49 protein-coding genes, 1 other RNA gene and 1 pseudogene are annotated in these 55078 nt (G+C 45.4%); 30 read left to right on the top strand and 21 right to left on the bottom strand.

Annotated features, from left to right (window positions below):
- Positions 1–93: 93 nt before the first annotated feature.
- From RSC70_RS14890 to ygjG, 3 genes are all read left to right on the top strand, one after another.
- Positions 94–218, top strand: a non-coding RNA gene (locus RSC70_RS14890) — RtT sRNA.
- 261 nt (positions 219–479) lie between these two features.
- Positions 480–1547 carry a quinolinate synthase NadA gene (nadA, locus tag RSC70_RS14885; protein WP_332542906.1) on the top strand — a complete coding sequence of 356 codons (1068 nt, stop codon included), beginning with the start codon at positions 480–482 and terminating at the stop codon, positions 1545–1547.
- Between the two features lie 368 nt (positions 1548–1915).
- The gene (gene ygjG, locus RSC70_RS14880; protein WP_040045733.1) at positions 1916–3316 is read left to right on the top strand and encodes a putrescine aminotransferase; all 1401 of its coding nucleotides are present in this window, start codon (positions 1916–1918) and stop codon (positions 3314–3316) included.
- A gap of 96 nt (positions 3317–3412) precedes the next feature.
- Here ygjG and zitB read toward each other — a convergent pair whose 3' ends face one another.
- Together zitB and RSC70_RS14870 are read right to left on the bottom strand one after the other, a co-directional pair.
- Positions 3413–4375, bottom strand: a complete 963-nt coding sequence (gene zitB / locus RSC70_RS14875) for a CDF family zinc transporter ZitB (protein ID WP_332542905.1) — start codon at positions 4373–4375, stop codon at positions 3413–3415.
- A 119-nt stretch (positions 4376–4494) separates the two neighbouring features.
- Positions 4495–4905, bottom strand: coding sequence for a CPBP family intramembrane glutamic endopeptidase (locus RSC70_RS14870; protein WP_332542909.1), 411 nt, complete (start codon positions 4903–4905; stop codon positions 4495–4497).
- A 688-nt stretch (positions 4906–5593) separates the two neighbouring features.
- On the opposite strand from RSC70_RS14870, the gene aroG reads away from it, so the two are divergent.
- On the top strand, positions 5594–6646 hold the full coding sequence (aroG, locus tag RSC70_RS14865; RefSeq protein ID WP_040045735.1) for a 3-deoxy-7-phosphoheptulonate synthase AroG: 1053 nt from the start codon (positions 5594–5596) through the stop codon (positions 6644–6646).
- Positions 6647–6714: 68 nt separating this feature from the next.
- Here the strand turns inward: aroG and RSC70_RS14860 are convergent, their stop codons facing one another.
- The 10 genes from RSC70_RS14860 to nlpA all read right to left on the bottom strand — a co-directional run bounded on the left by RSC70_RS14860 (position 6715) and on the right by nlpA (position 17650).
- On the bottom strand, positions 6715–7134 hold the full coding sequence (locus RSC70_RS14860; RefSeq protein WP_046449793.1) for a Spy/CpxP family protein refolding chaperone: 420 nt from the start codon (positions 7132–7134) through the stop codon (positions 6715–6717).
- Positions 7135–7353: 219 nt separating this feature from the next.
- Positions 7354–8106 carry a 2,3-diphosphoglycerate-dependent phosphoglycerate mutase gene (gene gpmA, locus RSC70_RS14855; RefSeq protein ID WP_025800727.1) on the bottom strand — a complete coding sequence of 251 codons (753 nt, stop codon included), beginning with the start codon at positions 8104–8106 and terminating at the stop codon, positions 7354–7356.
- A gap of 224 nt (positions 8107–8330) precedes the next feature.
- Positions 8331–8684, bottom strand: coding sequence for a PsiF family protein (locus RSC70_RS14850; protein ID WP_063585622.1), 354 nt, complete (start codon positions 8682–8684; stop codon positions 8331–8333).
- A gap of 347 nt (positions 8685–9031) precedes the next feature.
- On the bottom strand, positions 9032–12172 hold the full coding sequence (locus RSC70_RS14845) for an efflux RND transporter permease subunit (protein WP_332542904.1): 3141 nt from the start codon (positions 12170–12172) through the stop codon (positions 9032–9034).
- Positions 12169–13686 (bottom strand): efflux RND transporter periplasmic adaptor subunit, encoded by a 1518-nt coding sequence (locus RSC70_RS14840; RefSeq protein ID WP_332542903.1) that lies wholly within the window; start codon positions 13684–13686, stop codon positions 12169–12171. The genes RSC70_RS14845 and RSC70_RS14840 overlap by 4 nt, the downstream gene beginning before the upstream one ends.
- Positions 13683–14939: a TolC family protein gene (locus tag RSC70_RS14835; RefSeq protein ID WP_115103288.1), complete on the bottom strand. Its 1257-nt coding sequence runs from the start codon at positions 14937–14939 to the stop codon at positions 13683–13685. Before RSC70_RS14835 ends, RSC70_RS14840 begins: the two co-directional genes overlap by 4 nt.
- Positions 14940–14951: 12 nt before the next feature.
- Complete coding sequence (locus RSC70_RS14830) at positions 14952–15326, bottom strand: copper-binding protein (RefSeq protein WP_332542902.1); 375 nt, start codon at positions 15324–15326, stop codon at positions 14952–14954.
- 85 nt (positions 15327–15411) lie between these two features.
- Positions 15412–15837 carry a hypothetical protein gene (locus RSC70_RS14825; RefSeq protein WP_025800733.1) on the bottom strand — a complete coding sequence of 142 codons (426 nt, stop codon included), beginning with the start codon at positions 15835–15837 and terminating at the stop codon, positions 15412–15414.
- An 809-nt stretch (positions 15838–16646) separates the two neighbouring features.
- Entirely contained in the window at positions 16647–16730 is an 84-nt protein-coding gene (locus tag RSC70_RS21060) for a hypothetical protein (RefSeq protein ID WP_087944350.1), read from the bottom strand.
- A 104-nt stretch (positions 16731–16834) separates the two neighbouring features.
- On the bottom strand, positions 16835–17650 hold the full coding sequence (nlpA, locus tag RSC70_RS14820; protein WP_332542901.1) for a lipoprotein NlpA: 816 nt from the start codon (positions 17648–17650) through the stop codon (positions 16835–16837).
- 367 nt (positions 17651–18017) lie between these two features.
- Between nlpA and mdcA the strand changes: the two genes are divergently transcribed.
- The 8 genes from mdcA to mdcH all read left to right on the top strand — a co-directional run bounded on the left by mdcA (position 18018) and on the right by mdcH (position 25267).
- On the top strand, positions 18018–19679 hold the full coding sequence (gene mdcA, locus RSC70_RS14815) for a malonate decarboxylase subunit alpha (protein ID WP_040045743.1): 1662 nt from the start codon (positions 18018–18020) through the stop codon (positions 19677–19679).
- Complete coding sequence (locus RSC70_RS14810) at positions 19679–20533, top strand: triphosphoribosyl-dephospho-CoA synthase (protein ID WP_130987588.1); 855 nt, start codon at positions 19679–19681, stop codon at positions 20531–20533. Before mdcA ends, RSC70_RS14810 begins: the two co-directional genes overlap by 1 nt.
- A 52-nt stretch (positions 20534–20585) precedes the next feature.
- Positions 20586–20888, top strand: coding sequence for a malonate decarboxylase acyl carrier protein (gene mdcC / locus RSC70_RS14805; protein ID WP_282806823.1), 303 nt, complete (start codon positions 20586–20588; stop codon positions 20886–20888).
- The gene (locus RSC70_RS14800) at positions 20881–21747 is read left to right on the top strand and encodes a biotin-independent malonate decarboxylase subunit beta (protein ID WP_172721900.1); all 867 of its coding nucleotides are present in this window, start codon (positions 20881–20883) and stop codon (positions 21745–21747) included. The genes mdcC and RSC70_RS14800 overlap by 8 nt, the downstream gene beginning before the upstream one ends.
- Positions 21744–22559 carry a biotin-independent malonate decarboxylase subunit gamma gene (gene mdcE, locus RSC70_RS14795; RefSeq protein ID WP_282814959.1) on the top strand — a complete coding sequence of 272 codons (816 nt, stop codon included), beginning with the start codon at positions 21744–21746 and terminating at the stop codon, positions 22557–22559. Before RSC70_RS14800 ends, mdcE begins: the two co-directional genes overlap by 4 nt.
- Positions 22560–22732: 173 nt before the next feature.
- Complete coding sequence (locus RSC70_RS14790) at positions 22733–23692, top strand: AEC family transporter (protein WP_149226090.1); 960 nt, start codon at positions 22733–22735, stop codon at positions 23690–23692.
- Positions 23693–23705: 13 nt separating this feature from the next.
- Positions 23706–24335, top strand: a complete 630-nt coding sequence (locus RSC70_RS14785) for a malonate decarboxylase holo-ACP synthase (protein ID WP_332542896.1) — start codon at positions 23706–23708, stop codon at positions 24333–24335.
- On the top strand, positions 24335–25267 hold the full coding sequence (mdcH, locus tag RSC70_RS14780) for a malonate decarboxylase subunit epsilon (protein ID WP_332542895.1): 933 nt from the start codon (positions 24335–24337) through the stop codon (positions 25265–25267). The genes RSC70_RS14785 and mdcH overlap by 1 nt, the downstream gene beginning before the upstream one ends.
- On the opposite strand, the gene RSC70_RS14775 is transcribed toward mdcH, so the two are convergent.
- Positions 25264–26187 carry a LysR family transcriptional regulator gene (locus RSC70_RS14775; RefSeq protein ID WP_025800746.1) on the bottom strand — a complete coding sequence of 308 codons (924 nt, stop codon included), beginning with the start codon at positions 26185–26187 and terminating at the stop codon, positions 25264–25266. The two genes, mdcH and RSC70_RS14775, sit on opposite strands and share 4 nt — an antisense overlap.
- 245 nt (positions 26188–26432) lie before the next feature.
- Here RSC70_RS14775 and RSC70_RS14770 point away from each other — a divergent pair, with 245 nt between their 5' ends.
- Positions 26433–27023, top strand: a complete 591-nt coding sequence (locus RSC70_RS14770) for a Yip1 family protein (RefSeq protein ID WP_043491956.1) — start codon at positions 26433–26435, stop codon at positions 27021–27023.
- Between the two features lie 150 nt (positions 27024–27173).
- Here the strand turns inward: RSC70_RS14770 and yajD are convergent, their stop codons facing one another.
- A complete protein-coding gene (yajD, locus tag RSC70_RS14765; protein WP_025800748.1) occupies positions 27174–27518 on the bottom strand; it encodes an HNH nuclease YajD in 345 nt (114 codons plus the stop codon).
- A 374-nt stretch (positions 27519–27892) separates the two neighbouring features.
- Between yajD and RSC70_RS14760 the strand changes: the two are divergent.
- From RSC70_RS14760 to RSC70_RS14735, 6 genes and pseudogenes are all read left to right on the top strand, one after another.
- Positions 27893–28978: pseudogene (locus RSC70_RS14760) on the top strand (fatty acid desaturase).
- The gene (gene osmF, locus RSC70_RS14755) at positions 28927–29859 is read left to right on the top strand and encodes a glycine betaine ABC transporter substrate-binding protein OsmF (protein ID WP_432707132.1); all 933 of its coding nucleotides are present in this window, start codon (positions 28927–28929) and stop codon (positions 29857–29859) included. Before RSC70_RS14760 ends, osmF begins: the two are co-directional and overlap by 52 nt.
- A gap of 159 nt (positions 29860–30018) precedes the next feature.
- A complete protein-coding gene (locus RSC70_RS14750; protein ID WP_332542908.1) occupies positions 30019–31131 on the top strand; it encodes an ABC transporter permease in 1113 nt (370 codons plus the stop codon).
- Entirely contained in the window at positions 31128–32063 is a 936-nt protein-coding gene (locus RSC70_RS14745) for an ABC transporter ATP-binding protein (protein WP_063585606.1), read from the top strand. Before RSC70_RS14750 ends, RSC70_RS14745 begins: the two co-directional genes overlap by 4 nt.
- Positions 32063–32842, top strand: coding sequence for an ABC transporter permease (locus RSC70_RS14740; RefSeq protein WP_130998831.1), 780 nt, complete (start codon positions 32063–32065; stop codon positions 32840–32842). Before RSC70_RS14745 ends, RSC70_RS14740 begins: the two co-directional genes overlap by 1 nt.
- 5 nt (positions 32843–32847) lie before the next feature.
- On the top strand, positions 32848–33639 hold the full coding sequence (locus RSC70_RS14735) for a phosphate/phosphite/phosphonate ABC transporter substrate-binding protein (protein ID WP_234619080.1): 792 nt from the start codon (positions 32848–32850) through the stop codon (positions 33637–33639).
- Positions 33640–33653: 14 nt separating this feature from the next.
- Here RSC70_RS14735 and RSC70_RS14730 read toward each other — a convergent pair whose 3' ends face one another.
- From RSC70_RS14730 to RSC70_RS14710, 5 genes are all read right to left on the bottom strand, one after another.
- The gene (locus RSC70_RS14730; protein ID WP_025800755.1) at positions 33654–34109 is read right to left on the bottom strand and encodes a YaiI/YqxD family protein; all 456 of its coding nucleotides are present in this window, start codon (positions 34107–34109) and stop codon (positions 33654–33656) included.
- On the bottom strand, positions 34109–35026 hold the full coding sequence (gene hemF, locus RSC70_RS14725) for an oxygen-dependent coproporphyrinogen oxidase (RefSeq protein WP_332542889.1): 918 nt from the start codon (positions 35024–35026) through the stop codon (positions 34109–34111). Before hemF ends, RSC70_RS14730 begins: the two co-directional genes overlap by 1 nt.
- A gap of 202 nt (positions 35027–35228) precedes the next feature.
- Positions 35229–35852 carry a helix-turn-helix transcriptional regulator gene (locus RSC70_RS14720; RefSeq protein WP_332542888.1) on the bottom strand — a complete coding sequence of 208 codons (624 nt, stop codon included), beginning with the start codon at positions 35850–35852 and terminating at the stop codon, positions 35229–35231.
- A 129-nt stretch (positions 35853–35981) separates the two neighbouring features.
- Positions 35982–36458 (bottom strand): hypothetical protein, encoded by a 477-nt coding sequence (locus tag RSC70_RS14715; RefSeq protein ID WP_332542886.1) that lies wholly within the window; start codon positions 36456–36458, stop codon positions 35982–35984.
- Positions 36455–37246, bottom strand: coding sequence for a winged helix-turn-helix domain-containing protein (locus RSC70_RS14710; protein WP_111329199.1), 792 nt, complete (start codon positions 37244–37246; stop codon positions 36455–36457). Before RSC70_RS14710 ends, RSC70_RS14715 begins: the two co-directional genes overlap by 4 nt.
- Before the next feature lie 284 nt (positions 37247–37530).
- Between RSC70_RS14710 and RSC70_RS14705 the strand changes: the two genes are divergently transcribed.
- From RSC70_RS14705 to RSC70_RS14660, 10 genes are all read left to right on the top strand, one after another.
- Entirely contained in the window at positions 37531–38199 is a 669-nt protein-coding gene (locus RSC70_RS14705) for a hypothetical protein (RefSeq protein ID WP_096386807.1), read from the top strand.
- 276 nt (positions 38200–38475) lie between these two features.
- Complete coding sequence (locus tag RSC70_RS14700) at positions 38476–39192, top strand: hypothetical protein (RefSeq protein WP_332542884.1); 717 nt, start codon at positions 38476–38478, stop codon at positions 39190–39192.
- Between the two features lie 97 nt (positions 39193–39289).
- Positions 39290–40012, top strand: coding sequence for a hypothetical protein (locus tag RSC70_RS14695; RefSeq protein WP_096386813.1), 723 nt, complete (start codon positions 39290–39292; stop codon positions 40010–40012).
- A 78-nt stretch (positions 40013–40090) separates the two neighbouring features.
- On the top strand, positions 40091–40876 hold the full coding sequence (locus RSC70_RS14690; protein WP_332542882.1) for a fimbrial biogenesis chaperone: 786 nt from the start codon (positions 40091–40093) through the stop codon (positions 40874–40876).
- The gene (locus RSC70_RS14685) at positions 40873–41580 is read left to right on the top strand and encodes a hypothetical protein (RefSeq protein ID WP_332542911.1); all 708 of its coding nucleotides are present in this window, start codon (positions 40873–40875) and stop codon (positions 41578–41580) included. Before RSC70_RS14690 ends, RSC70_RS14685 begins: the two co-directional genes overlap by 4 nt.
- Complete coding sequence (locus RSC70_RS14680; RefSeq protein WP_332542881.1) at positions 41580–42320, top strand: fimbrial biogenesis chaperone; 741 nt, start codon at positions 41580–41582, stop codon at positions 42318–42320. Before RSC70_RS14685 ends, RSC70_RS14680 begins: the two co-directional genes overlap by 1 nt.
- An 86-nt stretch (positions 42321–42406) precedes the next feature.
- Positions 42407–45022, top strand: coding sequence for a fimbria/pilus outer membrane usher protein (locus RSC70_RS14675; RefSeq protein WP_332542880.1), 2616 nt, complete (start codon positions 42407–42409; stop codon positions 45020–45022).
- Complete coding sequence (locus tag RSC70_RS14670) at positions 45012–46337, top strand: fimbrial protein (protein ID WP_332542879.1); 1326 nt, start codon at positions 45012–45014, stop codon at positions 46335–46337. The genes RSC70_RS14675 and RSC70_RS14670 overlap by 11 nt, the downstream gene beginning before the upstream one ends.
- A gap of 56 nt (positions 46338–46393) precedes the next feature.
- Positions 46394–50116 (top strand): autotransporter outer membrane beta-barrel domain-containing protein, encoded by a 3723-nt coding sequence (locus tag RSC70_RS14665; protein WP_332542877.1) that lies wholly within the window; start codon positions 46394–46396, stop codon positions 50114–50116.
- A complete protein-coding gene (locus RSC70_RS14660; protein WP_332542876.1) occupies positions 50110–50790 on the top strand; it encodes a hypothetical protein in 681 nt (226 codons plus the stop codon). The genes RSC70_RS14665 and RSC70_RS14660 overlap by 7 nt, the downstream gene beginning before the upstream one ends.
- Positions 50791–50889: 99 nt before the next feature.
- On the opposite strand, the gene RSC70_RS14655 is transcribed toward RSC70_RS14660, so the two are convergent.
- Together RSC70_RS14655 and RSC70_RS14650 are read right to left on the bottom strand one after the other, a co-directional pair.
- Positions 50890–51363, bottom strand: a complete 474-nt coding sequence (locus RSC70_RS14655) for a hypothetical protein (RefSeq protein WP_332542875.1) — start codon at positions 51361–51363, stop codon at positions 50890–50892.
- Positions 51360–52130, bottom strand: a complete 771-nt coding sequence (locus tag RSC70_RS14650) for a winged helix-turn-helix domain-containing protein (RefSeq protein ID WP_332542874.1) — start codon at positions 52128–52130, stop codon at positions 51360–51362. Before RSC70_RS14650 ends, RSC70_RS14655 begins: the two co-directional genes overlap by 4 nt.
- Positions 52131–53178: 1048 nt before the next feature.
- Between RSC70_RS14650 and RSC70_RS14645 the strand changes: the two genes are divergently transcribed.
- Positions 53179–55078, top strand: a 1900-nt coding sequence (locus tag RSC70_RS14645) for an ESPR-type extended signal peptide-containing protein (RefSeq protein WP_332542873.1), incomplete at its 3' end; no start/stop codon positions are given.

Genomic DNA, 55078 nt, shown 5'->3' with positions numbered 1-55078 from the left:
TTGACTTTTAATCAATTGGTCGCAGGTTCGAATCCCGCACGACCCACCATTTCTTTTAGTACCTCCATCGTTTCAAATAATCCAGATACATACAAAGTTCGCTTGTCGTGTGGGTAAGAACCTGCGCTCAGGTTCGACAAAACACGTTAGTGTTTTGAGCGTCGCTTGCGACGACCCGAAGGGCGAGGCGTAGCCGAGTAATCCAGCACGACCCACCATTTCTTTTAGTATTTCGCAATTTCTGCAAACCAAACCAAACCAAACCAGCAGACGATATACTTAGCCGAGTTGCCTCGAGTGAACATCATTTTCGCGTCACTTCTCAGCAATACTAAACAATCCCACGTTAACCTATTATTTTTGGCCTGAATTTGGCCAATCTCGGCTAACTATGTTTAGTATACAAAACAAAAAGTCTAATTAGTGCTCACCTGTGTTAATCATTTGTTGTATACTCGCCAAACAATCAATCCTCCAAGATGAGCTATAGCGCGATGTTTGACCCAAATGCTGCGGTATACCCTTTTCCACCCAAGCCAACACCGCTGGTTCCAGATGAAAAACGCTTCTACCGCGAGAAAATCAAAACGCTGCTTAAGCAACGTAATGCGGTTCTAGTCGCACATTACTATACCGATCCAGAAATTCAGGCATTAGCAGAAGAGACCGGTGGCTGTGTATCTGATTCATTAGAGATGGCGCGTTTTGGCCGAGATCATCCAGCGACGACTTTGCTGGTCGCCGGCGTTCGCTTTATGGGGGAAACGGCAAAGATCCTCAGTTCTGAAAAACAGGTATTGATGCCTACGCTTCAGGCAGAGTGTTCGCTCGATCTTGGCTGTCCGGTTGATGAGTTTAGTGCATTCTGCGATGCGCACCCGGATAGAACCGTGGTGGTTTATGCCAACACGTCGGCCGCAGTGAAAGCGAGAGCTGATTGGGTGGTCACATCCAGCATTGCCGTAGAACTGATCGAGCATCTCGATAGCCTGGGCGAAAAAATCATCTGGGCTCCCGATCGCCATCTAGGTCGTTATGTTCAACGCCAAACCGGTGCGGATGTCCTGTGTTGGCAAGGTGCCTGTATTGTTCATGACGAGTTTAAAACTCAGGCATTAGAGCAAATGAAGCTGCTTTATCCTGATGCAGCCATTCTGGTTCATCCTGAATCGCCTCAGAGTATCGTCGACATGGCTGATGCAGTCGGTTCGACCAGCCAGTTGATTCAAGCGGCTCAGCGGCTGCCTAACCCGCAGATGATAGTGGCGACGGACCGCGGCATTTTTTACAAAATGCAGCAGGCGTGCCCAGATAAAATTTTGTTAGAGGCACCAACGGCGGGCGAAGGCGCAACCTGTCGAACGTGTGCTCATTGCCCGTGGATGGCAATGAATGGCCTTCAGGCCATTGCTACGGGATTAGAACAGGGCGGAAGCATGCATGAAATCAATGTTGATGCTGCGCTGCGTGAGCGCGCTCTGATGCCGTTGGATCGCATGTTACAGTTTGCAAGCGGTCTCAAGCTCAAAGTGAAAGGTAATGCCTAAGCGGCTTGGCACCTAACAGCTACAGAAAAATGTGAGCATTAACTATGGCCTGAGCACTGTGTCTCAGGCCTTTTTTATGAATTTTTATTTACACGCTTTCCAAAAAAGAGCGAAACCCAAAATGCGCTGCTATAGTTCATGCTTGCACTGTGATGGTGAGCACACACTCCGATTGGCAATTTTATGCCGTTAGACTATTTAGCGTGTCGATTTTTTCTGCCAGTATTCATTTTCTTAAACAGCGTTAATCCTGTTGGTTCTATTAAATAACTATTTTCTTTCGAAATGCGTTAGCGGGCTGCGTTTGGTGCAATTTGTGCAATATTTAAACTGACGTCATGTGATGTCGACGAATTCAGGAGCACATTTTGTCTCGAACAAACGTGGTACTTAACCCGCTAGAGTGTACTCAGCAGGCATTGAACTGGATTGAAAAAAAGTCGCTAACGCATGATGAAATGGTGGCTTTAAACAAAGAAGTCCTGAGCAACTTCAGGGAGTACGTCAATCCTGGTTTCTTGGAATATCGGAAATCAGTCACGGCAGGCGGGGATTACGGAGCCGTAGAATGGCAAGCGAGCGGTCTAAACACGCTTGTCGACACTCAGGGGAACGAGTATATCGATTGCTTGGGTGGATTCGGTATTTTTAATGTAGGGCACCGTAATCCAAAAGTCATATCCGCCGTAGAAAGTCAGTTGGCGAAACAGCCGCTGCACAGCCAAGAACTCCTTGATCCACTACGTTCTATGTTGGCGAAAACCTTGGCAGCGATTACGCCGGGCGATCTCAAATACACGTTCTTCTGTAATAGCGGAACAGAATCCGTTGAGGCCGCGTTGAAGTTAGCAAAAGCGTATCAATCGCCACACGGTAAATATACGTTCGTTGCTGCAACCGGTGCGTTTCATGGCAAATCATTAGGTGCACTGTCCGCAACCGCGAAGTCTATTTTCCGCCGTCCGTTTATGCCTCTGTTACCCGGCTTCCATCATGTTCCTTTTGGGGATATTGAAGCACTGCGCACTCAGTTGCGTGAGTGCAAGAAGACCGGTGACGATGTTGCCGCTGTTCTGCTCGAGCCTATTCAAGGTGAAGGCGGGGTTATCTTGCCACCGAAAGGTTATTTACCGGCGGTAAGAGCGCTTTGTGACGAATATGGCGCATTGCTGATATTCGATGAAGTGCAAACCGGCATGGGCCGCACTGGCAAGATGTTTGCCTGTGAGCATGAAAATGTTACTCCTGACATTCTGTGCCTCGCAAAAGCTCTTGGCGGCGGTGTGATGCCAATTGGTGCAACGGTTGCGAACGAAAAAGTCTTCTCTGTTCTGTTTGATAATCCGTTCCTACACACCACGACCTTCGGTGGCAATCCGCTGTCCTGTGCAGCAGCGCTGGCGACCTTCAATGTGCTGTTAACTGAAGATCTCCCCGCGAAAGCAACCGAGCGTGGTCAGCAGTTAATGGATGGGTTCCGTCGTTTAGCAACGCAGTATCCTGAGTTTATGATGGAAGTACGTGGACAGGGACTCATGCAGGCGATTGAGTTTATCAAAAGCGAAGTGGGCTATGCGTTTTCTCGCGAGATGTTCCAGCGCAACGTGCTGGTTGCGGGAACGTTGAATAACTCTAAGTCTATTCGTATAGAACCGCCGCTCACCATTACGGCAGAACAATGTAAGCAAGTGCTGACTCGCGCGGAAGAGGCGTTAAAAGCGATGCGTGCATTGAGTCCCACCCAGCAGCCAACGATGAGCGTGGCCTGATAGGGATGATATAACGATAAAAAAGGGAACCTCGAAGCGATATGCGAGGTTCCCTTTTTTCATTTGCTTCTCGCGAAGATGTTTGTGATCGCTTACTTAGTCTGTCTGCTCATGTGTGTGCCCATGGCTATGCGAATGGCCTGAGGGCATTTTTACCTGAGTCATAAGATCGCAGTCATGTTCCTCACAGCCGTTATATTCCATTTGAATGGTTGCGTGCCCAATCTGATAGTGTTCTTCAAGATAATGCTGAATCTGGTCTAAAAGACCATCATGATCGTGTGGCGGAATCACTCGTACGTGCAGCGTCATTAAGCGCTGTTCGCCAATTTGCCAAATGTGCACATGATGTACATTACGCACCTCGGGAAATGCATTGCACAGCGCTCGCTGTAGCTGCGGTACATCGACATCTTCTGGCGTGCCTTCTAAAAGCTCGTTAGTGCTTTCTTTCAGCAAATTCCATGCGCTGTGTAAAACCAAACATGAGACCACGACGGAAAGAATAGGGTCAATGGGCGTCCATCCCGTCCACATGATGACTAACGCCGCCACGATGGCGCCCACGGAGCCTAAAAGATCGCCCATAACGTGCAGCGCGGCAGCACGAACGTTGATGTTCTTCTCTTCAGAACCGTGATGAAGCAGCCAGAATGAGAGAATATTCGCCAACAAACCCGCAATCGCGATGGCTAGCATCGTCCCGCCCATCACAGGCTCGGGCGACATAAAGCGTTTAACCGCTTCCCAAACGATGATGAAAACAATCACCACCAATGCGGCGGCGTTAACGAATGCCGCAAGCGTGGTGAAACGCAGAAAACCAAATGAGTGTTTCAGAGTCGGTGAACGAGCGGCAAAGCGCACGGCGATAACCGCAACAAACAAAGCCGCAGTGTCCGTTAACATATGGCCAGCATCGGCGAGCAACGCCAGTGAGCCTGAAATAAGTCCGCCGATAACTTCAACCACCATGAAGATGGCGGTGACGGCCAGAGCCAGTATCAAGCGCTTACTGTCGCTACTTTGGGGGGAGTGAGAATGTTGATGAGCTGGCATCTTTTGTCCTTAATGCGCTTCAGATTTTAACTATATAACTATAGTTTAAGCACAGGACGGCTGATACGGAACATTCTCCGATGTTTTTTACCTAAAGGTGCGTCAAAAATATTTGCCATCTACCGGCTAAATATAATGACTAAGGTTGCAAATGAATTGAAAATGCAATGCAGTAATATAGGGAGCAGTAACCCATTTTTGTATATTTTCGCATAACATAATATGACGGAAAAAGTGAATAACTCGATGAAAGTCGCGGGTGAATTGTATTGACTATGTACAAGGCTAAATAGAATAGATGTTAATACTATCCCATAAATTTTTGCTTTAGGTCCCCACAAAAGAAATGTATTGAGAAGAAAGCCGCGAAATATGATTTCTTCATAAATCGGCGCCAAAAAACAAACGCAAAGAGAGAACAGAAAAAAAGAAAAATTTGAATAAAAGATAATCGATTCAACCCAAACTTCTGGCTTGTCATAAAATACTGATACTAATCTCAATATGAAGATAAATAAGATAAAAAGCATAGTGCTTTGAATGTCAATGCTACCCTTTTTTATGTCTTTATAGTGCAGGGCGTATTTTTTTATAGCGACATAAGAAAATGGCAACCAAAGTGCAAGGCTCATAAATGGGAAGATGTACCCAGTTTGATAGAGTGTTTTATAGTTACTAAAGAAAATTGGGATAAAAGAAATACAATGCCAAAGAATAAAAACGCCAAAGCATATGAAGGATTGTGTTATTTTATCCAGTGTCTTGCTGTCCATTGCACGGTATTTCTCTATGATGTTTTCGCCTGGTTATAAATGCGGCATGGAAAACTAAGCAAGCATCCAACCTAAAACCGAAGCTGAATTATAAATTAAGAATTTTATTAAAAATAATAACAGTGAATGAATGCGCTACAAATCTTAGCGCGATTGATTACTTGTAACCCGATGAAACTATTTTATGCGGAAAAGGCTTTTATGTGAGGCAGAAATTTTGTTGTTGGAATTACTTTTTCTTCGGCTGTTCAATATCCATCTATGCTGATTAATACGTTTAAAATCAGCATCAATGACGGCTAATGATGAAGAGATGATCGTGCCAGCTAGGCTGCCGTGGGCTTAAATCAAGAAATTGTTGAACAAAGCCCGTTTACAATTGCCGCGTAAAACGGCTAGATTGGAGATTCGCCTATTAATCCCCTTCGACACCAACGGAATAGTTATGAATTACCAGAACGACGATTTACGCATTAAAGAAATTAAGGAACTCCTGCCACCTGTTGCCTTGTTAGAGAAGTTTCCGGCAACGGCGTTTGCAGCAGAGACGGTGTCGCAGGCCCGTGGTGCAATTCATCAAATCCTAAAAGGCAAAGACGATCGCCTGCTGGTGATTATCGGCCCATGTTCGATTCACGATATTGAAGCAGCCAAAGAGTATGCGCAGCGCCTGCTCAAGCTACGCCAAGAACTCAACGGTGAGCTTGAGATTGTGATGCGTGTGTATTTTGAAAAACCACGCACCACCGTGGGCTGGAAGGGATTAATCAACGATCCGCATATGGACAGCAGCTATCAGATCAACGACGGTTTGCGTATTGCACGTAAATTGCTGCTGGATATCAATGATATCGGTATGCCAACGGCGGGTGAATTCCTTGATATGATCACGCCACAATATTTGGCGGATCTGATGAGTTGGGGCGCTATCGGCGCGCGTACTACGGAATCACAGGTTCACCGCGAGCTGGCTTCAGGTTTGTCTTGCCCAGTTGGATTTAAAAACGGCACCGATGGCACCATCAAAGTCGCTATTGATGCGATCAACGCGGCAAGCGCCGCGCATTGCTTCTTGTCGGTCACCAAATGGGGTCACTCAGCGATTGTGAACACCAGCGGTAATGGCGATTGCCATATTATTTTGCGCGGTGGTAAAGAGCCTAACTACAGCGCTGCGCATGTACAGGAAGTGAAAGCGGGGCTGAAAAAAGCAGGTTTGGCTGAGCAGGTGATGATTGATTTCAGCCATGCAAACAGCAGCAAACAATTCAAAAAGCAGCTAGAAGTCTGTACTGACGTTTGTCATCAGCTCGAAGCGGGTGATAAAGCCATTATGGGCGTGATGATCGAGAGTCATCTTGAAGAAGGCAACCAGAACCTAGAAGGCACAGAGCCTTTGGTTTATGGCAAAAGCGTGACTGATGCATGTATCGGTTGGGATGATACTGAAACGGTACTGCGCCAATTAGCGCAGGCTGTGAAAGCACGTCGCGGTTAATTCAGCTCCTTACAAAAAAGCCCACTCATGGAGTGGGCTTTTTACTAAAGAAAATCCGATAACAAATTTTATTGCTGCTGCATTTCTTGTGCTAAATCGCTCTTAACCTGTGCTTTTTGTTCTGGCGTTAAGATTTTGCTCAAATTAAAGAAATACTGCATACGATAGTAGCGAGCCTGCTCTTGTGCTTTACCGAAAGCCGCAATTTGTTTCTTAACCGCTGTTTCATCCCACTTACCTGAATCAATAATATCGATCAGCAGGCCATTCTGAATATCTTTTGTATCAATTGAGGCCATTTTCTTATCTGTTTCAGTCCGCAGGGCTTTAATTTTATCCACTTGAGATTGATTTAAATGCAGATGCTGGATCATTGGATCTTGCTGAGGTTCCGATTGAGTGCTTCCGCTAGTATTGCTGGACGCTAAAGCGAAACCAGAAAAAACGAGCGCTGATGCAGCAAGAGTCAATTTAGAAAATTTGTTCATCAATGTAATTCCATAAAGGGAAAAGAAAATTAGTCCAAATAACTGTAAACCATTTATGAGTTAGTGTTGTAATGAAGTGTGTGAACTCGTGAACACAGATTATTTAATTATGCATTATGATTATTTATTGGTTGCGTGAATTTTTGTGATTATTCTCCGCGACACTCAGCAAGAAAAAAGCGCCCGAAGGCGCTTATTAATAATAAAACAGGAGGGCAATTATTTCGCTTTACCCTGATTAGCAACCGCAGCGGCTTTAGCTGCAATTTCATCTGCATCGCCAAGGTAGTAACGTTTTAACGGTTTAAGATTTTCATCAAACTCATAAACCAACGGTACGCCGGTTGGAATATTCAGTTCCAGAATTTCATCTTCGCTTAGATTATCTAAATATTTAACCAATGCGCGCAGTGAGTTACCGTGTGCTGCGATAATGACGCGCTCACCGCTCGCAATGCGTGGCTTAATCACATCGGTCCAGTAAGGAATAACACGGTCAATGGTGGTTGCTAAGCTTTCGGTAACCGGCAGTTCCTGTTCGCTGAGTTTGGCGTAGCGAGGATCGTGGCCCGGATAGCGCTCATCTTCTTTGGTTAACTCTGGAGGCGTAACTGCAAAACCACGACGCCACAGTTTAACCTGATCGTCGCCATATTTTTGTGCGGTTTCAGCCTTATTCAGCCCCTGCAAAGCACCGTAATGACGTTCGTTCAGCTTCCATGATTTTTCGACCGGCAGCCATTGCTGCTCCAGTTCATCCAGCACATTCCACAACGTGTGAATCGCACGTTTCAGCACTGATGTGTATGCAAAATCAAAAGAGAAACCTTGTTCTTTTAAAAGCTTACCCGCCGATTTTGCCTCGGAACGTCCTTTGTCAGAAAGCTCAACATCCGTCCAGCCAGTGAAGCGGTTTTCTTTGTTCCACTCGCTTTCACCGTGTCGTACCAAAACTAATTTAGTCACAGCCATGGGTAAACTCCTTAGCGTAATTTATTAAATGATAACTATTATCATTATATTGCCATCGTACAGGAAACAGCAATAGCTGAGTCTAAACATAGCTAATTTCAGCGCGTATGTGTACGTGTTGAGTGGGGAATTCGTGCGAGATGCAATGTGTTATGTCTGTGGATGGATGGGAGAATAAGCTCGCGTCCTCCCATAACGTGAAAGACGCGAGTCAGACAGCCGAATTATTTTTTCTTCAAGCAGTCGCTCATGAAGGTTTTACGTTCGCCTTCTTTAAAGGTTTTGCCTTTGGCTTCCGCGTTACAGGTTTTCATTTTCTGCTGTTGTGGCGTTAGCGTGGTAGCGGTTGGATTTGTTTCCGCTTTTAAGCAGGTGCTCATAAAGGTTTTACGAGCGTCGCCGCTCAATGACTGGCTGCTTGCCTGCTGGCTACAGTCGGTCATTTTCTTTTGCTGAGCTAACTGTTTTGCCGAAGGCGCTTTTACTGCTTTAGCATCGGTTGATGCCGGATCTGCCGCCAGAGCGCTGCCAGCCAGCAGTAAACCCGCCATTAAAGGGAGAACCTTGCGCATGAACATAACTGTTTCCTTATTTGCCGAAATGTAGCTTTTTAGATGAATTTTTACTGACCCATTCATTTACGTAATAAGCGTAGATGGCAAATAGCAGAAATGGAATGAGACTTTTATAAAAAGCACGTTAAAACAGAGAGAAACGGATAAATCCCAGAGGAATAAACAAAGAAATACAGCCGAGTAGTGTTGATACTAATTACTAATGTTCGATTTTAGGGGGAGCACACCGATGGGGTCGTAGCGGCGTAAGCCGCCGGAGTGCCCCGCGGTGTGGTAGACCCGTATATCTCGATCTCTTAAACGATTAGTATTAATTGTCCTAGGCTGTGTTTTGACTTCAAACGTCGATTTTAATGTGGTTGCTTGGGATCCGCTTTAACCGGATGAAGTAACAAATACACTGCAGGGATAACTAGCATTGATAGCAGCGGAGCGCTGACCATCCCGCCAATCATGGGTGCTGCAATGCGCTGCATGACTTCTGAACCGGTTCCACCTCCCCACATAATCGGTAATAAGCCCGCCATAATGGTGGCCACCGTCATCACTTTAGGGCGAACGCGCAGCACCGCGCCTTCATGCAGCGCTGCCAGCATTTGTTTATGAGTGAGAGGTTGATCGCCTTGCTGATGTTTGGCTACCGCATGGTTGAGGTACAGCAGCATAATGACGCCAAATTCTGCCGACACGCCTGCCAGCGCAATAAAGCCAACGGCTCCGGCGACCGAGAGGTTATAGCCCAGCAGATAGAGCAGCCAAACGCCGCCGATTAAGGCAAAGGGAAGGGTGCCCATGATCAGCAAAGCATCGCGAATTTTGCCGAAAGTAATGTAGAGCAGCACGAAGATAATCATCAATGTTAACGGCAGAACCATCTGTAATTTGGCGCTGGCGCGCTCCATATACTCAAACTGTCCTGACCAGCTTAAAGAAATGCCTTCGGGCAGTTTTACCTGCTCAGCCACGGCTTTTTGCATATCTTCTACCGCTGATTTCAGATCGCGCCCGCGCAGGTCAACGTATACCCAATCTGACAAGCGCGCATTCTCGCTTTTTAACATCGGTGGGCCTTCGCTGATTCGAACTTCGGCTAAATCTCCCAGCGTAACCTGAGCGCCGCTCGCCGTGACTACCGGCAAAGCACGGAGTTTTTCAACTGAATCACGCACTTCTCGTGGGTAACGGATATTGATAGGAAAACGTTCGCGGCCTTCAATGGTTTCACCAATATTTTCACCGCCGACAACGCTGGAAACCAATGACTGAAGCTCTTTGACCGTGACGCCATAGCGAGCGGCTGCGGTGCGGTTAATATCAATATCGATGTAACGCCCACCGGTCATGCGCTCGGCCAGAGCCGATGTGACTCCGGGCACTTTTTGCACCACGCGTTCGATCTGCTCAGCCACTTCGCCGATCTGCTGCAAATTGTTGCCGTTTACCTTGATCCCTACCGGGCTTTTGATGCCCGTAGAAAGCATATCTAAACGGTTACGGATCGGTGGCACCCAAATATTGGCGATGCCGGGAACCTGTACGCGAGCATCCAGTTCGGCAATCAGTTTGTCCATCGTCATACCCGCACGCCATTGGTCACGTGGTTTGAAGCGAATGGTCGTTTCCAGCATGGTGAGCGGGGCAGGATCGGTTGCGGTATCTGCTCGGCCTGCTTTCCCAAATACGGTCTCAACTTCAGGCACGGTTTTGATCAGGCGGTCGGTAAGTTGTAACAGTCGGCTGGCTTCGCGTGCTGAAATACCGGGCAATGCGGAAGGCATATACAATAAATCACCTTCGTCCAGCGACGGCATAAACTCGCTGCCTAAGCGGCTTAAAGGATAAGCTGTTGCCAGCAACAGCGCGGCGGCAATCACCAACGTGGTTTTCGGGCGGGCCAACACCCAATCTAACAACGGGTGATAGGCTTTTATCAGCCAGCGGTTTATTGGATTGGCATTTTCGTCTGGTATCTTGCCACGAATAAAATAGCCCATCAGCACCGGAACTAACGTAATCCCTAAACCGGCGGAGACCGCCATGGCATAGGTTTTCGTGAACGCCAGCGGGGAAAACATTTTCCCTTCCTGCGCCTCAAGTGCAAAGACGGGAATAAAGGACAGCGTAATAATTAATAAACTACAAAATAGCGCTGGACCCACTTCGACCGCGGCTTTCTCTGCGATCTTCCAATATTCTGCGTTGTTTGGCGTACGGTTTTCATGATCGTGTCGCCACTGTTCAAGCACCTTATGCATGTTTTCGATCATCACGATCGCCGCATCCACCATCGCCCCAATAGCGATCGCGATCCCGCCGAGCGACATAATATTGGCGTTGACCCCCTGATAATGCATGATCACAAATGCGCCGAGTATTCCCAACGGCAGGTTGATAATTGCCACCAACGCCGAACGGAAATGGAACAGGAACAGAGCACAGATAACGGCGACCACCACGAACTCTTCCAGCAGCTTATGTGAAAGGGTTTCGATAGCGCGTTCAATGAGCTGAGAACGATCGTAAGTGGTGACGATCTTCACGCCCGGTGGCAAACTTTTTTGCAGCTGGTTCAGCTTGTCTTTCACTGCGTTAATGGTGTCTAAGGCATTTTTCCCCGAGCGCATCACGATGATACCGCCAGCCACTTCGCCTTCACCGTTAAGCTCGGCCACGCCGCGACGCATCTCAGGCCCTAAACGCAGTGTTGCCACATCTGAGAGCATGACGGGAACGCCGTTACGCGTGGCGATAACCACGTTGCGGAAATCATCCAAGGATTGCAGATAGCCCGAGGTGCGAACCATATACTCCGCTTCGCCAAGCTCTAAAACCGAGCCACCGCCTTCCTGATTTGCCGCTTTAATGGCCGCCGTTATTTGCTCATGCGTCACGTTAAGCGCACGCATTTTTTCAGGCTGCAAAACGACCTGATATTGACGCACCATACCGCCCACGCTGGCGACTTCTGATACGTTCGGCACCGTTTTTAATTCATACTTCAGCGTCCAATCCTGTAACGCACGAAGATCGGCCAAACTGTATTTTCCGGTCGTATCTGTGAGCGCATATTCATACACCCAGCCGACGCCGGTGGCATCGGGGCCAAGAGAGGCTTTAGCCTCAGGCGGCAGCGTTGACTGCACTTGGCTGAGATATTCGAGAACGCGGGAACGCGCCCAGTAAGGATCGGTGCCATCGTCAAAAAGCACATACACATAGGAATCACCAAACATCGAGAAACCGCGCACGGTTTTCGCACCCGGCACCGAAAGCATGGTGGTGGTGAGTGGATAGGTGACTAGGTTTTCGACCACCTGTGGAGCTTTGCCAGGATAGCTAACACGAATAATGACCTGCGTATCAGAGAGATCGGGCAGCGCATCCAACGGGGCTTTTTGTACGGCCCACAATCCCCAAACGGCTAAACCGATGGCAGCTAGCAGTACCAATAGACGGTTTTTGAGCGACCAGCGAATAACGGCGGCAATCATGGTCGACCTCCCGACATATCCATTTTCATGTCTGCGGGCATGATGTGGCGGATGACAATTCCGCTGTCATCCATCGTAAAGCTAAAACTGACATGCGACCCTGTCTGCACGCCTTCAGGGAGCTTACCGCCTGGCAGGGTGAAATCCATGGTCATTGGCCCCCACTTCAAGGCCGGAATCGCTTCGTGGCTGATCGTTAGATTCTCGCCCGTTATCGCCTTAATCACGCCCGTGGTTGAGTATTGAACCCCCTCCGGTTCTTGTTTTGCTTGAGTATCAGTAGACGTTTTCGCATCGCTAAACTGCGGCAGCGCGTTACGCAGGCTGGCTTCAGAATCCAGCATAAATTGCCCGGATGTCACGACGGGCTGGCCTTCCTTAAGACCGTCTAAGATTTCAACCCAATCGCCTTGGGTTTCGCCGGTACGCACCGCCACCGGAGTGAAATGCCCATTTCCATCGCTGAGCAGCACATGGCTGTTTTCACCGGTGGTGATTAACGCGGATTGCGGAATCGCCAAGGCGCTGCGTTCGTGATTGCTGGCGCTTGCGACATTTAGGTACATCCCCGGTTTTAATTGTTGCTGCGGGTTGCTGAGTTCAATACGGGCTTTCAGGTTACGAGTGGTGGCATCGAGTTCGGGCAAAAGCTCGCTCACGCGGCCATCAAAACTGACGCTAGGCCATGCGCTGCTGGTGGCGGTGACGCGATCGCCCAAGCGGATCCTCTCGGCCTGTGACTGCGGATAGTCAATAACCACCCAAACCGGATCGAGGCTCGCCAATTCAAATAGCGGCTGAGCGGTGGCAACCTGCTGTCCTTCACGCACTTCCAGTTTAGATACGTAGCCACTGCGCGGCGCGGTGATGGTCATGCGCGGCTGTACTTTGCCGCTACGCTCTACGGCTCGGATAACGCTTTCGGGCATGAACTGTAGCGCTAGGCGTTGACGAGCCGCCTGAGTTAGCGCCGAATCGCCCACGGCGCGGATAGCCAGATACTCCTGCTGAGCGCTGCTCCAGCTAGGGTTCCAGATAACCGCCAGCGTTTCACCGGCTTTAACGCTTTGCTGTAGCGCTCTCACCTTCAATTGCTCGATAACGCCCGCGCTCGGCGCAGAGAGTGTGCTCAGCGTGCGCTCGTTAACGGCGACGGTGCCATAGGCTTTCAGGTTGCTGCTAAAAGTATGATGCTCAGCGGGTGCCGTTTTTATGCCGAGATTCTGCTGCTGGCGAGCGCTAATGCTGACACCGGTATCTGACTCCTGCCCTGATTCATTGGCATAGCGCGGCACAAGCTCCATATCCATAAACGGAGATTTCCCCGGTTTATCGAATCGCTGACCGGGAACCATCGGATCGTACCAATACAGCACTTTTCGTCCCGCGTCAGTGGTCTGTTTGGTGGGGGCTGCGCTATTGGCATGCTGAGATTGCGAACCTAATTTGTATCCGCCCCAGCCCGCAGCAAGTAAGGCAATGACAATGGTGCTAAGGGTAAATTTGTTATTCATTGGGCAAACTCCTGCGGGATGAGATAGCGGATTGAGGCCCAGATTTTGGCCATTTCACGTTCAGCCGTAACGGATGCCAACTCGCTTTCTAATAGGGCACGGCGACCACTCATCACCTCGGCTAAGGAGCTGCTGCCTGCACGATACTGTGCTTCTAGCAGACGGATTTTCTGTTGCTGTAGCGGCACGATTTCCTGCTGCTGGCGCTGCCAGCGGCTTTGGGCGGCCTGATACTGAGCGATTAACGTATCTAACTGTGCGCGGTGATCGCGCTGGAGTAACGTAAGCTGGTCGTTCGCTTCCATGCTGCGGGAAACTTCGGCGGCGTAGTCTTTATCCTGACGTTTGGATTTAAACAGCGGGAGATCGACGGTAAACATCACGCCCGCCATATCTTCGTAGTCATCTCCGCGTTTGGCGTAATAAACCTCAACGCCCACGTCGGGTACTGCGGCCAGTGCGGTTTGTTCCGAACGTGCATGCGCAACGTCTGATTCACGTTTAGCCTGTAGAACTTCAGGATGTTCATCAATGGCCTGAATCAAAACATCTCGCTCGGCGGGTAAACGCTGATACCGCGGCAGCGAGCCAGCGGTACGCACATCGTTTTCGCCGGTCAACTGCATTAGACGCGCCTGAGCAACCTGAACATCACGGCTGGCGTCGGTGACGAGATCCTGCATGGCGGCGAGCGTGAGTCTTGCATCAATCGCGCTGCTCGGCGCGCTGCCGTTGGCGACGCTGGCATTTTGCAATGGAACCTGACGGTGACCTTCACTCACCAATTTTTTTGCCTGTTCTTCACTGCGCTGTGCCAAGGCCAGATCGAGCCACGCTTGTGCGGTATCTCGCTGGAGCTGAGCGCGGATCGCCAGCGAATTGGCCGCGGTTTTTGCCGCTTCAGCGCGTAAGGTATCGGCTTTACGTTCGCGTTTTTCGCTGCTGACGTAGTCTTGCATGATCCCTATACGCTGCATGGTCATTCCTTCACGCGTAAGGCGACGACCGTTATCCCCACCGACGGGGACGTTTTCGATGCCAAATTTTAATTTTGGATCGGGAAGTTGAGTGGCAGAGTCAGCCATGTTTTCCAGTGCATTAACCTGATGTTGGTTCGCCGAGAGCGCCGCAGAATATTTCTGCGCGGCGTTCAGGGCTTCATCCAAGCTCAGGCTTGCCGCCTGTGCGGCGGCAGGCAGGAAAAACATCGCCGCCAGCCACGCCGCAATGCGGCGCTGCTTTCGGTTTTGCATGATGTTTCTCCGTTACTGAGCTGGGGTAATTTCAGTTAATTGATAACCGGATTCGGTTTGAATAAAGCTGAAATTCACTTTGCTACCCACGGCCAGTGGCTTGATAGCTGGCGCAGAGGGCAATGCAAAGGTCATGGTCATGGCTGGCCAGTGCAGTTCAGGGATCGGGGCGTGAGTTAATGAAACGCCGCTTTCTTGGCTCCAGCTTTTTACCACGCCGGTCGCGTGGTAAGACGTGGCGGTTGATTCATGATGCGACATGTCGTTCATGTTATGCATCGCGCTCATGTCATGACCGGTGTTGGCCATAATCGGCGTAGCGAAAGCAAAAACAGAAAGAAGGGCGGTGGTCGTGAATAGGGTGCGGATATTTTTAGCGTAAGACATAAGATTAACTCCTGTAAAAAACGAAAACCCGCTGCGTATAGGCGAAGCCACGCAGCAAAACTCAATTGAGGTTTTACGTCTGGAGTTATTCTCTAAAACGGCAAAAACGTATTTCGGCTGGAGGGCCAATAGAAGGGGGCTGACGCCATTCGGTATCGCAAGGCAGTTCTACTGCGGCCACATCAATGGCGGCGAGTTCAGAACTCACAGGGATCGCATGGAGCGTTAGCTGCGTTTCACCGTTGTCTTGTTTCATGCTGTCAGGGGAACAGTGCTTTTCACACATGGTTTCCGACACTTGCATGTGATGCGCCACAACGTCGGGTGCGCCTTGCATATGCGTGATGTGCTGCACCATCGGCGCAGGGCCATCAACGTTCATATTGCATTGATGTCCAGCGATGGCGAGCTGAGCGTTCAGCAGCGTCCAACAAGCAACCAATACAATCGCCCACACGTTTTTCACGCGTAGATTATGCATTCGTTGCTGAAGCTTGCTGCTCATAAACATGGAAATTAACAGTCACCCTAAATGAAACGGCTTTCAGTGTAGCGTTTAGCATTGCGTGCTAACAAGGAATGATGGGTAAAGAACTGTCAGGAGGAGATATTTCGGATAATCAGGGAGTTGATTTAACTTTTTGGTTACTGGGGGGATACAGATTGGTAGCACTTTTTAATTTTGTACAGTGTTAGTTTTCTAGAGCCAGTCTCCTATGTTGTATTTGTGTAAGGTTTCGACCGCCAGTCAGCAGCGGTTTTCACATGCTAACCAAGCGACGGCGTCCGATGAGAGCCCCGTTGCGCGGGGGCTCTCAACTCGCGCGCTTTTGTCCGAGATGCCATCTCCGCGCCGGGTCGGCATGCGCCATCCATGGCGCCTCCTCCCCTAACGCTAACATCCTGTTAGCGTTGCTCTTTCCCCCAAGACTTAAACTTAAAACAGATAAGATTTTGTTTTTTGGGTTTGACCTTTTCCGGCACGTTGTTCTTCAGCCGAGTTGAGGAATGAAGGCTAGGATTCGCCGACAGGGATGTCGGCGAAAGAACGGAGGAGCCAGGATGGCGATTGCCGTTCGTTCCGTTAAAGCCGGAATGACGAAATGAGGGAACCTGCGAAGCAGGCTGAGGAACGGTGCCAAGCCGAGATGCAAGAGGGCGGCGATTGAGCCCTCTTGCACGGACGCCGGCACGGTGTAGATGTAGAAATAAGGGTTTTAGGCGTACGTAACTTTCCCCGAACGTAGCATTATCAAGGGCGGACGAAACCTTACACCAAGACATCATAAACGGATACGTCTGAACCCTTTGGGTTGTCCCCTAAAAAATCAACTTAAACACGCCCGTAATCGTCAACAGCCCCACAATAAAGATAATCGCAATAACCCATAAGAGAATTTTCATTTGCTGCTCCTTATCCATTTTTAGTCGCTGAAAAAAACGCCCTAAATGGGCGTTAGTCATAATGAGTATAGATTAAGAAAAGCAAATGCTTAGGATATTGGGTTCTACCATCCTTGCACGGCACCGCCGTTGAATATCTTCTGAGCTGCGGCGGCAACCTCTGGCGATTCATAAGATTTTACGAAGTCTCGGACATTTGCGGCGTCTTTATTATCTTCGCGGGTGACGATGATATTGACGTAAGGCGACTCTTTATCTTCAATAAATACGCTGTCTTTGACTGGCGATAACCCAGTCTGCTGTAGATAGGTGGTGCTGATAATTGCCACGGTGACTTTAGGATCTTTTAACACGTGCGGCAGTTGCGCGCCTTCAAGCTCCATAATATTTAAATTGAGCGGGTTGGCGGTAATATCAATCGAGGTTGGCAACAGGCCTTTATCCTGTTTAACCGTAATCAGCTTCTCTTTTTGCAGCAGCAATAATGCGCGACCCAAGTTGGTTGGATCATTTGGAATCGCGATGGTGTCTCCCTTTTTCAGCTCAGAGACAGTTTTGATTTTATCTGAATAGCCTGCCATCGGAAAAACGAAGGTGTTGCCGACGGCGACTAATTTATAGCCGTGCGTCTGGTTTTGTTCGGAGAGGTAAGGGCGATGTTGGAAAACGTTAGCATCGAGTTCGCCTTTATCGGTGGCATCGTTAGGCAGCAGCGAACCACTAAATCCAACCAGCTCCACGTCTAGGCCATATTTTTCTTTTGCTACTTTTTGAGCCACCTCAGCCACATCCTGTTCTGCCCCGTTAATCACGCCCACTTTTATATGATGAGCCTGATCGCTTTTTTGATCACAACCAGAGAGCAATGCAGCAGTGCTAAATAGCGCAACGAATAGCGTTGCGTTAAACGCAGATTTCATGAGTACCGTCCTTATGTTTTTCAATGGGGTGAGAAAGGTGCAACGCCAATATTAATCGCTTTTCTAAACCTTCCGCTTGATGGCTTTTGCCGACGTTAGCGCTTCTGCCGAAAGGTTATTTTGACGTCATATTCAGCATCGCTTTTTCACCTGCGTTTGTATGCTGATTATTTTTCATCATGCTGCCTATTCCGCCTACTTAGCAAAGTAAATACCTGTTTTATAAGCTACCTCAATCATTACTCTCTGGCTAATGATTACGTGAATTGGTTAATTGATAGACGACTTTAGGAATTTTATGCTGGCCTCACTGCAAAAATTCTTACTCGCATGATGCGCTAATGAATTAAACCGGGGAGGTTTAGGTATGTCGCTTCATCAAACACCCACTCGCGTCTGGGATACCCGCCGTCAGGAAAAAAGACGTCGCGTTGAAAGCGTGCAGGGGCTCATCAACGGAAAAGTGATTCCGACCGATGATTTAACCGCAATTCTCGAAAAACTGATTGTCTCTGGCGACCGCGTTGTTATGGAAGGTAACAACCAAAAGCAGGCTGATTTCTTATCGCGCAGTTTGGCTGAGGTTGATCCGGCTAAAGTCCACGATTTGCATATGATCATGCCAAGCGTGGGTCGTGCAGAGCATCTGGATATCTTTGAAAAAGGGATTGCTCGCAAGCTGGACTTTGCCTTCTCCGGCACCCAGAGCCTGCGCATTTCACAGCTGCTTGAAGATGGTCAGCTAGAAATTGGCGCCATCCATACCTACATCGAACTGTATTCACGCCTTTATGTGGATCTGGTGCCTAACGTGGCGCTGGTCGCCGGTTTTAAAGCAGACCGCCACGGCAATCTTTATACCGGACCTAGCACCGAAGATACGCCTGCGCTGGTTGAAGCCGCGGCGTTCAAAAATGGCTTAGTCATCGCACAGGTTAATGAGCTGGTCGATGATGAAACCGACCTGCCACGCGTTGATATTCCGGGTTCTTGGATTGACTTCGTGGTGGTGGCTGACAAGCCATTCTTTATCGAACCTCTGTTTACCCGCGATCCTCGTTTGATTAAACCCGTGCACGTACTGATGGGCATGATGGCCATTAAAGGTATTTATGCCAAGCATCAGGTGCAGTCCCTCAACCACGGGATTGGTTTTAATACCGCCGCCATTGAATTGCTGCTGCCAACCTACGGTGAGCAACTGGGGCTGAAGGGCAAAATCTGTAAACACTGGACACTGAATCCGCATCCAACGCTGATCCCTGCTATCGAAAGCGGCTGGGTTGAAACCGTTCACTGCTTCGGCGGCGAGCTGGGGATGGAAGATTACATCGCGGCACGCCCGGATATTTTCTTCACGGGTAATGACGGCTCTATGCGTTCAAACCGTGCTTTCTGCCAGATGGCGGGGCAGTACGCTGTGGATATGTTTATCGGCTCCACGCTGCAAATTGACGGCATGGCGCACTCTTCAACGGTCACCCGTGGTCGCCTGTCTGGTTTCGGCGGTGCGCCAAATATGGGGCACGATCCGCACGGTCGCCGTCACGCGACGCCAGCCTGGCTCGATATGATCGAAGAGCCAGATCCGTTAGCACGCGGTCGCAAGCTGGTGGTTCAGATGGTTGAAACTTTCCAAGCCGGTGCGAAACCGACCTTCGTTGAAAAACTGGATGCGATTGACGTTGCCAAAGAGTCCGGCATGCCGCTGGCTCCAGTCATGATTTATGGCGATGACGTAACCCACGTACTAACCGAAGAGGGGATTGCCTATCTCTACCGTGCCCGCTCGTTAGAAGAGCGTCGTGCGATGGTGGCGGCAGTGGCGGGGATCACCGATATCGGTTTGGGCGTTGATGCTAAGCGCGTTGCCGACCTGCGTCGTGAAGGCAAAGTGGTCTTCCCTGAAGATATGGGGATCCGCCGTACCGATGCAACGCGCTCGTTGCTGGCTGCGGGTAGCGTATCCGATCTGGTTGAGTGGTCTGACGGTTTATACAACCCACCCGCTAAATTCCGGAGCTGGTAATGAAAATCCAACCCTATTCACTCCATTCCGACGCCGATGATGCGGCAAGTTTACTCGCTAAACAGGCGACGCAAGCGCTGCTGGACGAGGCTCGCCTGTCTCCTAAACCTGGCTTAGTTGATAGCCGTGGTTCTGGTGCACATCAGGATTTAACGCTGGATCTGATGGAGCGCTCGGCACACAGCTTAACGCCCGCGTTTCAGCAGCTCGCCATCGCAAGCTGGCAGCGTCCGGTAGACAGCGCGCTGCGTCAGGAGATTGGAAGAATAGGGCGGGAAGGTGAGCGCAGCATGATGCTGGCGACGCAGGGCGTGAATACCCACCGTGGTGCTATTTGGGCGCTGGGGTTATTGGTAAGCGCCGTCGCCATGCAAGGGGCGAAAGGGGACGTGTACTCAACGCTCAGTCTGGCCGCGCAGGTTGCACGTTTGCCCGACCATGCAAGCCCAAAAATATTCAGTAAGGGGCTTCGAGCTACTCAACGTTATCAGGTTCCCGGTGCACGTGAAGAGGCACAGCAAGGCTTTCCGCATGTGATAACGCTGGCTTTACCACAGCTGTGGCGCAGCCGTCAGCAAGGGGCAACGGAACAAGAAGCCCGGATTGATGCGCTGATGGCCATTATGACTTCGCTTAGCGATACCTGTGTGCTTTCTCGCGGTGGTTTATCCGCCCTGAAAGCGATGCAACGGGGCGCCGCCGAGGTGCTGGCTAACGGCGGATATCAGACGTCAGCAGGCCGTTTAGCGTTAGTCCATTTGGAAGCCCGCATGCTGGCTGACCACGTTTCTCCCGGTGGAGCCGCAGATTTACTGGCAGCCGCGCTGTTTTTAGATAGAACCTGCCGCCAATAGGTGGGGCGTCAAGATGCGCGTCGGCTGTTAGACAACGAATAAAGAGGACGTTATGGAACGTATTGAACTGAGCTATCCGGCAAGCGAAACGCTGCCGAACAAAGCATTAAGCGGCGTCGTCGGTTCCGGCGATATGGAAGTGCTGTTTGCGCCTGAACAGAGCGAAGGCACGCTGTCCGTGGTGATTAAAACATCGGTAGACGGCAGTGGTCTGCGTTGGCAACACCTGTTTGAGCGCTTGGCTAGCCTACGTACTTTGCCTGCGGGGCGTTTAGAGATTAATGATTTCGGTGCAACGCCGGGTGTGGCTCGCCTACGTATCGAACAAGTCTTTGAGGAGGCAACTCATGCGTAACGATCTCAGCTTTATCGAACTTAGCGCCCGTGAACGCGCGCGTCGTTTACTGGATGCCGGTACTTTCCGTGAATTATTAGGCCCCTTCGAGCACATCACATCGCCGTGGTTAGAACCTCAAGGCATTGTGACGCAGGCCGACGACGGTATGGTGGTGGCTAAAGGCACCATCGAGGGCAAACCCGCGGTCGTGGTTGCGGTTGAAGGTGCTTTCCAAGGCGGCAGCATGGGCGAAGTGTCCGGCGCCAAAATGGCCTCAGCGTTAGAGCTGGCCGCTGAGGATAACCGCAACGGTATTCCAACGCAGGCTGTCTTGCTGTTAGAGACCGGTGGCGTGCGTTTGCAAGAGGCTAATCTCGGTTTGGCAGCCATTGCGGATATTCATGCGGCGATTGTCGATCTGCGTCGCTATACGCCGGTAGTAGGCATTGTTGCTGGTACCGTTGGCTGCTTCGGTGGTATGTCGATTGCGGCCGCGCTGTGCAGCTATTTGATCGTAACCCGTGAAGCGCGCTTAGGCCTTAACGGCCCGCAGGTGATTGAGCAGGAGGCGGGGATTGAAGAGTATGACTCACGCGACCGTCCATTCATCTGGAGCATGACCGGTGGTGACGTTCGTTATCGCAATGGTTTTGTTGATGCCGAAGTTCCTGATGGTTTAAACGCGGTAAAACAGGCGATGAATCAGTGTATTGCCCGTGGCGTTCCTGAACAACATCGTTCAGACAAATTCGCCCAGTATCTTACCGCGCTGCAAGGGTTCGATACTCGCCAACAGGCAACGGCTGAACTGGCCGCCGAACTTTTCTCTCAGAATCATCTCTCTGCTAAAGACCGTTCACAGGAGGATCGCGCATGAGCACCTCAACAGCACACACCGCCAGCCGTGGCCGCTACTGGTTTTCCTTACTGACTCAGGGCGCCACTCAGCGTCAGGGGCAATGCGAATCGGTTAAAGCCGCCGATGGTGAAATTGATGGACAGGCCACACGTTTTATCGCGGTGGTTCCAGACGCAAACAATCATTACCCACGTGCGGTCAACGGCGAAGTCGGTCTGCTCGAAGGCTGGACGCTGGCGCAGTTGGTGAGTGAAGTCGTTGAAGCTGACCAAGACAAGCCACAGAAGCGCGCCATCGTGGCCGTGATTGATGTGCCAAGTCAGGCCTATGGCCGTCGCGAAGAAGCGTTTGGTATTCACCAAGCCTTAGCCGGTGCCGCAGGTGCTTACGCTAAAGCGCGTTTGGCGGGTCATCCGGTGATTGGCTTAATCGTTGGTAAAGCAATGTCGGGCGCTTTCTTAGCACACGGCTATCAGGCTAACCGTCTGATTGCGTTTAATGACGCGGGCGTCATGATTCATGCGATGGGGAAAGAGTCTGCGGCGCGCATCACGCTGCGTTCCGTGGAGTCGCTGGAGAAATTAGCCGCGACTATTCCGCCGATGGCCTATGACATTAAAAACTACAGCACGCTGGGCTTATTAGACCAACTGCTGGACATCAACGATCCGCTTAATGCCAGCGCAGACGATCTTGCTCGCGTGAACAGCGTACTGCGCGAGGCCATTGCCGATGCTCGCCAACAGGGCGTTGATCTCAGCAACCGCTTAGGTGCACACAATCGCCAAAGCTCTTCTCTGGTTCGCAGCCGTATGCGGGCCGAGTGGTAACGCGTTAAACACACTAAGACCGACCGTTAGTTTTAATTATAACGCTGGGAACGATGCAAATGTATCGCACCCAGCGAGTCTTCACCTGCCCGCTAACGACTGTTTTATAAAAAGAAAATAACGTTTTAACTGAATTTTTCTGTAACGCTTTTTGTTTTTATACAAGGTGATTTATGACATACGTAATTATTCACGCCCTCGCACCCATCTTCGTCATCATGCTGCTCGGCTTTTATGCCGGTAAAGCCAAGATGGTCGATAACAAGAATGTTTCTTTGCTCAATATCTTCGTGATGGACTTTGCTTTGCCTGCGGCGCTATTTAGCGCCACGGTGCAAACGCCGTGGAGCGGCATTGTTCAGCAGTCTCCGCTGATTGTGGTTCTGGTATTAGGCATGTGGATTACCTATGCCGCCATTTACTTTATCTGCACCAAAGTCTTCAAGAAAACCCCACAGGACGCAGCGGTTCTGACGCTAACCGTGGCGTTACCAAACTACGCCGCGCTGGGCTTACCGATTTTAGGCAGCGTGCTGGGCGAAAGCTCTTCCACGTCGCTGTCGGTTGCGGTGGCTATCGCCTGTGGTTCCGTGCTGATGACACCGTTCTGTCTGCTGATCCTCGAACGTGAAAAAGCGCGTGAGTCGGGTGCGATTCAGGGTTCAACGCTGACCATGTTGCCGGTTCTGATGTGGCGTTCAGTGAAAAAACCTATCGTGTGGGGGCCATTGCTGGGGGTTGTGCTGTCAGCCATCGGTATTCACATGCCTGAAATGGTGCTGGCTTCAATCAAACCGTTGGGCCTGTCTGCTACGGCTTCGGCGCTGTTCCTGACCGGTGTGATCCTGTCTGCGCGTAAACTGAAAATCAATACCTGCGTGGTGCTGTCTAGCGTCACCAAGCTACTGATTCAGCCTTTCATTGCGTGGGGTATCGTGTTGGCGATGGGCTTGCATGGCGATGTTGCCGTCACGGCCATTCTGATGATCGCGCTTTCTGCGGGCTTCTTCGGTATCGTATTCGGCAACCGTTTCGGTGTGCAGTCTCCTGATGCTGAAGCCACGCTGCTGATAAGCTCCGTGCTGTGTATTATCACACTGCCGCTGTTTATTACGCTGACCGCAGGAATTTAAATAAGGAATCCGTATGTTACGCCCGCATGACCTGATTTGGATTAACAACGCACAGTCACTGACCACGCAAGACACCATGCCGGAGTGGGTGACGCAGCAGTGGCGCACATCATTGCCATTGGTGGTGCGACGCGATGTTCAAGACGGCGGGCGTATTCCAGTCGGGATCCGTGGTATGAAGCGCAGCCAGCGCGCGGCGGGTTGGGTCGATGAGCAAAGCGTGGTGCGATGCGTCACGCCGGAGTCGTTAATCGCCGACCCTATCGCGTTACTGCAATCTTCTTTTGTTTCCCTGCCTCCGGTTCAGGTGCTGATCATGCTGATGCAGACGCCGTGGCCGTGGGTATGGGGCGTGACAGGAAGCTGTGGTTACGCCTTCGCGACGGATATTCCGGTGATGCATACCGATAGCGATCTCGATTTAGTGGTGCGCTGTCCGCAAAAAACTACCGCGGAAGCGTTGGCGCACTTTGCCGAGCGCATTGCTCAGGTTCAGCTCCCGTGCCGAACCGACGTACAAGTTGAAACCCCACTCGGGGCTTTTGCTCTGACAGAATGGCTACGCGATAAGCGCGTCATGCTGAAAACGTCAACCGGACCGGTGTTAACCCGCGATCCGTGGTTGCCGTCAGAGGAGGCATAATGAAGGTCTTATTTACTTTTCCCGGTCAAGGGCCACAGCGCCCTGCGATGCTGCATGATTTACCTAATAATGCTATTTCACGTTCGCTCATTGAACAGGCCAATATCGCGTTAAACGAAGACGTGTTGGCGCTAGATAGCGTCTCTGCGCTGCAAAGAACGCGCGCAGTTCAGCTATGTTTACTGATCGCGGGCGTTGCCTACGCCAGAGAGCTTCAGGCGGCGGGCGTTCAGGCTGATTTCGTTAGCGGCCTGTCTATTGGTGCTTTCCCCGCGGCGGTGGTTGCGGGTGCGTTGGACTTTTCGGACGCCGTGCGTTTAGTCGCCCTGCGCGGTGAGCTGATGGAAAATGCTTATCCCACTGGTTTTGGCCTTTCTGCCGTCGTTGGTCTGAATTTGAATCAGCTAGAACCGTTGATTTCCGAGGTGAATTCGCCGGATTTGCCGGTTTATTTAGCCAACATCAACGCCGAAGAACAGTTTGTGATTGCCGGTAGCGAAGCCGCTATGCAACAGGTGATGACGCTGGCGCAGGCCAAAGGTGCACATAAAACGCAGCGTCTGGCGGTCAGCGTTCCTTCGCACTGCGCGCTGTTGCTGGAGCCCGCACACCAGCTGGCGCAGGCGATGCAAAACGTGGTAGTGCAACGACCAAATATCGCCTATCTCAGCGGCAGCACGGGGCGCGTGTTATGGCAACCCGAACGCATTGCCGACGATTTAGCATTCAATATGTCGCGCACCGTGCGCTGGCATGAAGCCATGGTGGCGGCCTATGAGCGAGAGGTTCGTTTGGCGATAGAAATGCCACCCGGTGCCGTACTTACGGGGTTAACCCGAAAAGTGATGGAACAGGGGGAAGCGCTTTCGCGCTGCCAGCTTGGTTTGAAATCGGTCGCTGATATTGTGGCTCGCTATCAGAAATTGGCTTAATTGAGTGAAGGATGGGCGCGTGCGTACATGCGCCCTTCTGCGGTGAGCGCGAGCAGGTTAGGATCTTGTTCTCGGCTACGAGAAAATACCAACGCAATGGTCTGGCGCATTTGATATTCACTGCACAGCGGCAGCAGTTTCACGCTGCTTTCATACACGTTTTTCATTCGACCAGGGATCAGCGTATAGCCCACGCCAGCCTGAACCAGACTGAGCATCGAGAAAATATCGTTGACTCGGGTAACGATGTCCGGCTCGAAACCGGCTATTTGGAATGCCTCGCTAAAGCCATGATAGGTGGCAAATCCTTCCGCTAAGGCAACGAACTTCTCGCCTCGATAATCCCGCAAATCTGCCAAACCGGGTTTCACCAGCGCTGATGAAGCCGGCGCCGCAAGAAAAATATCGTCTTGAAACAGCGGTACGGTTTCGAATAACTGTTCGTTCACTTGGCTGTCGGAAATAGAAATCAGAATGGCGTCGAGCTGCTGGTTTTCTAGCTGCTGTAATAAATCCTGATTCGAGCCCATGGTAAGGCTGATTTCTACTTCAGGGCGGCGCAGCTTAACACCCATGATGAGCTTAGGAATGGTTTCCAGCGTTAGCGAATACATGGTGCCAATTTTCATCCGCTGCTGACCAAACCCAGCGGCAATGCGCGTTTCTTCAATGCCTTTCTGAGCAAGCTCCACCAGATCGCGGGCATATTCAGCAAGCGTATGTGCGGCTGGAAGCGGTAATAAATTCCGCCCTTTATGCACAAATAACGGGCAGCGAAACCCTTCTTCCAGCGTGTGTAATGCTCTATGCACGCTCACACTGCTTAACCCCAGAGATTCTGCCGCACGGGTAATATTTTCTTTTTCCATGAAGGCTAAAAATATTTCTAATTTTCGCAGAGTTATTTCGCTGTCAATCATGATGCCGCCGCATACAAATTATACCAATATTAGGGAATACTTTAGCAAAATAAGGAATTTATGTTTGGCAAAAAGACAGCTTAGAAAAATTTAACTAAATTCAGGCTGAGCCCAATGAGGGCGCGGCTTATAGAGATAAAAAAATTCCTATTTTTTTCTGTACTTTTGTGGGGGCGTTCTATACTGAAAGTGAGGGGAAAATGTGAGTAAGCGTTATTCCCTCGATAGACGTCAGGGGGTGTGTCATGAGTAACCATGTCTGGGGACTGTTATCGCATCCGGCACAGGAGTTCCGGCAAATACGGCAGGAAAATGAGTCGGTATCGCATATCTATACTCACCATGTGCTGCTGATGGCTGCTATTCCTGTCATCTGCTCTTTTATCGGTACTACCCAGTTTGGCTGGGATTTCGGCGGAGACCGCGTTTTTAAAGTAATGCCGATGACGGCGTTAGCCATTGCAGTTGTGTTTTACGGCTTAATGCTCGCCGCGGTAGGTTTTGTTGGTATGGTCATTCGCTGGATGGCTCGGGAATATGAAAACTGCCCGAGTTTAAATCAATGTATTGTGTTTGCGGGCTATGTCGGTACGCCCATGTTTATTAGCAGTATCGTATCAATATATCCGATGGTATGGCTGTGCATGCTCGCTGTTATTGTTGGTGTATGTTATAGCGGGTATTTGTTGTATCGCGGTATTCCGAATTTCCTCGGTATCACTGAAGGTCAGGGGTTTATATTTTCTGGCTCCACCTTTGCAATAGGCGTTTTGGTACTCGAGCTGTTATTAGGGATTACCGTTATCATGTGGGGCTATGGTTCACATATTTTCTAGCCCTGTGGTGTTCAACGCAGTAGAAGTGAAAATCGTTTTGTTAATGTCCACCTAGCAGGCGCTGAAGTTTATCTTCAGCGCCTTTTCCTTGTTATATTCCAAACCGCAGAACGGCAATTTGAGCTATTAAGGAAAATAGAGAGCAGTCGCTTATTTCTTATTCAGCATCGCTTTAAGATCGGCAAATGGATTATAGGTGGCTTCACCTACGTCTTTTTGCGCATCTTCACCCGCAATCACGGTTGAACCGTATTGGTCGGCTTCGGTGTATTTTGAGTGCTCATGATCGTGGCAATATAAACACAGAAGTTCCCAGTTGCTGCCGTCTTCTGGGTTATTGGTGTGATCGTGATCGATATGATGCACGGTTAATTCACGCAGATTGGAGTACACAAATTCGCGGGAACAGCGACCGCACACCCACGGATAGATTTTAAGCGCTTTTTCACGGTAGCCAGTTTCTAAACGGGCATAGTTTTTAGGGATAACTGCCATCAGGGACAAACCTTAACAAGACTGAGGGATATTTCCCTATAGTAGGCGAAGTCGCGGCTCAGGCCAATATTTAGCAGGAATTATGAGCGAACGTAGATAATAATTCCGGCCAGGATCACTCCGCCAACGCCGCCCAGTGTTAACAGTGCCATTCCGGCGATGATTGCTTTTTTCAGCATGATTATTCTCCTAAATACGATTGCGCCGATTATACCCCGCAGTAGGCTTTGCCTCTAACCATTTTGTAACATTCAAGTCACTTTTCTCATGAAGTACATATTCATTATCGTAATAAAAACAAATTTTTTAGTATTTAGTGGAATTTAAGCTTTCGGGAATACTGAGCCATATCGGATTTAGGGAGTGGCTTATTGATGACATCAGCAACCAGCAAAACGCGAACTTCGCACTATCTGCATGCCGAGCAGAAAAACCGTATTCGTTTATGGTAACGTCAATGGATGTGGCGCAGCGAACTTCCAACGTGGTGTGTGCTGGTCGCCGTGTATGGCGGGTGGGCGCTGGTGGTTTACCACTGGCAGACGCTTGGCAAAACTGTTGGAACACCGCTGCTGATACTCATCGCTTGCTGGTATATGTCATTGCAGCATGAGCTTATCCACGGGCATCCAACGCGCTGGCCGCGCGTGAACCAATTACTTGGCCTGCTGCCGCTGGCGGTTTGGTATCCCTATGGAGTTTATCGAGACTCTCATTTAGCTCACCACAACGACGACTCTTTAACGCATCCGCTGGAAGATCCTGAGTCTTATTATTTTGCCGAGTCACGGTGGCAGCATTCATCGGCGTTGTGGCGCGGCGTTATTGCGTTTCGAAATACCTTTTGGGGTCGGATTTTGTTGGGCCCTGCGCTGGGCATTGGTGCACTGCTTAAAGATGAGCTGCGAGAAATAATTCGCGGTAATGGCAAAAAAATTACCATGTGGGTGATTCATCTTTCATTACTGGCGTTAGTGCTCTGGATCGCCCAACTCGCGGGGATTTCAGCGTGGTGGTATTTGCTGGCGGTGAGCTATCCGGCCTTAGGACTTTCCATGGTTCGCTCGTTTTACGAGCACCGTGCGGTGGACGAACCCTCAGCCCGTTCTATTATTAATGAAGCAGCATGGCCTTGGCGGCTGCTTTTTCTCAATTTGAACTATCACATTGTTCATCACGATTTGCCCGGGCTTCCTTGGTATGGATTACGTAAAGCCTATCTGGCAGACCGAACCGAGTATCAGCGGCGCAATCACGGATTTGTGGTGCAGGGCTATTCGCAATGGTGGCGAAATTATGCGTGGCGCTCTGTTGAAGTGACTCAGCACCCCTTAATGGGGCGGGAGGAGCAGGGTATAGCCGAGTTTTCAGGTACTAATAAACACAATAACAATGATGAGGAACCGTTATGGCAGGAAATGTATTTATGGGACGTAAGATTCTGGCATCTTTGGCGTTAATGGGCGCGGCGATGTGCACCGCGCAGGCGGCCGACGCGGTTACGGTGGGCTCTAAAATTGATACCGAAGGTTCACTGTTGGGCAATCTCATTGTGCAAACCTTGGATGCAAACGGCATTAAAACGGTGAACAAAACCCAGCTTGGCACCACCAAAGTTTTACGTGGGGCAATCTCTGCGGGAGAAATTGATATTTACCCAGAATATACCGGTAACGGGGCTTTCTTCTTTGCTGATGAAAAAGATCCGGCATGGAAAAATGCCCAGCAAGGCTATGAAAAAGTGAAACAGCTCGATTTGGCGAAGAACCAAATTGTCTGGTTGACTCCAGCACCGGCTAACAATACGTGGAGTATCGCGGTGCGCAACGACGTGGCGCAGCAAAATCATCTGGAATCGTTAGAAGATTTAGGTAAATGGCTGAAGCAGGGCGGTAAATTTAAGCTGGCAGCGTCGGCTGAGTTTATTGAGCGTCCTGATGCGTTACCGGCCTTTGAAACGGCCTATGGCTTCAAACTGGATCAAGATCAGTTGCTGTCGCTGGCCGGTGGCGATACCGCAGTGACGATTAAAGCGGCAGCGGAGCAAACTTCAGGCGTTAACGGCGCGATGGCGTACGGCACCGATGGCCCTGTTGCCGCATTAGGTTTGAAAACGCTTAGCGATCCTAAAGGTGTGCAGCCAATCTACGCGCCAACGCCAATTGTGCGTGAAGCGACGTTGAAAGCACATCCCGAAATTGCGACCGTGCTGAAACCGGTATTTGAATCTCTTGATGGCCCAACGCTGCAAAAACTGAATGCCAAAATCGCCGTTGATGGGCAAGATGCGAAGAAAGTCGCAGCAAAATACTTGAAAGATAAGGGCTTTGTTAAGTCTTAAGTTAATACCCCCTCCCAACCTCCCCCTTGGCAGGGGGAGGAGCCGATCGTGTATCGCGCTGTTGCGGCCTCCGTTGATAAGAGGAGGATTTGGGTGGGGAAAACTATAGGGAATTCCGTTTTGGTAAAAAACAGAGTCGTGCTCACACTCTGGCTGCTGATGATGTTGGCGCTCTGGCAAATGCCGCTGCTGACTCAGGCGGCAAACCGCTTGGTGTCTGGTACTGGTATGCCGCTAAGGGACATTATTCATGGCTTTGCATGGATTCTGATCCTGCCATTTCCTGTCTTGCTCATCCTCTGCTTCTGCCCACAAAACCGTCTTGCGCTATGGCTGATTTATCTCGTCAGCGGCGCATTGTTTGCAGGCTTGCTGCTCTTGATTGCATGGCAAGCACACCTGTTAGCCGGTGATGAAGATAGCCTAGTGCGCGTTTCTTTAGGCGGCGGATTTTGGTTTATCGGTGCGTTAAGTTTGCTGAGCGGTGCCGACGCCGTTAGTCGCTTAACCAAAAGTAGTGGAATACGTATTTTGGCAGCGCTGCTGATTTTGGCTCCGATACCGATCTTATTACTCAGCGGTGCGCTGGATACGCTTTCGCTGATGAAAGAATATGCCAACCGTGACGATGTGTTTAATCAGGCGCTTGGGCAACATCTCACGCTGCTGTTTAGTACGCTCGCGGTGGCATTGCTCATCGGCGTGCCGCTCGGCATTGTTGCTGCGCGCTGTGAAGGGCTGCGTAAGCCGATGTTTTCGGTGCTGAATATTATTCAGACCATTCCCTCGATTGCGCTATTTGGCTTGTTGATCGCCCCACTTGCGGGATTAGCTCAGGCATGGCCATGGTTGGGAAAGCTGGGGATTAGCGGAATTGGTGCCGCACCGGCGTTGATTGCCTTGGTGCTGTATGCGTTGTTGCCGCTGGTGCGTAGCGTGGTTGCCGGAATTGAACAGGTTCCGCAGCCCGTGATTGAGGCCGCGCGCGGCGTGGGTATGACGCAAAGCCAAATCCTACGTAAGGTTGAATTGCCTCTGGCGCTGCCCGTTGTGCTCAGCGGTGTGCGAATTGTGGCGGTTCAAACCGTGGGGATGGCGGTTATTGCCGCGCTGATCGGCGCGGGTGGATTCGGTGCCATCGTCTTCCAAGGCTTACTCAGCAGCGCGTTGGATTTGGTGTTGCTGGGGGTTATTCCGGTGGTTGTGATGGCGGTGACCGTGGACACCTTATTTAAATTTTTAGTTTCTCGAATTGAAGCGACGCGACAATGATTCATTTCAAGCATGTTAATAAATATTTTGCCGGACGTCCGGCGGTAGAAGACCTCTCTTTGCATATTGCTGAGGGTGAATTTACCGTGCTGATCGGCACCTCTGGCTCGGGGAAATCGACCACGCTGAAAATGATCAATCGCTTAATCGATCATGACAGCGGTGAGCTGACCTTCGCCGGACAGGATATCAGTCATTTTAAGCCTGAGGCTTTACGTCGGCGTATGGGATATGCCATTCAATCCATTGGATTATTTCCACATTGGACGGTGGAGCAAAATATTGCCACCGTGCCACAGCTGTTAAAGTGGCCCGCAGCGCGTATTCGCCAGCGTGTGACGGAGCTGATGGAAATGCTGAGTTTGGATGTGGCCGAGTTTCGCCATCGTTATCCGCATCAGCTTTCAGGGGGGCAACAGCAGCGCGTCGGCGTGGCGAGAGCTTTGGCTGCCGATCCGGAAGTTTTGCTGATGGATGAGCCATTTGGCGCGCTCGATCCCGTTACTCGCACCACCTTGCAGCAGGAAATCGCCCGTATTCATACCCTGTTAGGCCGCACCATTGTCTTGGTGACTCACGATATCGATGAGGCGCTGAGCCTTGCCGATCGTATCGTGCTGATGGACGCCGGAAAAGTAGTCCAGCAGGGGACGCCGCAGGCGTTGCTGAATCAGCCTGTGAATGATTTTGTGCGCCAATTCTTCGGCCATAGCGACGTTGGGATCAAGCTGTTGGGATTAGACGTGGTGGCCTCCCGCGTGCGTCGCGGCGAGCTTCTTCACGGTGAGCCAATTCGCTGCGATCTTAATTTACGTGATGCGATGTCGGTCTTTATTTACCGTCAGGTTGACCGTTTACCCGTTATCGATGAAGCAGGGCAGCCGGTTGGCGTGCTCTATTTTGCTGATTTGGTAAAGAAAGCGGAGGCATGATGCAGGGGAAATATCATGCGATAACCCAACGCTGGTACTTCGATCCTTTGCTGTGGGGGATCGTGCTGCTTATTGGGCTGAATAGCGGAATGGCGCACATGGGGCGCTTATTTAGCGCTTTATTTCCGGAGCTTTCACGGCCGGTTTATCAACAAGACAGCTTTTGGTCGCTCACGCTGGCGCATGTTTCGTTAGTGGCGGTTTCCAGTTTGATTGCCGTGCTGATCGGCGTGAGTGCGGGCTTACTGGTTACTCACCGTGGCGGACGCGAGTTTCGATCAATGGTAGAAACCATTACGGCGGTGGGGCAAACATTTCCGCCTGTGGCGGTGCTAGCGGTGGCGGTGCCGCTGATGGGCTTCAGCCCAGAGCCCGCGGTGATTGCCTTGGTGCTGTATGGTTTGTTGCCAATTTTGCAGGGAACCATTAGCGGGATTGAATCGGTGCCCGCCGCGGTGCGAGAGACTGCCAGAGGGGCGGGAATGAATCCTTGGCAGATCCTGTGGCGAGCGGAAATTCCCTTAGCCGCGCCGGTGATCTTGGCTGGGGTACGCACCTCCGTCATTATCAATATCGGCACGGCAGCCATTGCCTCAACGGTTGGGGTAAAAACGCTAGGTTCGCCTATTATTATTGGGCTAAGTGGTTTTAACACTGCTTACGTTATTCAGGGCGCATTGCTGGTGGCGCTCTTGGCGATGATTACCGACGCGGCGTTCGAGCGCTGGGTAAATTATTTAACACGTTGGCGACAGGTGCCACCGTCGACAGAGGGATGATAAACATGCGGGTTTCGTTGCCGATGTATGGAATCAATCGCGATGATGTAGAGCTGCTCTGGCAGGGACTTTCTCGTTGGCTGACGCAGGAGGGGGAAGAGGATTTGCCGCCTAATCTGTGCTGGCCGGATGATCTCTATGCGCATTGGCAGCAGCCTGATTTATTACTCAGCCAAACCTGCGGCTATCCACTACAGGAAACATTGAGTGCAAAAGTCGATGTGGTGGGGGTGTTCCGCTATCGTGCACCTGGGTGCGAAGGTAACGATTATCGTAGTTTTTTAGTGGCGAGAAAACAGGACGCCGGTGCCGATATTGGTTCATTTTTAGGCCGCAAAGCGGCGTATAACAGCGAGGATTCCCAGTCCGGCTACAATGCGCTGCGCTCGGTGATTGCGCCATTGGCGCACCATGGGCGCTTTTTTGCCAGCACGTTGCAGACCGGATCGCATCGCGCTTCACTGCTGGCGATTAAACAGGGCGACGCCGATATTGCCGCCATTGACTGCGTGACGCTGGCGCTGCTGCAAAAAGCAGAGCCGCAATGTATGAGTGGTTTGAAGATTATCGGGGAAACGCCACCGGCACCCGGTTTGCCGTTAATTACCGCGGCGGGAAATGAAACGCGTTTGCTGCGTTTGCGCCATGCGCTGAAAAAAATGGTGGAAGATCCGTCGATGACGGCGGTGCGTTCACGTTTATTGATTAGCGGTTTTAGCCCGCTATCCGTGGATGAATATCAGCGTTGTAGCGATATGAAACTGCGGGCAGCCGCGCTAGGCGTGACGCGGCTGTAAAGTCTTCGAGGCGCTTAACGTTTTTGCAGCCAGCGATCGAGCTGGTTGGCGAATTCTTGTCTATCGCGCTGATGCAGCGTCGCTGGGCCGCCGGTTTGTACACCGCTGGCGCGCATGGTATCCATAAAATCACGCATGTTCAGGCGTTCTTTGATGTTGGCTTCGGTATAAAGCTCGCCGCGAGGGTTTAGCGCCACGCCGCCTTTTTCCAGCACTTCGGCCGCCAACGGAATATCTGCGGTGATGACTAAATCACCGGGATTGACGCGACGCACAATTTCGTTATCCGCAACGTCAAAACCGGCTTCAACGCGCAGGCTACGAATAAAGCGCGATGGCGGGGTGCGGATGGTTTGGTTCGCAACCAGCGTGACAAAAATTCCGACGCGATCGGCGGCGCGAAACAGCACCTCTTTGATCACGTTTGGGCAGGCATCGGCATCGACCCAAATTTGTTTTGCTTCTGACATTACTCTTCCTTTAGCCAGTCTTGAACCGGCAAAAAATCACGCTCAAGCGCGGCCTCTGGTGAATTTGGCTCAGGGTGGAAATCATATTCCCAGCGAACCAGCGGCGGCATCGACATTAAAATAGACTCGGTTCTTCCGCCAGTTTGCAGGCCAAACAGCGTACCGCGATCCCATACCAAATTGAATTCAACGTAGCGGCCACGACGATACAGCTGGAATTGGCGTTCGCGTTCACCGAAGGGGGTATCTTTGCGTTTGGCCACAATAGGCAGATAGGCGGTGTTAAAACCGTTTCCCACGGCCTGCATGAAATCAAAGCAGCGATCGAAATCAGGGGTGTTTAGATCGTCAAAGAACAGGCCACCCACGCCGCGTGATTCCTGACGATGTTTGATAAAGAAATACTCATCGCACCATTTTTTATAGCGCGGATAAACCTCTTCGCCAAACGGCTGACACAGATTGCTCGCGGTGCGGTGCCAATGCAGTACGTCTTCTTTGAAAGGATAAAACGGCGTGAGATCGAAACCGCCGCCAAACCACCATACGGGCTCTTCGCCCTCTTTTTCAGCGATAAAAAAACGCACGTTGGCATGGCTAGTAGGCACATAAGGATTGAGCGGATGGATCACTAACGATACGCCCATCGCTTCGAAACTGCGTCCAGCTAATTCAGGACGGTGTGCGGTGGCTGAGGCGGGGAGTTGCCCACCGGTAACGTGGGAAAAATTGACGCCAGCCTGCTCAAATATGGCACCCTGAGTCAGTACGCGGCTGCGTCCGCCACCACCGGCCTCGCGCTGCCAGTTATCCTCACGAAACGTGGATTGCCCATCGGCGGCAGCAATTTGCTGACAGAGAGAATCCTGCAGGCTCAGCAAAAAAGCTTTTACCTGCGCAGAAGAAGGCTTGCTCATGACGTTTTCCGCTACATTGCTCAATGAAATAAAATGCATCTAATGATGCAAATAAGTGCGCCAGTATAGCGGAAAACGGGGCTTTTCTCTTTAGATCAACGTTAAAGAAATTATTAGACTGCTGAAGCCTAAAGAAGCAGGTGAGTAATCTCAGACTCCTTAATTTATGAAAAATAACCGCTAGCACCTTAGTAAAAAAGAGTTATCTAATTTGTGATATAAGGTATGGGGTATTTCGCTTATGTCTTAATAATTCATATAAAGCATGATTACTTTTAACTCCCAACTTGCGCATTGCATTCTTTTTCTGTCCATGAATGGTTTTTGCACTTTTATTTAAAATATATGAAATCTCTGTAATTGTGTTTTCTTTCTGAATTAAATTGAGTACTTGATACTCACTATAAGTTAAACGAACATTGGAACAAGCTATGCAAGAAGATAAACAATATTTATCATCAATATCTGATGATCTGGATAAAGAATTTAAAATACCATCTTTTATTTTTAAAATTACAGAATTTACTGAGTCATCTCTGTATATTATGTTAAGGTTTTCGCAGCAAGTTTTTGATTTCAGAACTGAACTGTCATTGTTATCAATAATAAAAAAATAAATAAATTTAGACTCAGTTGTTATGAGTGACAACAAACTTTTACATGTATCACTCTTAGCAGTAGAAATAAACTTTAAATTTATAGTTTTATCACCCAGTTGTATGTTGCTTTCTAATCGAAAATTGTTAGAAAGAATAGAAAATAATCCATTAAGATAAAATCTATTATCATCGTTAGTACTGATGTTAAAGTTGTAGTAATTTTTCACTTTAATTCCTTGTGGAGTTTGAATGAGAAAATTCTACATTCGATATTTAAAATGTGTTGAATGAATAAAGTTTAATAAGGCTAATTTTTTCTTATTAAGTGAAAATGCAATATTATTCGATTGATTTTATTAAAGTTTATTGCAGTAAAGTTGAGGGGTAATACTTGTTGATATGACATATCCAGAACTAAACTCTCGATCTATCTTTAAAGAAACCCAACCGTCTTTCCTAATTAAAAATCCATATAGATATTTGAATGCAATATCACTAGGCAAGTTATCACCGTCACGTATAATAAGTTTAGTAGTCCTTATGTGCAAAAAATCATTTTTTAGTGAGTATTCAACATCTGCCTCTCTATTGATGATGAATTGTTTACCACCCGAGTTAACTTTTGCATTATAAGTGATAACCCCCTTATCACTGGACAGCATAAATAATAAACTCCCAGATGAAGTGTCGACAATATTTTCATATATAAATTGATACTGAATAATCGATGTACAACGAATTTCACTCCCGACCTGATAGTAGCGGAAACGAAAAGAAAAAAATGAAGCACAGATAATTAAAAAAATACAAGAAATTAATCTGATTTTATTCACGGGTTAATTTCCATATTAATTATATATATAGAACGACAAAACTCTTTCTTTTCTTTAGTTTCTGAACAAATCAGCAATGATTTTCTCGCTAAAGTATTTAAATCATCGTAGTAAACTCGCTCATTTTCATTGCAAGAAATTCCTATGCTCTTTATTTCATTCTCTATTTTTTCTCTTGATAAATAGGGCGCATCATTTTTTAAATAAAATAAACACCCCATGAGTTTGCCGCTCATTTTGTAATCGCTTAAAGCATCAAAAAGATACTCATTCTTACTTATAAGATGATATAATCCGGCACTAATGAAAAAAATACTTACCGCAATGAGAAAAGTCCATAGCGGAGCTTTTACTGACTTAATGCTAGGCCTTTGTTTATGAATGTCTACGACGGTATTCTTCTCAATTTTATTTTCTATAACAGGAATATCTATAACAGGATTATCTAGATATGAAGAAATGGTTACATCACTAGAAATAGATATACCTTTTCTTGGGATCGTTACTAAGACCTCCTTTGAAACTCCTAGTTGCCTAAGCGCCTTTCTAATTAATGAGATGTTTTGATAAAATGTATTGGTGTTAATTGGAATGTTGAATTTAGTCCATACTTCGTAAAATAGCTCTTCTCTAGTCGTTATCTCATAGCCATGGCAAATAATAATAGATAGGCAATTGTTTGCAGGGGACGTAAGTAAAACTTTATTTTCAGGCATATCTAACCTGAAAAGCTCGGATCTGTAACTATTATAAATAATTTGATTGTCGATTAAAATACTATTGCTCACACGATTTATCTCAGATGAATGTATAAAATATTTAATTCAGATATTAACCGTATTGAATTTCTATAGTCAATAGAATAAATAATGTTTAGTTTTGCCGTTAGCCTTAATAATAACTCTAGGTAGTCTTATTAATATTTTTGTTCCTTATTAAGATTTTAATTAATCCCATTTTTATGAGGTTTATCGGATTTACAAGTCATCTACTACTAAATTTTTTTTTGGTATGCAATCATTGAATTAAATATTAAAACTAGTTGATTTCTAGTTTGACTATAGGAGAAGTTATGAAGAGGTTGACGCTACTGCTATTTTCATTAGCACTAATACCATTAGCAGGTATGTCGAATGATGGGGTTTTGATCGCTATCAATGGTTCAATAGTGGTTGAGAATAAAAAAACTTGCGTATTAGATGCTCCTGCCGGAGTTACGCAGGTATTATTTACGTACAGAAAAGATAAAATTCCGAATTACTATTATATTTGGAACAATGTCGTTGACTATGATGGCACAAAAAATGGTATAGCTAGTCAGTATTTTAAGCATGTCGACTACAGAGTGACATGTAGCTTTAAACCAGGCAGCGATAGCTCAATTCGAGTGAGCTATTCACTAAATGGTGATGCTAAAGTAGCAAACAGCGGGAGCCGTACGCTGTGGTATTACTTAGAATCGTCTCAGAGTGAGAATGCTGGGTTTATAGTACGAAGAAAAAATGATAATGATTGGTTAAACTTTAGAGGAGTATCTAATCAATCTGAAGTTTACAATATAATAGCGAGTGAGTTTACAAAACTGACTAATGGAAATTATGAAGCGACGATGTCTTATGCAATTGCATTCACAGGTGCAGATCTTAATTCACAAAATTATTCAGATGAGCTAATCAAAGGTAGTTTGGTTGGTGTGGGGGCTTACTCTCGCAACATTACACTCAACGTTGAGTATGATTAATATATCCCCCATTGGCATTAAAAACCTAAAACAATAATAAATAAGACGTGATTTTATTTTTTATATTATCTTAATACAAAAATATCAGTAGATTTAATTTTATGTAAGTTGAATGTAATGAGTATATCCTGCAATCTTAGTAAAAGACAGCAGGGTACCAAGAGCTGATAATTGAGTTGTATTGAGAGGGGGTTCGTAATGGTTAGCTATATGGTGGATTTTAAATTCACATTACATACTTTATCTCTAATTATAAAAAATGATAAATAAAGAAAAATGAAATATATATTTTTAGCTATTTTATCATTTAGCAACTTTTTGCACGCAGGCTCATCTTCAGGCTATGTTATTTTTAATGGCGAAGTTGCCGAGGCAATGCAACCGACTTGCGATTACTCAGCATTGAATTTAAATGTATCAATTCCTATTGCAAAAGTGAAAAGCATCCCAACAACACTGGAATTAGATAATGCGCTAAAGGGGCTAATTACATCTGGAGAAATCGCTCCAAATGGAGATGCTTCTGTTAAAAATGCATATCAAGCATTAGGCACTGGTTTTGGAAGTGTAAATATGGATGTTACCTGTAAAGGATTGACTCAATATTTTACTGTTAGCACTCAATCCATAGTCAATGACAGTACGTGTTCATCGGTTGGATGTAAATATCTAAGTGTACGGAGTTCTGATACTGATATAAGTAAGAATTTTGCACTTTCTATGTTTATCTCCGCTTCAATATATGGAACTGGAGGTATCAGTACAGGATGGGTCAATCCATCTGTAAAAGGTGGGTTTAGTAGCATCCTGAGTGAGGATGGTGGCTTTCCTCTCTTTTATAGAGAAGGAGTGGAAGCCAAAAAGAAGAACATTGAGTTTAGTTTTGTATTAGTAAAAAAAGAAGGAGATGGACCCACTGAATGGGAAAAATCAAAAGATACAGGTGAATATTCCTACAATAGCTCGATTGTAATGCAATTTATTTATCAATAGTTCTGCATATCATCATTATGGTTTATTAAGTTGATAATCCATAATGATGAAAGTAATAAATACTAGTAATTTCAATTAAATATAAAGTGAAGGGAACATGAATAAATTAACTTTAGCAATCTTACTAGCTACTGTAGGAATCAGCAGTGCGCAAGCCGCAACTACAGTTGAATTAGCAAAAGGACGACTCATTTTTACGGGGGCATTAAATCAGTCTGGCTGCACTGTAACTAATGCTGTAGATGGTGGGGGGGATATCAACATTCCTATGCCAGGTTCACTGGGTGTCACTAAAGTTAAAGCCTTGACCGCGGCTACATCAGCAGGATGGAGTTCACTGGATGAAGATGTGAAATATAGCAAAGCGAAATTACCATTTGCGTTGAATATTGAGTGTCCAACCGATGATATTTACGCATATGTAGATGGAATTACGGGAGTTAAGGATGATGCTAAAGCTAACTTCTCCACTAAGGCAAAGTTGTACTTCTATGGCCAAGATAATGGGGCATCAGGATTTATTCCGACTACAGATTCAGGGAGTGTTGTGGGGCTCTTGGCGGCAGATAAAAATTCATCTAACCGTAGCGTTGGTATAGCTGTGAAGCAAATTGACTCTAAGAAAGGGGACAAGGTTATCGATCTCGACCCAGCTAACTCAGCTGATGGTGTAGCTATTGATGTTAATTGGGTTGCGGGGACTAAGAGCATTACTGCACAGCCAACATTTGACTTCGCATATGTGCCAGCTAGCAGCAAGGCTAGTGTTGGTGGTGGTGTAACAACTGCGACAATGCCATTCAAATTTGAATATAGATAAATAAGATATTATAAAAATATTAGTTATTAAATAAAAGGGAGAACTTCTCTCCCTTTTTCTGATATTAAAGAATTGAATATGAAAAAATATATATTAACTTCGATATTATTATATCTTTATTGTATTTCTTGGTCAGCGTTTTCTGCAGTAATTCTTCAGAAAACGAGAGTTATTATAGAACCAGATTGCAAAGAGGCTGAGTTAGTTCTTGACGCACAGAAAAATGTATCTTCATTAGTGCAGTCATGGGTGACAGGGCCAGACGAGTCAGTTGCTTCGCACTTTACGATAACCCCTGCGATGAGTCTGTTAAAGGCAGGACAAAGCCAATCCCTGAGATTAATCTATCAGGGGGAAGGCGCTCCTAAGGATAGAGAAAGCTTATTATATATTAATATTCAAGATTCAGTTGCTGTCTCTGATGATATGCAAGGAAAAAATGCTATAAACTCGTCTTTCTTACAAGTGATCAAAGGATTCTATCGACCAAAGTCTTTACCACTAGAAGGGGCTGCTGCTGCTCCACTTGCACTAAAGTGGGAGGTAAAGCGTCAAGGTACGAATAAATTCATGCTTAAGTTAACAAACCCTACACCATACCATGTGGTATTTTCAGGTATATCTTTAGTGGGTGGCAAAAAAAAATTGGATGAAAAACCACACAGTTTTGTTGATACAAAATTTGATTATATAAAACCATATTCAATATCTGAAATAAAACTATCAGGAGTGTATGAAATAAACAAAGCTGAGAAGGTTGTCTATATTATAGTAAATGACTATGGAATGGCAGAAGCTTATATAGCAGAAATAAAAGAAGGAAAATCAACGAAAATAAAGCGCATAATTCGTGATAAAAAATGAATATGTTGCGTAGTTTTACATTGATAGTTTGTATGTCAATATTGAAACTGAGTTCAGTTTTTGCAGAACAGGTAATAGGAACGCAAACGCTCAAAATTTCAGCTGAGCTTGTAACTCCAAATTGCAGTTTAGAATTTCCATTAGGCTATACCACCGATTTCGGCAGCCTCAATATAGGAGAAATTAGCGCTGCCCCATCTGAGATAGATAGTAGTGTGCTGCGTTATATTAGGCAAAAATCTGCTTTTGGTAGTATTGCTGATGAATATAAGAATGCTACATCTCCAATTAGATTAATAATATCTTGCTTAAGTAATAGTAGTTTTGCTATGGGGGACTACTCAAAATATTATATATCTTTCGGTGATTTATCTCAGGTGTTACCTGGGAATATTCCTGGTGCGGCATCTGGAGGTTATGTTTATAAATTAAACTCTGGTGGAGATAATACAATAAAGAGTTTGGGTATTGTTCTTTTTGTTAAGGATTTACTTTCTTCTACTCACGGAGGGGTAAATGGTCTGGTAAAACCTGGAAGTAAATATAACTTTATAGAAAACTATAGTTTTGAGAAAAATAGCTCAGGTACTGCATATGAAGCTATGTTTGATATTTCCCCAGGATTATTTTGGGCTAATGTAAACCATGTCTCTGATGGGGGCATTTTCTCTACTGAAATGGTTGTAACTCTAGGATTTAATTGATGAAAAAAAATACACTTAAAATTATTATACTGGCAATTACGATGGCAACTATGCCTGTACATGCTGGTTTTTCATTATCTACGACAAGAGTCGTTTTTCCATCAAATGAACATGAATATGATCTTACCGTTACGGCTGGAGATGATGATGTCGTTTTTCAAAGTTGGCTTGAAAAAGATGGGGACTCATCAGTAGACACTCCATTTTCGGTAATACCATCATTGGGACGTATACATTCTTCACAAGCACAGATAATTAAAATTGTATATCAAGGTATTTCTATGCCTAAAGATCGTGAGTCTCTATTTTGGCTAAATGTACAAGAAATACCACGGATTTCGGCATCTATGGCTGAGGGGAAATCTTCTGGACTATCTTTTACTATCAGGCAAAGAATAAAAATGTTCTTTCGCCCTGATAGTGTAAAAACAGATCCAATTACTATGACTGAAAGGTTAGATATAGTTTTGGGTAAAGATGGAAAGGTGCTAAAAATATTTAATTCTAGTAATAATTTTATTACATTGATTGGGTTTAATCGTCATAAAAATATTAATGATAAAGAAGTCATTTTAGATTCGATTATGATTCCTCCACTATCAGAAATAGAATCATCATTTTCTTCACCAGTACCAAGTGATTCAATAGTATATTTTTCATCTATTGGTGATTCTGGTTTTAGCAAGAACTTTAGTGCTGTCCTAACAGTGGGTAAAAAATCAAATCCAAAAAAGGTTTAGATTCTAAATTGTAACTTTTGCATATAATTACTTTATCTGAATATCTTCAGATATATTTTTGAATTTTTTTCAAGTGAATTTTAAGTATGAAACTCAATGTTATTACTTTGAGCCTTGTTTTTTTATTTCCTGCTGGATATGCAAAAGGTAAGACTTATGAAGCAAAGTCCCTGCAGGTGAATAATCATGTGGGGAGCCAACAGACTGATGAAAACTCTAATGCTCAAAAAAATATGCAAAATGAAAAACTTGTTTTCAATACAAGTTTTATTCGAGGAGACAACGCTGCGGTAGATATCGATACTTTGTTAAATAGTGGTGTTTTACCAGGGGACTATGACGTCTCTATATATTTAAACAGTAATTTAAAAACAAGGAAAAACATAAAATTTGTAAAGAATATCAGAACTAATCAGGTGGAAGCATGCTTGACACCTTATCTACTAAATAAAATAGGCATTGATGTTCATAGCTTATTAAAAAGTAATGATGCAATTAAAGATGAAAAATGCGTTGACCTGAAAAATATAATTTCAGATGCATATCAGAGTTATGATGCTGGCCGCTTTAGGTTATCGATTAGTATACCTCAAGTCTACTTAAAACAAGACTCACTTACAGTGGTAGATACGTCATTATGGGATTATGGTATTGCGGCCGCATTCACTAACTATAATTTGAATGTTGCTACAAGTAGATCTGGCCATGGTCAAGGTACCGCAAACAGTCTCTCATCTACATTGAATAGTGGAGTTAATATGTTTGGGTGGCGTTATCGTAATTCATCCTCAGTCTTGAGTAATAAACAAGAAAAATTTAATTTTTCAAGTTTTACTAATTTCGTAGAACATGATTTAGAATTATTAAAGGCACAACTACGTATTGGTGACGTATTTGCTGTTTCAAGGCTTCTTGATGGCTTTGGAATTAGAGGAATTCAGTTGAGCGATGACCTTGCAATGCAAGCTAATGGTGACTCAACATTAAAACCTATAATTAGAGGTGTTGCTGAAACAAACGCAACTGTTGAAATCCGTCAAATGAATTTCTTGTTGTATACAGAAAAAGTTCCACCAGGTCCTTTTATGCTTACTGATATTAACCCTGCAGGTACATCAGGAGACCTTGAAGTTAAAATAATAGAAGCTGATGGGCGCGAAAAAGTAACAATTCAGCCATGGGGAAGCAATGCATACATGGTGAGGAAGAATTTTTTTACATATGATCTCTCTGCGGGGAAATATAATCAATATAGTGATTCTAACAAGTCTTTAAATGTTATAAATTTAGATTATACATATGGTCTGGCAGAAAATTTAAGTATCTTAGGCGGGGCACAAGTAACTAAAGGTTATTATGGATTAGGCTTTGGATTAGGAACTAATACTCCTTTTGGACCCGTTGCCTTAGATATTGAACAGTCATCAAGCAAAATTAAAAATAATAATGAGCATGGAACAAGCATCAGATTTAGTTATAATAAATTGTTTGATGATTCAGGTACTAGTTTGGGATTTATCTCACAACGATTTTCAACCGAGGGATTTAGATCACTGAGTTCACATGCTCAATATATAGAAGCTGATAGTGATTCGCTCGTAGATATTACTCCAAAGCTTTCTACATCTATTAGTCTAAATCAAAATTTAAATAATTTTGGTGGTGGTTCTATCTATTTATCTCTATCTGATAATCGATATTGGAATAACAAAGGTCGCTCTAGCAGTATATCATCTGGCTATAATAATAACTGGGGGAATTTAAGTTATAGCATTTCACTTACTCATTCAAGCAATTTGGCTATGCGTGGTGTTAAGAGTCAGGATGATACCTCAATTGGCTTAAATATAAGTATGCCACTGGGATCCTCTTATCATCCTATTACGTTAAGCTCATCGGTGAATCATACAAGTGATGGCAAATACTCACAAACTGCTTCAGCTAATCAAAGCCTTATGTTGCTTGGCCAGCAGGCCTCGTATTCATTATATTCATCTGGGACGCAAGGTGATTTCAATTCTATTGGTGCAAATTTAAATTCACAGACACCTTTTGTAAGTTATAGCATGTCGGCTTCTAAAGGAGAAGATTACACTAACGCCGGTGGTAGTTTCACTGGGGGAATCATCACTCATTCTGGTGGGGTGAATTTTACACCGGGGTTAAACGAGACGGTTATTATTGCAGACGTTGCGGGTATAGAAGGTGTTGAAGTTAATTATTCTTCAAGAACAGGAACAAATGGATATGCTGTAATTCCTAGCGCATCTCCTTATACAGTCAATCAAGTTCTTATAGGGAAAAATGTCCCCGGGAATATTGAGCTAAATGAAACAACGCAAACATTGGTTCCGCGTCGTGGAGCTATTGTAGAAGCTCATTTCTTAGCAAAAAAAGGAAGACGTGTAGAGTTCTTATTTGTTAAAAATGATTCTGAAAATGTACCATTCGGTGCGACTGTCAACGATGAGGATGGCGAGTTTCTGGGTATAACAGATCCAAAGGGAAAATCATTGGTATTGTTACCAAGTAATATCGGTAGACTTAGGGTCCATTGGGATAAAGAAACGTGCTATGCAGAGTATAATCTCGGCCCTGAAGATAAGACATTATATTTTGAAAAGGTAAAATCGCGCTGCCACTCACAAGGCTCAGAGTCAATGCTAAATGCTAACTCACAAGGAATATTAAATGGGCTATAGAGCTATATTTAACAGTAGTTTGTTGCTGTCAATAATCTTATTATTATTTTCAAAATGCTTGTGGGCTGTTGTCTCACCGGCATGTATACAGACATCGTATACTCCGACATCATGGCATTTTAAAGGCGGAGATTTTACCGCGTGGTTAGCAACTAACCCAGCAGCAACAGACTATTTTGTTGTTGCTGATAGAAGTATTACGTCGAGTGATATGTCAGATATACCATTAGTCTGTGATGTGACTTACGCAAATGGCACAGGAGGTACAACTCATGTAATCAGAGCTATAAACACTTATATTAGACCACAAATGAGTTTTTATCCTGGTAATTCCAGTTATTATCAAATGGATGGTTTTTCCGGTATTGGTTTTCAAATAGTTCTTAATTGGAACAACTCGGCTATTTTCATGTATAAATCATCTGGTGGAGGTATGAAAAAAAATAATAAAATCTCTATTTATCCTAGTGAGGCAAATAAAGCATTACTTAACTTTCCAGCATGTACTACTGAAGGTACTGGTTATGGCGCTTCTATGTGTACATGGGGAGGTGCATATGGGGGTATGAGCGCAGGTAACTATATACCTCAATATCTGAATAAAAACTGGGTTTATGAGCTGAGGGCATATAAGCTTAGCCCAAGCGTTACTCTAGGCACTTTTACATCAGATAAATTACCGAAGGTCAATGTAGATGCCAATTTCCAGTATTGGGGAGTTGGAAGTTGGGCATCAAGCTCGCCAAAAATGTATTGCCTTGGCTGTTCTGCTGCAGAGGGAGTGCCTCCGACAGTGACAGTACCAGCTAACTGCACCATCATTACTGAAAATCCAAAACTAGTCACTTTGCAGCCGTTTCCAATTAGATGGACTGACTTTACTCAATCCCAGTCTGCAGGGACTTTGATAAAAGCTAATGAACAATGGACTCCTTTTACTCTAGAACTCTCCTGCGACAAGTCTGTAAAAGCGACGCTGTATGCCAGTGATGCAACTATTTCAAGAGCACCTGCTGCTGATGCTTGGGGAAAGCTAATTAATTCTGCTGATGCTGGTTCTAATGTCGGCGTTCAAATCTACTATAAGACCGAAGCTGATAAAACCTGTACTAATTCGTCTTCGGGAGTAATTAATGGATTACCTCTTGAATTAAACAGAACTAATACTAAACGTATCAGCGTGGCGGGTGCTAATAGTTCTATTAGACCCTTTCAGTCTTTTTGCGCAAGATATTACACGACAGCTACAAGTAACGATAACCTGTCAATCGGAACAGTGACGGCTACAATGGCATACACCTTCGAGTATGAATGATTTCACGCACATTTTTATTAAACTATTAGCCATTTATTCTTGATAAGGATTTACCGATGATTATTAATGAAAGATATTTTATTTCAACCATTTTGATTTTTTTATCTGTCCCTCATGCTTTTGCATCAGTTCCGTATCTGTACGATGATGGTGGTATATACCATATTGAAACTGATAACTATCCTGCAATGGATGAGCAAGCAGACAATGGAGTTGGGTATCCATTTCCTTATGTCATGGGTATCAGCAATGGTTCTTTCGTTAATTTTATCGGTAGTGATTTTTTAATTACTACTTCTGGACAGCTTAATTCAGCAATTTTTCTTGGCGGCAAGGGTAACTCTTCATTATTAAGTATAAAAGGGCTGCAAGATAAGCCAGCGCATATAAAATCAGATGGTTCTGCTATTGTTATATCCAATACTTCTTATGGACAGAATAATAAACTAATTCTTGATAGCGTAAATATCTCCCAAGGCACTGTGTATTCTAACAGTGATGCTGCAATATCCACCTATGATGGGGGAGGGAATTCAGGAATACAGTTTATAGATATAAAAAATAGTATAATAAATTTTAGTCGTGGAATTGTTGCAACAAATTCAATAGTTGATTTATTTAATGTTGTGATAAATGCCTCTTCAGGTATAGGTGTCATTATCAACCAAAGTGAAGCTAAGCTAAAAGCAGATAAAGTAAATATAACCTCTATGCTTAGTGCTATCGTAGGCACGGCTACTGGCGTAGGTGATAATGCAACGTTTGGTCGAATTGATATTAGTAACAGCAAATTGGTTACGTTAGGTAATAATGCCCCAGGGATCTCTTTAAGTGCTTATACCTATCCCGGAAATCCACCAGCATCAGGTCCATGGATTAGAGATAGATTTACTTTGATGGATGTTAATATTCAGACGAAAGGTGCAGGCTCGTATGGAATTAATATGAGCAACATGAATGGAACAGCCAAAAATGCAAGCATAAATACTGCAGGGCGATCCTCATTTGGTGTATTTATAAATAATAATGCCAAATTAGAAATGGATTCTCCTATTATTACTACTGATGGTGACAATTCCTATGGTATATACAGTTTTTTAACGCCTAAAGGTGATTCTAAAAACCTATACGGTGATGTCGCTGTAGCCGCAAGCAATGCGAAAATTTTCACTCATGGGTTTTCTTCCTATGGGGTTGTTATCAATGGTTATAATATTAATAATGGCGAAAATGTAGCAAATGTTGCATTGGATAGTTCAAGTATTTCAACTTCTGGTGATTTGTCTCATATTGTCTATTCACTTAATGGAGGTGCTTTTGATGGGCGCAATTTGACCCTCTCAACGCAAGGTAACGGCTCGTACGTGGCATATGCATACGGCATAGCTCCGACTGGGTCCACTCAAATTAATTTATCAGACTCCAAGATCGAAACGAAAGGTATTAATTCCTCTTTGCTGCTTGTTAATCAAGGTGGAAATTTAGTTGCTGAAAGCATTGATGGTAAAACTTATGGTAATGAAGCTTATGGGCTTTATAGTAATTCAGAACGGTCGGTCATACACATAAAAAATTCGGTTCTTAGTACGTTTGGTGAGAAATCAGGAATTTTTTTGGGAATGAATGGCGGTTCACTATATGCATCTGGTCTTATTGCGAATAGTAATGGTGATCAGGCCGCTGGTCTAATTTTTTCTGGTTTAAGCAATATTACTACCAGCGATGAAACAAAAAAATATAGCGATTACACAAATTATGCAAGAGTAAGAGATTCGACGTTCAATCTAAAACAAGGTTCTGGTATCAATATTTATGGTGGGGACCACACTGATATTGAATTAAATAAAAGTCATTTTTTTTCTGGTACAAACCTTCCTGATTCAGAACGTTATTCTGTGATTATATCTGCGTTGCCCATCAGCCTTAATGGAAATCTGAATTACAATCAGGCTCAAGATGTAAAGTTAAATATTAAAAATTCATCCTCGCTCAATGGCAGTATTCTCGTTAAAGATGAAAGTTACGTGGAGAACATTACCCTCGACCATTCTCAGTTAATTGGGGATGTATTTTTATATGATGCCAGTCAACTTAATGAATTTACACTAAAAAACAACAGTGACTGGACCGGAAGTGCGAAAACGGAACAAAGTGAACATAGTATCTCGCGTCTTACGATAGATGATAGTAGCTCTTGGCTAATTTCGGGAGGAGATTCAAAAGTTAATGAACTAGTTAACTTAGGTGAAATAAAATTTTCGAAACCAACCGATACTCTTTCAAACCAAAACTTGACTGTTGATGGTAACTACACTGGCGGTGGAGTTTTGGTGATGAATGGTTTTCTGCGCTCTGATAATTCGGATTCAATAGTCGATTCATTCAAGATACGTGGTGATGTATTGGGAGAACCTACGCGAGTTAAATTTCTAGCGGCTGATGATTTGGGCATGGCTACTAAAGGGGATGGGATTCAAATTATTCAAGCTATGCAGGCTTCTAATCCAACTAATTTTATACAAGATGGAAAAATTAGTGCTGGTGCTTATGATTACACTTTGGTAGCTCATGATCAAAGCGGTGATTTTAAGGGGAGTTGGTACCTTACTTCACAGAAAAACCCAGTAGTCATCCCCCCAGATCCTGATAAACCAACGAATCCTATTGGACCGAGCAAACCATTAGATCCATCTAAACCGGTTTTACCTCCTCCTCCAGTGAAACCTTTGGATCCAAAGGAGCCTGAGATTCCTATTTTACCTAAGCCCCCAGTTGCTCAAAACTTCAGACCATTGGTAGTTGCAGCTAGTATTGTTCCATCACTGGCAAACAGCGTTGCTTTAACATCTTTAGGCAACTATCAGGATCGTGTTGCTGGCACAGATAAAAGTAAGATTGCCAACGGTGCATGGGGGCGTATTTATAATAGCGAAATGGATGTAAGACACCATTACGGAAATGATATGTCGAGTAGATCATTAAACTTTGCTAAAAATGGAGCAAACTATTCTCGCCATGTGGCAGGTCTACAAATAGGTCAAGAATTAGGCCAATTGCATAGTCAAGATGGCTCCCATCATTTTGGGGTATCTTTCGGAGAAAACCGAACTAAAGCAAACGTTGATGGTATATATAGCGGCGATAGCCAAGCCGGAAAAGTTAGGGTGAATAATACCTCATTTGGCGGGTACTGGACGTATTTACTTAACAATGGGCTATATATTGACACACAGCTCCAAGCCGATTTTCTTAGCAATATTGACATATCAACGTCTGAGGGACAACACCTGCATACGCACGGTTGGGCGAGTGATATTTCGCTTGAAGCGGGGTATAAATTACTTTTGAATAAAAGTTTTTTTATAGAATCGCAATTGCAAACAATATTTCAGCATGCTGATATTAATAGCACCTCGAGTAAAAACTCTAATCTAAGAGTTGATTATGAAGTTACTAATGTTATCTATAACCGTTTCGGTATTAGAGCAGGTATTTATATTGATAATGACTCAGATACAGTTGTTTACTCTAGGTTTAACTACTGGAATACAGAAAATAATCATACAAGTACATACTATTCTAATTATAAAGGGAAAAAACAGTCTCGAGTGAAACTACATTCCGAGTTAGGAGGCGATTGGTATCAGACTGGAATTGGAGTTAGCCACATGTTTGATAAAAATTCCGCCTTATATGCTTCATTTGACTACGAACAACGCTTAAAATCAAACTCAGGACATGGGGTTTCAGGTATTGCTGGAGTAAAAATAGAATGGTAATTTTATATAAAAATAACCTTGCTTTATTTCTCAGCATTATCCTATCTGTATTTTTTTATTCAGTTAGTGCAGATGTTAGTGCAATACCGCAAGATATGCAGTTACGTGCATTAGTAGAAGAATCACCTATAGCTTGTAAGGTTGGATTTGATGGTGATAAAGGTGATTATGTGAATTTTGGTAAAATCACTCCGTCACAGATAAATGATGCTCCAACTGGGGGGGCATTGTCTATTAATGACGTTTTTATTACTTCAAATTTTAATAATATTTATGATTCAAAGGATCCCCTTGCTGTATTAACGGTATCATGCAGTGGGGAGCAGGATATAAATCCTGAAGCAGTAAAAATACAGTATGGAACCAGTGGGCAAAAGGCAATCCTTTCATCACAAGTTAATGGCTATCAGTTAGATTCTGGGCCTAACCAGCCTTTTCTTGCTTTTGCTTTATACGCACGAGATAAGAACTCAACCTCGCAGGGGAAATTAGACCAGTACATTTTACCAGGTCAATTTTCACCTTTAGAAACTGATAGTTTCATTACAAATGGCGATGTGAGTAGTGCATCAATTCTGCTTTATCCTGCACTATATTGGCGTGATAACACAGGAAAAAATACCGCACCAGGAATAATAACAACATCAATTGACTTTGTTGTGACTATCGCTTAGCTAGCTATTTTGGCAGCTCTAATCAAGAGCTGCATATTTTCTAATGAAAACATTTACTCATTCACTAATCATCGAAAATAGTTATATGTAGAATGACATTCAATGCATTTTATTACAATATAGTGCTGGAATTCCATCGCTTAAATAAACGATATCTCCATTTATAGTTTGATAGTTATCTAATACAATTCCTCTGTTTTCTCGCATTAAGAAATCGGCAAAAAATAAACCTAACCAAGTATTATCCATCGTGTCATTTGGTTTTATTGAGACACTTTCTGAAGTTGCGATGAGTTTGTTATTGATTTCTTCATAGTTAAATGACACTTGGCGGGAGATATATAAATTTAGACCATTTTCATCCTGGTAATTTCCAGATACGTTAAGTTTTCCTGTTTTATTTTTTTGTAAAAACTCTAATGTTATTAGAACAGCTAATTTTTTTTTACCATAATTTTGTGTCAACTGACCATAACAATCAGATGGAACATCATTTTTACTTACTGATAGCCTCAAGATAATACCTGAGAATATAAATATTGTTAGATAAATAAAGATGTGTTTTTTTTTCATTTTTTTACTCCTGTATAATAGATTACTTCGCATTGTGTATTTTCTTTGTTACATTTAACCCATGACCAGTAATCATTTATTTCAGAAAGTGTGAGGTAATAGTTTTCATCACTCAAGCAAGAGCTTTTTTCATGATTTATTTTATCTAAAATATACTGATAATGTTTTTTTATATCTTTATTTTTTCCATAGTACTTACATGCGTCAATCATAGTGACAAAATGGTAATCATCGAAAAATAATGTATTTTTTCTTCCTTCCGATAACCAGATTTTTTCAAAAATAAATATCGAGAATATAATAAAAATAAATAATAATATCATTATTTTCTTAAACTCTAATATGGCGCGAATATTCTTATTTGGATGGTTTTTATTCGCACTATCCACAACTTCATCCTTTTCTAGTAAGGATGTCTGATCTATTGCTTCAATTTCCTCTATAATTGTAGCTGGCTGTAACAAAATTCCTTGTCTTGGTATAGTTTTTACAATGTCTTCTTTTAAGCCAGCTGCCTTTAGGCCTTTCCTTAGTAAGGAAATATTCTGATAAAGGGTGTTTGGCAAAACGTATGCGCTTTTCTCTCCCCACACCAGACTCATCAAACCTTCTTGAGATATGATTTCTGGTCTTTGTTGAATTAAGATGAACAGAATACTTGCTACAGGTGCGTATAATTTAATCGATGTATCGTTATTAGCTGGAATTAAAATATTTTCACTTGGAATGAAGTATACTGATTTATTTATAAGGTACTGATTTTTCATAATATTCCTCAGGATATCTATTGTGTCCTAGCTACAGTAATAACCTTTTTTTTCGAATGGTTTATATTGAGTGCATCCATAAATAGCCTTATTGTGACTCTATAAATGATTTAATTTTTCTATTTTACCTTTCTTGCTGGTTTTATCCTATTGTTTTAATGTTAATTGATTGAGAAAAATCCCAAGATTGTTGTCTTTTTTTTACACAGATGGAATTATTAGGTTGTATAATCTTTATGACACTTTGTAGTATATGATGCTATCGAGCTATTCATATTTATAACTAGATTGTTATTGTTTATGAATTTCTTTTACTATCTCATGAAGAATTAATAAATTGGTTTTTAAAAAGTATACGTATATATCTGAAGTTTTTACAAAATAGATACAATGTATATTAAATCTTATTAGCCAATATTTTCCCATTTATACTAGCCTAGTCTTCGCAGTTCATACTATGCGTATGACCTGATGTTTTTTATATTAAACTGTTATCTATTTGTTGATATTTTGTTTTTTTGTATTATACCCCATGAGCGCTTTACGTTTAAATTAAGAATACCCCCATAATATATCACTTGATATTTAAATTAATATATTGATTTGTTACGTGTTCTGTTTGATGGCTGTTTTTTGAGAATTACCTCATGATTTAGATTTTTCTGCTTATAATTCAACTTTTATAAAATTAAAATACTTAAAAGTGATTTTTTTAAATTATTCTGTGGGTTTTTATGTTGATTGTTTTTTTGTGTTTAATCTGGTGTTAGGGCGGCTAGCTACGGCGGGTTCTCTACAAATTGACGTCAGAAAATAATAATGTAGCATTTGGGTTGTAAATTCTTTGGCTATTTTTTGATAATGGTTATTAGCTCTGAAAATATATTCACTTTCCTATTTTTACTACTTGCTTTCTAAGTGTGCATGCCTTTTTAAACGTATTTCTGATAGGGAAGGTTTAATGATTTGTTATTTATTTGTGTTTGCAATATTAGTGTTTTTAATTAAAAGCTCAAAAATAATTATCTAATTGAATGGAGTCGCTGCCTTGAACAAGATCTATCGCGTCATTTGGAATCATTCATTGCGTTGTTTTGTTGCTGTCTCTGAACTATGTATGAATAAGAAAAAGGCTGCCGGCACCGTAGTTTCGGCTGCTATTGTTAGCTCATTAGTTTTTTCTGTAAATGCTAAAACCATTGGTTATGATAGCAGTGAATTAAGTTCAGAAGATCTACAAAACTTGAAATTAGAACTCGACGATTTAATAACAAAAATTAATTTTGTTGTCGAAGATAATGATCTCACTGCAACGCCAACGAATCCTGAGCCAGCATATAATAATTTCAGCGTACCTAACTTGGGTCGAGCTGTTGCAACTAATGATGCTGTCACTATCGTTGTGAATGGAACAGTTGCGGCTAACGGTGTCGGAACCTGGGGAACAGGGTCAGGAAGTGAACATCGAACTGACGGTATCGGCGTGCCAGGAACTTCATTAGGTATCACCTATGCCACTGCAATTGGTAATGCTAGCTATGCTAACTCGGGTGGGACATCAGTGGGCTCTTCTGCTTCAGCTGCTGTTGGGGCCGTAGCCATGGGGGCGTATGCTAATGCAGCTGGGCGAGCTTCAGTGGGTATTGGGTCTGCTGCATATAGTGGCCAGCATGCAGTAAGTATAGGTTCTTGGAGTGCGGCAGCAGGAGTCAGAAGTAATGCTATTGGTAGCTTATCTGGTGCCACTGGGATGGATTCTACAGCTATTGGTACATCCTCTATGGCAAGTGGTGATCGCGCTATTGCTTTAGGTTCGAGCCCAAGTATGGGGGACACGCTTGACCCTGTGCAAGATACAACGATGAATACTAAGGCTTCGGGGATTGATTCCATTGCCATAGGAACAAATGCAAAATCCGCATCAGATGGTGCCATTGCTATTGGATTAAATAGTGCTGCCAACATAGCTAATGTTTTAGCCATTGGTACAAATGCGGTGGCTAGCGCTGTCAATTCTATAGCTATTGGTGCTGATTCAGTAGCGGACAGAATAAACAGCGTGTCAATAGGGAAGGTTGATTCTACCCGCCAGCTAGTCAATGTTTCCGCTGGAACCGCTGAGCATGATGCCACTACAGTCGCGCAGTTGAAGCCAGTCATCAGTGCTTTAGGCGGCGGTGCCAGCATTGATGCCACAACAGGTGCTGTTACTGGCCCGCAGTACACCCTGACAAAAATTAATCCAATTACAGGAGGCAGCCAGACTGTATCAACAGCATTTACATCTATAGGTGATGCTCTTGGCAATCTGAATTCGAGCATTTCGAATCTCTCGAATTCTGCCTTACGCTACGTTGATTCCACCTCTAAGTCTATGCTAATGCTCGGAGGTGATGATGGGACTACGATAACAAATCTGAAAGCAGGCGAGATCAGTGTGGCGAGTAGTGATGCGGTCAACGGCAGCCAGCTATTTGCCACCAATACGGCGGTGGCGGGCAATAGCGCAAATATTGCGCTAAACGCCAGCGGGTTGAAGGCCACGGCGGCGGCGCTGGGCGGCGGGGCGGCTATCGGTGAGAGCGGGGCGTTTACAGCGCCGCGCTATGCGGTGCAGGGCAAGAGCGTACAGACGGTCGGCGATGCGCTGAGCGTGCTGGACGGGGGGATCGCCAAAAACAGCGGCGATATCACCAGCCTGACCGACAGCCTGACGAGCATCAGCCAAGACATCAGCGCGGGCACCACGGGTCTGGTACAGCAAGACAGCGATACGCTGGGGGTCACCGTGGCGGCATCGACCGGCGGCGGCACGGTGAGCATTGCCGGCCGCGACGGTGAACGCGTACTGAGCGGGGTAAAAGCGGGTCGCTTAGCCACGGACAGTCGTGAGGCGGTCAACGGCAGCCAGCTATTTGCCACCAATACGGCGGTGGCGGGCAATAGCG

It is taken from the genome of Hafnia sp. (assembly GCF_036648275.1).
In the GTDB taxonomy this organism is placed as follows: domain Bacteria; phylum Pseudomonadota; class Gammaproteobacteria; order Enterobacterales; family Enterobacteriaceae; genus Hafnia; species Hafnia alvei.
This window is presented reverse-complemented; position numbering and strand designations above follow the sequence as displayed.

Coding starts and splice junctions, on each gene's coding strand:
- RSC70_RS14845 (WP_332542904.1), bottom strand. CDS start 12,172: ATGATTGCCGCCGTTATTCGCTGGTCGCTCAAAAACCGTCTATTGGTA.
- gpmA (WP_025800727.1), bottom strand. CDS start 8,106: ATGGCTGTGACTAAATTAGTTTTGGTACGACACGGTGAAAGCGAGTGG.
- RSC70_RS14800 (WP_172721900.1), top strand. CDS start 20,881: ATGCGTAACGATCTCAGCTTTATCGAACTTAGCGCCCGTGAACGCGCG.
- RSC70_RS14650 (WP_332542874.1), bottom strand. CDS start 52,130: ATGAAAAATCAGTACCTTATAAATAAATCAGTATACTTCATTCCAAGT.
- RSC70_RS14745 (WP_063585606.1), top strand. CDS start 31,128: ATGATTCATTTCAAGCATGTTAATAAATATTTTGCCGGACGTCCGGCG.
- hemF (WP_332542889.1), bottom strand. CDS start 35,026: ATGAGCAAGCCTTCTTCTGCGCAGGTAAAAGCTTTTTTGCTGAGCCTG.
- mdcH (WP_332542895.1), top strand. CDS start 24,335: ATGAAGGTCTTATTTACTTTTCCCGGTCAAGGGCCACAGCGCCCTGCG.
- RSC70_RS14670 (WP_332542879.1), top strand. CDS start 45,012: ATGGGCTATAGAGCTATATTTAACAGTAGTTTGTTGCTGTCAATAATC.
- RSC70_RS14700 (WP_332542884.1), top strand. CDS start 38,476: ATGAAATATATATTTTTAGCTATTTTATCATTTAGCAACTTTTTGCAC.
- RSC70_RS14675 (WP_332542880.1), top strand. CDS start 42,407: ATGAAACTCAATGTTATTACTTTGAGCCTTGTTTTTTTATTTCCTGCT.
- mdcA (WP_040045743.1), top strand. CDS start 18,018: ATGTCGCTTCATCAAACACCCACTCGCGTCTGGGATACCCGCCGTCAG.
- RSC70_RS14850 (WP_063585622.1), bottom strand. CDS start 8,684: ATGTTCATGCGCAAGGTTCTCCCTTTAATGGCGGGTTTACTGCTGGCT.
- yajD (WP_025800748.1), bottom strand. CDS start 27,518: ATGGCAGTTATCCCTAAAAACTATGCCCGTTTAGAAACTGGCTACCGT.
- RSC70_RS14740 (WP_130998831.1), top strand. CDS start 32,063: ATGCAGGGGAAATATCATGCGATAACCCAACGCTGGTACTTCGATCCT.
- RSC70_RS14830 (WP_332542902.1), bottom strand. CDS start 15,326: ATGTCTTACGCTAAAAATATCCGCACCCTATTCACGACCACCGCCCTT.
- RSC70_RS14730 (WP_025800755.1), bottom strand. CDS start 34,109: ATGTCAGAAGCAAAACAAATTTGGGTCGATGCCGATGCCTGCCCAAAC.
- aroG (WP_040045735.1), top strand. CDS start 5,594: ATGAATTACCAGAACGACGATTTACGCATTAAAGAAATTAAGGAACTC.
- RSC70_RS14770 (WP_043491956.1), top strand. CDS start 26,433: ATGAGTAACCATGTCTGGGGACTGTTATCGCATCCGGCACAGGAGTTC.
- RSC70_RS14695 (WP_096386813.1), top strand. CDS start 39,290: ATGAATAAATTAACTTTAGCAATCTTACTAGCTACTGTAGGAATCAGC.
- RSC70_RS14680 (WP_332542881.1), top strand. CDS start 41,580: ATGAAAAAAAATACACTTAAAATTATTATACTGGCAATTACGATGGCA.
- RSC70_RS14685 (WP_332542911.1), top strand. CDS start 40,873: ATGAATATGTTGCGTAGTTTTACATTGATAGTTTGTATGTCAATATTG.
- RSC70_RS14705 (WP_096386807.1), top strand. CDS start 37,531: ATGAAGAGGTTGACGCTACTGCTATTTTCATTAGCACTAATACCATTA.
- RSC70_RS14660 (WP_332542876.1), top strand. CDS start 50,110: ATGGTAATTTTATATAAAAATAACCTTGCTTTATTTCTCAGCATTATC.
- RSC70_RS14825 (WP_025800733.1), bottom strand. CDS start 15,837: ATGTTTATGAGCAGCAAGCTTCAGCAACGAATGCATAATCTACGCGTG.
- RSC70_RS14690 (WP_332542882.1), top strand. CDS start 40,091: ATGAAAAAATATATATTAACTTCGATATTATTATATCTTTATTGTATT.
- nadA (WP_332542906.1), top strand. CDS start 480: ATGAGCTATAGCGCGATGTTTGACCCAAATGCTGCGGTATACCCTTTT.
- RSC70_RS14775 (WP_025800746.1), bottom strand. CDS start 26,187: ATGATTGACAGCGAAATAACTCTGCGAAAATTAGAAATATTTTTAGCC.
- RSC70_RS21060 (WP_087944350.1), bottom strand. CDS start 16,730: ATGAAAATTCTCTTATGGGTTATTGCGATTATCTTTATTGTGGGGCTG.
- nlpA (WP_332542901.1), bottom strand. CDS start 17,650: ATGAAATCTGCGTTTAACGCAACGCTATTCGTTGCGCTATTTAGCACT.
- RSC70_RS14870 (WP_332542909.1), bottom strand. CDS start 4,905: ATGCTTTTTATCTTATTTATCTTCATATTGAGATTAGTATCAGTATTT.
- RSC70_RS14785 (WP_332542896.1), top strand. CDS start 23,706: ATGTTACGCCCGCATGACCTGATTTGGATTAACAACGCACAGTCACTG.
- mdcE (WP_282814959.1), top strand. CDS start 21,744: ATGAGCACCTCAACAGCACACACCGCCAGCCGTGGCCGCTACTGGTTT.
- RSC70_RS14750 (WP_332542908.1), top strand. CDS start 30,019: ATGATGTTGGCGCTCTGGCAAATGCCGCTGCTGACTCAGGCGGCAAAC.
- RSC70_RS14840 (WP_332542903.1), bottom strand. CDS start 13,686: ATGAATAACAAATTTACCCTTAGCACCATTGTCATTGCCTTACTTGCT.
- RSC70_RS14860 (WP_046449793.1), bottom strand. CDS start 7,134: ATGAACAAATTTTCTAAATTGACTCTTGCTGCATCAGCGCTCGTTTTT.
- RSC70_RS14735 (WP_234619080.1), top strand. CDS start 32,848: ATGCGGGTTTCGTTGCCGATGTATGGAATCAATCGCGATGATGTAGAG.
- RSC70_RS14790 (WP_149226090.1), top strand. CDS start 22,733: ATGACATACGTAATTATTCACGCCCTCGCACCCATCTTCGTCATCATG.
- osmF (WP_432707132.1), top strand. CDS start 28,927: ATGGCAGGAAATGTATTTATGGGACGTAAGATTCTGGCATCTTTGGCG.
- RSC70_RS14810 (WP_130987588.1), top strand. CDS start 19,679: ATGAAAATCCAACCCTATTCACTCCATTCCGACGCCGATGATGCGGCA.
- RSC70_RS14835 (WP_115103288.1), bottom strand. CDS start 14,939: ATGCAAAACCGAAAGCAGCGCCGCATTGCGGCGTGGCTGGCGGCGATG.
- RSC70_RS14655 (WP_332542875.1), bottom strand. CDS start 51,363: ATGAAAAAAAAACACATCTTTATTTATCTAACAATATTTATATTCTCA.
- zitB (WP_332542905.1), bottom strand. CDS start 4,375: ATGCCAGCTCATCAACATTCTCACTCCCCCCAAAGTAGCGACAGTAAG.
- RSC70_RS14665 (WP_332542877.1), top strand. CDS start 46,394: ATGATTATTAATGAAAGATATTTTATTTCAACCATTTTGATTTTTTTA.
- mdcC (WP_282806823.1), top strand. CDS start 20,586: ATGGAACGTATTGAACTGAGCTATCCGGCAAGCGAAACGCTGCCGAAC.